42 protein-coding genes (2 of these 42 running past the window's edge) are annotated in these 57,671 nt (G+C 72.2%); 19 read left to right on the plus strand and 23 right to left on the minus strand.

The window, feature by feature from the left end:
* A protein-coding gene (locus ACGFYP_RS20980) for a hypothetical protein (protein WP_393495463.1) crosses the window boundary here: on the plus strand, positions 1 to 324 show its 3' end. 966 nt of this gene lie to the left of the window's left edge; 324 of the gene's 1,290 nt are visible here — the last part of the coding sequence; its start codon lies off the left edge, out of view; its stop codon occupies positions 322 to 324.
* 100 nt (positions 325 to 424) lie between these two features.
* Here the strand turns inward: ACGFYP_RS20980 and pyk are convergent, their stop codons facing one another.
* From pyk to pta, 3 genes are all read right to left on the minus strand, one after another.
* Positions 425 to 1,855 (minus strand): pyruvate kinase, encoded by a 1,431-nt coding sequence (gene pyk / locus ACGFYP_RS20985; RefSeq protein WP_361959479.1) that lies wholly within the window; start codon positions 1,853 to 1,855, stop codon positions 425 to 427.
* 132 nt (positions 1,856 to 1,987) lie between these two features.
* The gene (locus tag ACGFYP_RS20990) at positions 1,988 to 3,202 is read right to left on the minus strand and encodes an acetate kinase (protein ID WP_393495467.1); all 1,215 of its coding nucleotides are present in this window, start codon (positions 3,200 to 3,202) and stop codon (positions 1,988 to 1,990) included.
* Positions 3,199 to 5,304, minus strand: coding sequence for a phosphate acetyltransferase (gene pta / locus ACGFYP_RS20995; RefSeq protein WP_393495470.1), 2,106 nt, complete (start codon positions 5,302 to 5,304; stop codon positions 3,199 to 3,201). The genes ACGFYP_RS20990 and pta overlap by 4 nt, the downstream gene beginning before the upstream one ends.
* Positions 5,305 to 5,562: 258 nt before the next feature.
* Here pta and ACGFYP_RS21000 point away from each other — a divergent pair, with 258 nt between their 5' ends.
* Both ACGFYP_RS21000 and ACGFYP_RS21005 read left to right on the plus strand, forming a co-directional pair.
* The gene (locus tag ACGFYP_RS21000; RefSeq protein ID WP_361959470.1) at positions 5,563 to 6,588 is read left to right on the plus strand and encodes an ATP-dependent 6-phosphofructokinase; all 1,026 of its coding nucleotides are present in this window, start codon (positions 5,563 to 5,565) and stop codon (positions 6,586 to 6,588) included.
* A gap of 289 nt (positions 6,589 to 6,877) precedes the next feature.
* Positions 6,878 to 7,975, plus strand: a complete 1,098-nt coding sequence (locus tag ACGFYP_RS21005; RefSeq protein WP_393495473.1) for a helix-turn-helix domain-containing protein — start codon at positions 6,878 to 6,880, stop codon at positions 7,973 to 7,975.
* Here the strand turns inward: ACGFYP_RS21005 and ACGFYP_RS21010 are convergent.
* The 4 genes from ACGFYP_RS21010 to ACGFYP_RS21025 form a co-directional block, all read right to left on the minus strand.
* Entirely contained in the window at positions 7,972 to 8,727 is a 756-nt protein-coding gene (locus ACGFYP_RS21010) for a tyrosine-protein phosphatase (RefSeq protein ID WP_393495476.1), read from the minus strand. The two genes, ACGFYP_RS21005 and ACGFYP_RS21010, sit on opposite strands and share 4 nt — an antisense overlap.
* Positions 8,728 to 8,792: 65 nt before the next feature.
* A complete protein-coding gene (locus ACGFYP_RS21015; RefSeq protein ID WP_393495772.1) occupies positions 8,793 to 9,401 on the minus strand; it encodes a helix-turn-helix domain-containing protein in 609 nt (202 codons plus the stop codon).
* Between the two features lie 204 nt (positions 9,402 to 9,605).
* Positions 9,606 to 10,328, minus strand: coding sequence for a response regulator (locus ACGFYP_RS21020; protein WP_393495479.1), 723 nt, complete (start codon positions 10,326 to 10,328; stop codon positions 9,606 to 9,608).
* Positions 10,325 to 11,989 carry an ATP-binding protein gene (locus ACGFYP_RS21025; RefSeq protein ID WP_393495482.1) on the minus strand — a complete coding sequence of 555 codons (1,665 nt, stop codon included), beginning with the start codon at positions 11,987 to 11,989 and terminating at the stop codon, positions 10,325 to 10,327. The genes ACGFYP_RS21020 and ACGFYP_RS21025 overlap by 4 nt, the downstream gene beginning before the upstream one ends.
* Positions 11,990 to 12,112: 123 nt before the next feature.
* Here ACGFYP_RS21025 and ACGFYP_RS21030 point away from each other — a divergent pair, with 123 nt between their 5' ends.
* On the plus strand, positions 12,113 to 13,486 hold the full coding sequence (locus ACGFYP_RS21030) for a cation:dicarboxylate symporter family transporter (RefSeq protein ID WP_393495485.1): 1,374 nt from the start codon (positions 12,113 to 12,115) through the stop codon (positions 13,484 to 13,486).
* A gap of 262 nt (positions 13,487 to 13,748) precedes the next feature.
* Here ACGFYP_RS21030 and ACGFYP_RS21035 read toward each other — a convergent pair whose 3' ends face one another.
* From ACGFYP_RS21035 to ACGFYP_RS21045, 3 genes are all read right to left on the minus strand, one after another.
* Positions 13,749 to 15,206 carry a glycoside hydrolase family 16 protein gene (locus ACGFYP_RS21035; RefSeq protein ID WP_393495488.1) on the minus strand — a complete coding sequence of 486 codons (1,458 nt, stop codon included), beginning with the start codon at positions 15,204 to 15,206 and terminating at the stop codon, positions 13,749 to 13,751.
* A gap of 123 nt (positions 15,207 to 15,329) precedes the next feature.
* Positions 15,330 to 16,247: an aldo/keto reductase gene (locus tag ACGFYP_RS21040; protein ID WP_393495491.1), complete on the minus strand. Its 918-nt coding sequence runs from the start codon at positions 16,245 to 16,247 to the stop codon at positions 15,330 to 15,332.
* Entirely contained in the window at positions 16,247 to 17,140 is an 894-nt protein-coding gene (locus tag ACGFYP_RS21045) for an NAD-dependent epimerase/dehydratase family protein (RefSeq protein ID WP_393495494.1), read from the minus strand. The genes ACGFYP_RS21040 and ACGFYP_RS21045 overlap by 1 nt, the downstream gene beginning before the upstream one ends.
* A gap of 44 nt (positions 17,141 to 17,184) precedes the next feature.
* Here ACGFYP_RS21045 and ACGFYP_RS21050 point away from each other — a divergent pair, with 44 nt between their 5' ends.
* Positions 17,185 to 17,718, plus strand: coding sequence for an Lrp/AsnC family transcriptional regulator (locus ACGFYP_RS21050; RefSeq protein ID WP_393495497.1), 534 nt, complete (start codon positions 17,185 to 17,187; stop codon positions 17,716 to 17,718).
* A 45-nt stretch (positions 17,719 to 17,763) separates the two neighbouring features.
* Here the strand turns inward: ACGFYP_RS21050 and ACGFYP_RS21055 are convergent, their stop codons facing one another.
* Entirely contained in the window at positions 17,764 to 18,354 is a 591-nt protein-coding gene (locus tag ACGFYP_RS21055) for a TetR/AcrR family transcriptional regulator (protein WP_393495500.1), read from the minus strand.
* Positions 18,355 to 18,405: 51 nt separating this feature from the next.
* On the opposite strand from ACGFYP_RS21055, the gene ACGFYP_RS21060 reads away from it, so the two are divergent.
* From ACGFYP_RS21060 to trxA, 3 genes are all read left to right on the plus strand, one after another.
* Positions 18,406 to 18,960 carry a GNAT family N-acetyltransferase gene (locus ACGFYP_RS21060; protein ID WP_393495503.1) on the plus strand — a complete coding sequence of 185 codons (555 nt, stop codon included), beginning with the start codon at positions 18,406 to 18,408 and terminating at the stop codon, positions 18,958 to 18,960.
* Between the two features lie 209 nt (positions 18,961 to 19,169).
* Positions 19,170 to 19,562, plus strand: coding sequence for a MerR family transcriptional regulator (locus ACGFYP_RS21065; protein ID WP_393495506.1), 393 nt, complete (start codon positions 19,170 to 19,172; stop codon positions 19,560 to 19,562).
* A 4-nt stretch (positions 19,563 to 19,566) separates the two neighbouring features.
* Positions 19,567 to 19,914: a thioredoxin gene (trxA, locus tag ACGFYP_RS21070; protein WP_393495509.1), complete on the plus strand. Its 348-nt coding sequence runs from the start codon at positions 19,567 to 19,569 to the stop codon at positions 19,912 to 19,914.
* Here the strand turns inward: trxA and thrS are convergent.
* Positions 19,904 to 21,148, minus strand: a complete 1,245-nt coding sequence (gene thrS, locus ACGFYP_RS21075; RefSeq protein ID WP_393495512.1) for a threonine--tRNA ligase — start codon at positions 21,146 to 21,148, stop codon at positions 19,904 to 19,906. The two genes, trxA and thrS, sit on opposite strands and share 11 nt — an antisense overlap.
* 332 nt (positions 21,149 to 21,480) lie before the next feature.
* Between thrS and ACGFYP_RS21080 the strand changes: the two genes are divergently transcribed.
* Entirely contained in the window at positions 21,481 to 23,715 is a 2,235-nt protein-coding gene (locus tag ACGFYP_RS21080; RefSeq protein ID WP_393495515.1) for a HelD family protein, read from the plus strand.
* A 63-nt stretch (positions 23,716 to 23,778) separates the two neighbouring features.
* Here the strand turns inward: ACGFYP_RS21080 and glgB are convergent, their stop codons facing one another.
* From glgB to ACGFYP_RS21105, 5 genes are all read right to left on the minus strand, one after another.
* Positions 23,779 to 26,049 carry a 1,4-alpha-glucan branching enzyme gene (gene glgB / locus ACGFYP_RS21085; protein ID WP_393495518.1) on the minus strand — a complete coding sequence of 757 codons (2,271 nt, stop codon included), beginning with the start codon at positions 26,047 to 26,049 and terminating at the stop codon, positions 23,779 to 23,781.
* A gap of 130 nt (positions 26,050 to 26,179) precedes the next feature.
* Complete coding sequence (locus tag ACGFYP_RS21090; protein ID WP_361959417.1) at positions 26,180 to 27,523, minus strand: maltokinase; 1,344 nt, start codon at positions 27,521 to 27,523, stop codon at positions 26,180 to 26,182.
* A gap of 241 nt (positions 27,524 to 27,764) precedes the next feature.
* Complete coding sequence (gene treS, locus ACGFYP_RS21095) at positions 27,765 to 29,474, minus strand: maltose alpha-D-glucosyltransferase (RefSeq protein ID WP_393495522.1); 1,710 nt, start codon at positions 29,472 to 29,474, stop codon at positions 27,765 to 27,767.
* Positions 29,471 to 31,456: an alpha-1,4-glucan--maltose-1-phosphate maltosyltransferase gene (locus ACGFYP_RS21100; protein ID WP_393495525.1), complete on the minus strand. Its 1,986-nt coding sequence runs from the start codon at positions 31,454 to 31,456 to the stop codon at positions 29,471 to 29,473. The genes treS and ACGFYP_RS21100 overlap by 4 nt, the downstream gene beginning before the upstream one ends.
* Positions 31,457 to 31,824: 368 nt before the next feature.
* Positions 31,825 to 32,766, minus strand: a complete 942-nt coding sequence (locus ACGFYP_RS21105) for an SDR family oxidoreductase (RefSeq protein ID WP_393495528.1) — start codon at positions 32,764 to 32,766, stop codon at positions 31,825 to 31,827.
* 116 nt (positions 32,767 to 32,882) lie between these two features.
* On the opposite strand from ACGFYP_RS21105, the gene ACGFYP_RS21110 reads away from it, so the two are divergent.
* The 7 genes from ACGFYP_RS21110 to ACGFYP_RS21140 all read left to right on the plus strand — a co-directional run bounded on the left by ACGFYP_RS21110 (position 32,883) and on the right by ACGFYP_RS21140 (position 43,823).
* Positions 32,883 to 33,863 (plus strand): AraC family transcriptional regulator, encoded by a 981-nt coding sequence (locus tag ACGFYP_RS21110; protein WP_361959405.1) that lies wholly within the window; start codon positions 32,883 to 32,885, stop codon positions 33,861 to 33,863.
* Between the two features lie 142 nt (positions 33,864 to 34,005).
* Positions 34,006 to 35,418, plus strand: a complete 1,413-nt coding sequence (locus ACGFYP_RS21115) for a 4-hydroxyphenylacetate 3-hydroxylase family protein (protein ID WP_393495532.1) — start codon at positions 34,006 to 34,008, stop codon at positions 35,416 to 35,418.
* A 190-nt stretch (positions 35,419 to 35,608) separates the two neighbouring features.
* On the plus strand, positions 35,609 to 37,033 hold the full coding sequence (locus ACGFYP_RS21120) for an MFS transporter (RefSeq protein ID WP_393495535.1): 1,425 nt from the start codon (positions 35,609 to 35,611) through the stop codon (positions 37,031 to 37,033).
* Between the two features lie 170 nt (positions 37,034 to 37,203).
* On the plus strand, positions 37,204 to 38,364 hold the full coding sequence (locus tag ACGFYP_RS21125; RefSeq protein WP_393495538.1) for a monodechloroaminopyrrolnitrin synthase PrnB family protein: 1,161 nt from the start codon (positions 37,204 to 37,206) through the stop codon (positions 38,362 to 38,364).
* Complete coding sequence (locus tag ACGFYP_RS21130; RefSeq protein ID WP_393495542.1) at positions 38,361 to 39,737, plus strand: FAD-dependent monooxygenase; 1,377 nt, start codon at positions 38,361 to 38,363, stop codon at positions 39,735 to 39,737. Before ACGFYP_RS21125 ends, ACGFYP_RS21130 begins: the two co-directional genes overlap by 4 nt.
* Before the next feature lie 140 nt (positions 39,738 to 39,877).
* On the plus strand, positions 39,878 to 42,490 hold the full coding sequence (gene glgP / locus ACGFYP_RS21135; protein WP_393495545.1) for an alpha-glucan family phosphorylase: 2,613 nt from the start codon (positions 39,878 to 39,880) through the stop codon (positions 42,488 to 42,490).
* A 115-nt stretch (positions 42,491 to 42,605) separates the two neighbouring features.
* On the plus strand, positions 42,606 to 43,823 hold the full coding sequence (locus tag ACGFYP_RS21140) for an alginate lyase family protein (protein ID WP_393495548.1): 1,218 nt from the start codon (positions 42,606 to 42,608) through the stop codon (positions 43,821 to 43,823).
* A 27-nt stretch (positions 43,824 to 43,850) separates the two neighbouring features.
* Here ACGFYP_RS21140 and ACGFYP_RS21145 read toward each other — a convergent pair whose 3' ends face one another.
* The 5 genes from ACGFYP_RS21145 to ACGFYP_RS21165 form a co-directional block, all read right to left on the minus strand.
* The gene (locus ACGFYP_RS21145) at positions 43,851 to 45,407 is read right to left on the minus strand and encodes a sensor histidine kinase (RefSeq protein ID WP_393495552.1); all 1,557 of its coding nucleotides are present in this window, start codon (positions 45,405 to 45,407) and stop codon (positions 43,851 to 43,853) included.
* Between the two features lie 86 nt (positions 45,408 to 45,493).
* Entirely contained in the window at positions 45,494 to 46,147 is a 654-nt protein-coding gene (locus ACGFYP_RS21150) for a response regulator (protein ID WP_393495555.1), read from the minus strand.
* 75 nt (positions 46,148 to 46,222) lie between these two features.
* Entirely contained in the window at positions 46,223 to 48,253 is a 2,031-nt protein-coding gene (locus ACGFYP_RS21155; protein ID WP_393495558.1) for a M4 family metallopeptidase, read from the minus strand.
* A 428-nt stretch (positions 48,254 to 48,681) separates the two neighbouring features.
* Entirely contained in the window at positions 48,682 to 50,538 is a 1,857-nt protein-coding gene (locus ACGFYP_RS21160) for an ABC transporter ATP-binding protein (RefSeq protein WP_393495561.1), read from the minus strand.
* Complete coding sequence (locus ACGFYP_RS21165) at positions 50,535 to 52,313, minus strand: ABC transporter ATP-binding protein (protein ID WP_393495564.1); 1,779 nt, start codon at positions 52,311 to 52,313, stop codon at positions 50,535 to 50,537. Before ACGFYP_RS21165 ends, ACGFYP_RS21160 begins: the two co-directional genes overlap by 4 nt.
* A 216-nt stretch (positions 52,314 to 52,529) precedes the next feature.
* On the opposite strand from ACGFYP_RS21165, the gene ACGFYP_RS21170 reads away from it, so the two are divergent.
* A complete protein-coding gene (locus ACGFYP_RS21170; protein WP_393495566.1) occupies positions 52,530 to 53,078 on the plus strand; it encodes a LuxR C-terminal-related transcriptional regulator in 549 nt (182 codons plus the stop codon).
* Positions 53,079 to 53,102: 24 nt separating this feature from the next.
* Here the strand turns inward: ACGFYP_RS21170 and glgX are convergent, their stop codons facing one another.
* Positions 53,103 to 55,322 carry a glycogen debranching protein GlgX gene (gene glgX, locus ACGFYP_RS21175; RefSeq protein WP_393495569.1) on the minus strand — a complete coding sequence of 740 codons (2,220 nt, stop codon included), beginning with the start codon at positions 55,320 to 55,322 and terminating at the stop codon, positions 53,103 to 53,105.
* A 165-nt stretch (positions 55,323 to 55,487) separates the two neighbouring features.
* Here glgX and ACGFYP_RS21180 point away from each other — a divergent pair, with 165 nt between their 5' ends.
* The gene (locus ACGFYP_RS21180) at positions 55,488 to 56,708 is read left to right on the plus strand and encodes an Ig-like domain-containing protein (protein ID WP_393495572.1); all 1,221 of its coding nucleotides are present in this window, start codon (positions 55,488 to 55,490) and stop codon (positions 56,706 to 56,708) included.
* Between the two features lie 163 nt (positions 56,709 to 56,871).
* On the plus strand, positions 56,872 to 57,671 hold the 5' portion of the coding sequence (locus ACGFYP_RS21185; protein WP_393495575.1) for an Ig-like domain-containing protein. 448 nt of this gene lie beyond the right edge of the window; 800 of the gene's 1,248 nt are visible here — the first part of the coding sequence; its start codon is at positions 56,872 to 56,874; its stop codon lies off the right edge, out of view.

Here is a 57,671-nt window from a genome sequence, read left to right on the forward strand (position 1 = left end):
ATCAAGAAGGCGCTGAAGTTCACCGCGAGCGAGGTCGACATCAAGGACCTGCACCAGCTCACGGTGCACTCGGAGGGTCTCACGGGCCATGTCCGCTCGGACAAGGGCTCGACGTCGACCATCCGCAACGGCACGGTGACCATGTACACGGAGCAGCTGAAGGGCAACCTCTTCGGCCTGATCCCGATCACCTTCAACCCGCAGACGCCGCCGCCGCTCGACGTCCCGTTCGCCTTCTTCACCAACGTGGAGGTCCTCCAGGCGGGCCAGTTCGGCGGCACGCTCAAGGTCCCCGGCCTCCGCAACACGGTCGAGCCGAGCTGACCCGCCCCACGACCCATCCGGGAGCCGCACTCGACGAGGGCCCCCGTCCGATCCGGACGGGGGCCCTCGTCATGCCGTGGGGCGCGGGGCCCCGGGAGCGTCAGGCGTTGTCGCCGCCGCCCAGGTGGTGCACCCGGACCATGTTCGTGGTGCCGGGGACGCCGGGGGGCGAGCCGGCCGTGATGACCATGGTGTCGCCGGCGCCGTACCGCTGGAGCTTCAGCAGCTCCGCGTCGACGATGTCGACCATCGCGTCCGTGGTCTCCACGAACGGGACGAGGAAGGACTCCACGCCCCAGCTCAGGGTGAGCTGGTTGCGGGTGGACTCGTCCGTGGTGAAGGCCAGGATGGGCTGGATCGTCCGGTAACGGGACAGGCGGCGCGCGGTGTCGCCGGACTGGGTGAAGGCGATCAGCGCCTTGCCGCCCAGGAAGTCCGCGATCTCGCAGGCCGCGCGGGCCACCGATCCGCCCTGCGTACGCGGCTTCTTGCCGGGTACGAGCGGCTGCAGACCCTTGGAGAGAAGCTCCTCCTCGGCCGCGGCGACGATCTTCGACATCGTCTTCACGGTCTCGATCGGGTAGGCGCCCACGGAGGATTCCGCGGAGAGCATGACCGCGTCCGCGCCGTCCAGGATCGCGTTGGCCACGTCGGAGGCCTCGGCGCGCGTGGGGCGGGAGTTGGTGATCATCGACTCCATCATCTGGGTGGCGACGATGACCGGCTTGGCGTTGCGGCGGCACATCTCCACGAGGCGCTTCTGCACCATCGGGACCTTCTCCAGCGGGTACTCCACCGCGAGGTCGCCACGGGCCACCATGACGGCGTCGAAGGCGGCGACCACGTCCACCATGTTCTCGACCGCCTGCGGCTTCTCCACCTTGGCGATGACGGGGACCCGGCGGCCCTCCTCGTCCATCACCTTGTGGACGTCCTTGACGTCGTCGGCGTTGCGGACGAAGGAGAGGGCGACCATGTCGCAGCCCATCCGGAGGGCGAAGCGCAGGTCCTCGACGTCCTTCTCGGACAGGGCCGGGACGTTGACCGCCGCGCCGGGCAGGTTGATGCCCTTGTGGTCGGAGATGACACCGCCCTCGATGACCACGGTCTTCACCCGCGGGCCCTCGACCTCGACGACCCGCAGCTCGACGTTGCCGTCGTTGATCAGGACCTGGTCGCCCTTGGAGACGTCACCCGGCAGGCCCTTGTACGTGGTGCCGCAGATGGACTTGTCACCCGGGACGTCCTCGGTGGTGATGGTGAACTCGTCACCGCGCACCAGCTCGACGGGACCCTCCGCGAAGGTCTCCAGACGGATCTTGGGGCCCTGGAGGTCGGCGAGCACACCGACGGCGCGGCCGGTGTCCGCCACCGCCCTGCGGAGACGGTCGTACCGCTCCTGGTGCTCTGCCTGGGTCCCGTGGCTCATGTTGAATCGGGCCACGTTCATACCGGCCTCGATGAGCGCTTTCAGCTGCTCGTACGAGTCGACGGCGGGGCCCAGCGTGCAGACGATTTTGGAACGGCGCATGAGGCGGATCCTATCGGTTTGTTTCACTGCGGAATATTCCGTCTGGTGGAAAGTACAAATGGGCGCGGGGTCGCTCAGGCGTTCACTTTCCGAGCGGCCTACGACGGCGCTTCCGAGGGTGCCCGGAGCGGCTTACGAAGAGGCGACGAGTTCGTAGCTCTGGCGCGCGATCTCCAGCTCCTCGTCCGTCGGCACCACGGCGACCGCCACCCGCGCGTACGCCGGCGAGATGATCCGGGCCTCGTCGGACCGTACGGCGTTCAGGTCGGCGTCCACCGCCAGGCCCAGCTCCTCCAGGCCCGCGATCGCAGCTTCCCGCACCGGAGCCGCGTTCTCCCCGACACCCGCCGTGAACGCGACCGCGTCCACCCGGCCGAGTACCGCGTAGTACGCCCCGATGTACTTCTTCAGCCGGTGGATGTAGATCTCGAAGGCGAGCGCCGCCCGCTCGTCGCCCTCGTCGATCCGCCGCCGGATCTCCCGCATGTCGTTGTCGCCGCAGAGCCCGACGAGCCCGGACTTCTTGTTCAGGAGCGTGTCGATCTCGTCCGCCGACATGCCCGCCACCCGCTTCAGATGGAAGGTGACCGCCGGGTCGATGTCGCCCGAGCGGGTGCCCATGACCAGGCCCTCCAGCGGGGTGAGGCCCATCGAGGTGTCCACGCACCGCCCGCCCCTGACGGCGGAGGCCGAGGCTCCGTTGCCCAGGTGCAGCACGATCACGTTCACCTCCTCCGGCTCCTTGCCGAGCAGCTTCGCCGTCTCGCGCGACACATAGGCGTGCGAGGTGCCGTGGAAGCCGTACCGCCGGATGCGGTGCGCGTCCGCCGTCTCCACGTCGATCGCGTACCGGGCCGCCGACTCCGGCATCGTCGTGTGGAACGCGGTGTCGAAGACCGCGACCTGCGGCAGGTCCGGGCGGAGCGCCATCGCCGTACGGATGCCGGTGAGGTTCGCCGGGTTGTGCAGCGGCGCGACCGGCACGAGCCGCTCGATCTCGGCGAGCACCTCCTCGTCGATGACGGTCGGCGCGGTGAACCGCAGCCCGCCGTGCACCACCCGGTGGCCGATCGCGGCCAGTTCGGGGGAGTCGAGCCCGAGGCCGTCCGCCGCCAGCTCCTCGGCCACCGCCTTCAGCGCGGCCGCGTGGTCGGAGATCGGCCCGTTCTTCTCCCGCTTCTCGCCCCCGCCGCCCTGCAGCGGGGTGTGGGCCAGGCGCGAGGTCTCCTCGCCGATCCGCTCCACCAGGCCGGCCGCGAGCCGCGAGCCGTCGCCCATGTCGAGGAGCTGGTACTTCACCGACGACGAGCCGGAGTTGAGGACGAGGACACGCGTGGGGGTGGTCATGCCGTGGGCTCCTGGGACTGGGGGGCCTGGGGGGCCTGGGACTGGATCGCCGTGATGGCGACCGTGTTGACGATGTCGCTGACGAGCGCGCCGCGCGAGAGGTCGTTCACCGGCTTGCGCAGACCCTGCAGCACCGGGCCGACCGCCACGGCGCCCGCCGAGCGCTGCACGGCCTTGTAGGTGTTGTTGCCGGTGTTGAGGTCCGGGAAGATCAGCACGGTCGCCTGGCCGGCCACCTCGGAGCCCGGCAGCTTGGTCGCGGCCACGGACGGCTCGACGGCCGCGTCGTACTGGATGGGCCCCTCGATGCGCAGCTCCGGGTGGGACTCCCGTACCAGCTTCGTCGCCTCGCGGACCTTGTCGACGTCCGCGCCGGAGCCCGAGGTGCCGGTGGAGTACGAGAGCATCGCGATCCGCGGCTCGACACCGAAGCGGGCCGCGGTGGCCGCCGACTGCACGGCGATGTCCGCGAGCTGCGCCGCGTTCGGGTCGGGGTTGACCGCGCAGTCGCCGTAGACCAGCACCTTGTCGGCCAGGCACATGAAGAAGACGGACGAGACGATCGAGGCGTCCGGCTTGGTCTTGATGATCTCGAACGCGGGCCGGATCGTCGCGGCCGTGGAGTGCACCGAGCCGGAGACCATGCCGTCGGCGAGGCCCTCCTCGACCATCAGCGTCCCGAAGTAGTTGACGTCCGAGACGACGTCGTACGCCAGCTCCACCGTCACGCCCTTGTGGGCGCGCAGTTCGGCGTACTTCGTCGCGAAGGAGTCGCGCAGCTCGGAGGTCTGCGGGTCGATCAGCTGGGTGGTGGGCGAGGACAGGTCGATGCCGAGGTCGGCGGCCTTCTTGCGGATCACCTCGACGTCACCGAGCAGGGTCAGGTCGCAGACGTCGCGGCGCAGCAGCACGTCGGCGGCGCGCAGCACCCGCTCCTCGGTGCCCTCCGGCAGGACCACGCGACGCCGGTCGGCGCGGGCCTGCTCCAGGAGTTCGTGCTCGAACATCATCGGCGTGACCCGGCCGCTGCGGGCCAGCGAGATCCGCTTCAGCAGATCGGCGGTGTCCACGTGCCGCTCGAAGAGACCGAGCGCGGTCTCCGCCTTGCGGGGCGTCGCCGCGTTCAACTTCCCTTCGAGGGAGAAGAGTTCGGCCGCCGTCGGGAAGCTGTTGCCGGGCACGGAGATGACCGGCGTGCCGGGCGCGAGCCGGGCGGCCAGGGTCAGGATCTCCTCGCTGGGCCGCTCGTTCAGGGTGAGCAGGACACCGGCGATGGGCGGGGTGCCGGCCGAGTGCGCCGCGAGCGCGCCCACGACGAGGTCGGCGCGGTCCCCGGGGGTGACCACCAGACAGCCCGGGGTCAGCGCGTTGAGGAAGTTCGGCAGCATCGCGCCGCCGAAGACGAAGTCCAGGGCGTCGCGCGCCAGGCCCGCGTCGTCGCCGAGCACGACAGAGGCGCCGAGGTGGTGGGTGATCTGGGCGACCGTCGGGGCGGCCAGGGCCGGCTCGTCGGGGAGCACGTAACAGGGCACGGGGAGCCGGGCCGAGAGCCGCTCGGAGATGGCCGCCCTGTCCTCGCCCGCCACCCGGTTGACCACCATCGCGAGGACGTCGCAGCCGAGCCCGTCGTACGCCCGGAAGGCGTTGCGGGCCTCGGCGCGTACGGACTCGGCGGTCTGGTCCTTGCCGCCGACCACCGGTATCACCGAGGCGCCGAACTCGTTGGCGAGCCGCGCGTTGAGCGCCAGCTCGTCGGGGAGCTGGGTGGCGGCGAAGTCCGTACCGAGGACGAGGACGGCCTCGTAGTCGCGGGCCACCGCCAGAAAGCGGTCGACGAGTCGGGAGACCAGCTCGTCGGTGCCCCGCTCGGCCTGGAGCGCCGAGGCCTCGTGGTAGTCCATGCCGTAGACCGTCGACGCCTCCTGGGAGAGGCGGTAGCGGGCCCGCAGCAGATCGAACAGACGGTCGGGTCCGTCGTGCACCAGGGGCCGGAACACCCCCACCCGGTCCACCTGGCGGGTCAGGAGCTCCATGACTCCCAGCTCGACCACCTGCCGGCCGTCTCCGCGGTCGATCCCGGTCACGTACACGCTGCGCGTCACGCCATGGCTCCTGTCCAGTCCTGTCCGCCCGGTCTCGTCAACCGAGTGTGTTCAAAAAAGCTCGTTAGGGTGGCGATACCCCCTTGACAATACCTCTGGGGGTGGATAGGACGCAGGCCGGACGAACGGCCCGAAAAAGGGGGACGAAAGGCCCCGGAAGCCCGGCACGCGGAGTAGCCGGGAGCGCGGGGGCCACACCGGGCGTGTGAGAATCGACAGAGCTCACATGTACCACTACCGAGCAGGAGACACAGCACGATGCGCATCGGAGTTCTCACCGCAGGCGGCGACTGTCCTGGCCTGAACGCAGTGATCCGGTCGGTCGTGCACCGCGCGCTCACCGGCCATGACGACGAAGTCATCGGCTTCGAGGACGGGTTCAAGGGTCTCCTCGACGGACACGTCCGCCCGCTCGACCTCGACGCGGTCAGCGGCATCCTCGCCCGCGGCGGCACCATCCTCGGCTCCGCCCGCCTGGAGCGCAACCGGCTCTCCGAAGCCGCCGAGTCCGCACCGGAGTTGGCGAAGAAGTACGGCATCGACGTGCTCATCCCGATCGGCGGCGAGGGCACCCTGACCGCCGCCCGCATGCTCGCCGACGCGGGGATGCCCGTCGTCGGCGTACCGAAGACGATCGACAACGACATCTCCTCCACCGACCGCACCTTCGGCTTCGACACCGCCGTGGGCGTCGCGACGGAGGCCATAGACCGCCTCAAGACCACCGCCGAGTCCCACCAGCGCGTGATGGTCGTCGAGGTGATGGGCCGCCACGCCGGCTGGATCGCCCTGGAGTCCGGCATGGCCGGCGGCGCCCACGGCATCTGCCTGCCCGAGCGGCCCTTCCAGGTCGACGACCTGGTCAAGATGGTCGAGGAACGCTTCGCGCGCGGCAAGAAGTTCGCGGTCATCTGCGTCGCCGAGGGCGCGCACCCCGCCGAGGGCTCGATGGAGTACGAGAAGGGCGCGATCGACCAGTACGGTCACGAGCGCTTCCAGGGCATCGGCAACCGGCTCGCGGTCGAACTGGAGCGGCGCCTCGGCAAGGAGGCCCGGCCGGTCATCCTCGGTCACGTCCAGCGCGGCGGCACGCCGACGGCGTACGACCGGGTGCTCGCGACCCGCTTCGGCTGGCACGCGGTGGAGGCCGCGCACCGGGGCGAGTTCGGCAGGATGACGGCGCTGCGCGGCACGGACGTCGAGATGGTGCCGCTGGCGGAGGCCGTGACGCAGCTGAAGACCGTACCGGCGAGCCGGATGTCCGAGGCCGAGTCGGTCTTCTGACCCCGCTGTCCGGGACCTCGGTCCCGAGAAGTCCCGAGAGTCCCGACGTGGAGTCCCGTGAGGGAGCCCCGAAGCGGACGCCCGAGTGTGCGTGGGCCCCGATCGTCCCCCCGTGGACGATCGGGGCCCACTCGTTCCCCCGTGGTTCCCCCGTCTTTCCCCCGTGACGATTCCGGCCCCTGACCGGAATTGCCGATTTCCACTCTTGAGTTGAACAGTCGGATCAACAAGGCTTGGGGCTGTCCCGGACATGTCCCAACCCTGTCCGGGGGAGGGGCGGGGAGTGCGGATGACCGAGGGAACGGCCGGCGGGGGCGGCGCACCCGACCCGCGCGAGGCCACCGACGCCGCCTCGTTCATCGCGCGGTTGCAGCAGCTCAAGGACTGGTCCGGGCTGACCTACCGCGACCTGTCGGCCCGCGCGGAGGCGCTCGGCGACGTCCTGCCCCGCTCGACCGTGGCGAACATGCTCGCCCGCTCGACCGTCCCCCGCGAGGAGCTGCTGACCTCCTTCGTCCGCGCCTGCGGGGTGGCCCCCGGAGAGCTGGAGAACTGGCTGTCGGTCCGCAAGGAGCTGGCGGTACGGGGGGTGTACGCGGGTACGGGTACCGAGGAGGACGGGGACCCCGACGCGGACGGGGGCGGGGACGCGGACGGGGACCCGGACGGGGAGGAGCCCGCGGGCGCGGGCGCCACCCCCGCGTGGCCGACGGCCGCGGAAGTCGCGCCCGGTGCCGTATCTCGTTCCGAGCCCGGAGCGGAGTCCGGAGATGAGGACGGACCCGAAGACGACGAGCCCCCCGGCCCGCACCACCGCGTACGCCGGACGCTCGTCTCCCTCGTCGCCGTCTCCGGCCTCGTCCTCGCCGCCGTCAGCGTGGTCGGCGCCCTGGTCACGGACGGGAGCGGCGACCGCCCGAAGACCGTCACCGCCCCCGCCGCAGGGGACGTACAGATACGCGCGATCGGCCCGGACCTCTGCCTGAACGAGCGGCGCGGCGGCCGCAGCGGCCAGATCCACCAGCGGCCGTGCGAGGGCGCCGACGTCCCCCGGTACGCGCTCAAGGACCTCGGCTCCGGGGAGTGGCGAATCGTTTCCGACCACCCGGACTACGGCCCCGGCTGCTCCGGCATCCCGTCCGGCGGCCGCATCGCGGACGCCGCGTTCGAGGACTCCGAGTGCGGCGACACGAGCCGCGTCGAAACGTTCCGCCTGGAGCCCTTCGGCAGCCCGGTCACCGGCTATCGCATCGTCCCCGCGCGCTCGGCGACCCCGGACTCCTGCGTGACCGTCGTCGGTGACCGGACCGCCGAGTGGGCGAAGCTGGCGCAGGCGCCCTGCCGCGCGGACGCCGCCGGCCAGCTCTTCAGCTTCGACCGCCGCTAGGACGTGGACACCGGCGCGGGCTCGACGAGCCGTCCGCGCAGCGCCTCGACCACGGCCACTTCGAGACCCACATGCCCGGTGACGTACCCGTACACCGATCCGTACGTGGCGCGCAGGTCCGCGAGGACGAGCCGCATGATCTCGGCCGGGGCGCGGCCGTAGGCGGGCCAGCGCAGCTCGCGCCCCGGGTGGGCGGCGTGCCAGTCGGCGACCAGGCGCGCGGTGGCGAGCTCGGTCAGGGCGAAGTCGTCGAGGATCTGGTCGTCGGAGACGTCGAGGAGACCGAGCAGCAGGGCGGCGAGCAGACCCGTACGGTCCTTGCCGGAGGCGCAGTGGAAGACGAGCGGACCGTCCGCCGCCGCGACGACCTCCAGGGCCTCGCGCAGCTCGACGGCGCCGTCGGCGGCGACCTCGGCGAACCGGTCGGCGAGGTAGCGCCACGGATCGAGGTCGGGGTCGATCTCCGCCTGGTCGTACGGGCGGTGCTCGATGCTCAGGTTGTGCCAGGCGATGCCCTCGGTCTCCGGGGTCCGCGGCAGCCGGCCCTTGGCGGCGATCTCCCACGGGTAGCGCAGGTCGATCACGGTCTCCACACCCAGCGCGCGGAAGCGGCCCAGGTCGGGGCCGTGCAGCTTGGCGAGCGAGTCGGAACGGTAGAGGACGTTCCAGCGGACGGTGCCGCCGTCGGCGGTCCGATAGCCGCCCAGATCACGGAAGTTGTGGAGGTCGTCGAAGGGTATGTGTCGTCTCACGCGACCACCCTAGGGGGCGCCGCGGAGGGGCCCCAGGGACTGGGGCGCCAGGGGTCGACGGCGTCCTAGGGGCCGACGGCGTCCCAGAAGTGGGCCACGATGCCGTCCAGGTACTCGCGGCCCGCGTCCCCGCTGTCGCCGGACGCGCCCCAGCTGCTCGTCGCCACCATCTTGGCGTGGTAGTCGGTGTGCAGCCGCTGCAGCGCGGGCTCCAGGACGCGCTTGGGCAGCGGCAGCAGCTTCGCGACGGGCCGGACGTACGCCTGCCAGCGCGTCGTGGCGGCGTCCCGGAGCAGCGCCGCCAGCTCGTCGTCCCTGCCGGTCACCTGAAGCAGCTCGCGGGGCCCGAGGCCGAGGGTCTCGGCGAGGGCGGCGGTCTGGCGTTCGTTGCCGCGCCAGCGGCCCGACTCCTCCATGCGCAGATAGCCGGGGGCGTCGAGGCCCACCCGCCGGGCCAGGTCGTCCGCCGCGAGGCCGCGTGACATGCGGTGCTCGCGCAGGGTGGTGGCGTCGGCGATCAGCTCGCCGGGGGCGCACCACAGGACACCCGCGAGCGCGGTGAGTTCCTGGGCGGAGGGGGCGAGGCGTCCGCGTTCCCAGGCGACGACGGTCTCGGGGGTGACGGCGAGACCGTACTGCGCGCGCAGACCGTAGGCGACATGTCCCGGAGCCATGCCGAGACCTTCGCGGAGCTGCCGTGCGGCGACCGCGTTGAAGGGAGGGGGAGGGGTGTGGTGCACGCCCACACCGTAGGTGCGCAACGTGACGGTTGGCTACGGTGCGTTCACCCAAGGCCAGATGTCGTAGAAACGTGGGAACCCGGCGGTAACCATCCGTAATGATCACCCACGGATCGGTAACCGGACGTCATGGTCCGGTCAGCGGACGATCGTCGTGATCCAACGGTACTGGAGCTCAGGCCGGCCGACCTGACCGTACTGCGGCGCCCGCGCGGCCCGGCCGTCGGTGACCAGGTGCTCCAGATAGCGGCGCGCGGTGATCCGGGAGATGCCGACGGCCGCGGCGGCCTCGGCCGCGGTCAGACCGTCGGGGGCGTCCCGGAGGGTACGGGTGACGGCCTCCAGGGTCGGTGCGCTCAGGCCCTTGGGGAGCGAGGCGGGCTGCGGGGCGCGCAGCGCCGCCAGGGCGCGGTCCACCTCGTCCTGGCCGGACGCCTCGCCCGCGGCGGCGCGGAACTCGGCGTACCGCGAGAGCCGGTCCCGCAGCGTCGCGAACGTGAACGGCTTCAGTACGTACTGGACGACCCCGAGGGACACGCCCTCGCGCACGATCGCCAGATCGCGGGCCGAGGTCACCGCGATGACGTCGGCGGAGTGCCCGGCGGCGCGCAGGGCGCGGAGCAGCTGGAGACCGTGCCCGTCGGGGAGGTAGAGGTCGAGGAGGATGAGGTCGACGGGCGTCCGGTCGAGCATCCGCACGGCGGCGGCCCGCGAGTGCGCCACGCCGACGACGGTGAACCCGGCCACGCGCCCGGCGTAGAGCGCGTGCGCGTCGGCGGCGACCGGGTCGTCCTCGACGACCAGCACCCGAATGTCCTGTCTCTGGCCCTGGCTCTCGCCCTGGCCCTGGCTCTGTCTCACGTGGACACCTCCGCGTCCGGGGCGGACTCCCTGGGTTCCGGTTCGGTCGTGGGCTCGGCGCGCGGCGCCGGCGCACCCGGCGGACTCAGCGGCAGCCGTACGGTGAACTCCGCGCCGCCCTCCGGGGTGTCCGTCAGGGTCACCGTGCCCGAGGCGCGGGTGGTCGCCTGGCGGACCAGGGCCAGGCCGAGGCCGCGGGCCGGGCCGTGGGTGGACCAGCCCCGGTCGAAGACCGCGTCCCGGTCGCCCGGCTCGATCCCGGGCCCGGTGTCGCGGACCCGCAGGAAGAGTTCCCCGTCGCACGTGCGGGCGGTGACCGCGACCCGCGCGTGCGGGGTGCCGCTCGTCGCCTCCACCGCGTTGTCGATCAGATTGCCGAGGATCGTCACCAGGTCCCGTGACGGGATCTCCGACGGCAGGAGCCCGTCGTCGATCCGGCTGTCCTCGCTGAGGACCAGCTCCACACCCCGCTCGTTGGCCTGCGCCGCCTTGCCGAGGAGCAGCGCCGCGAGCACCGGTTCGCCGACCGCGTCCACCACCCGGTCGGTGAGCGCCTGGGCCAGCTCCAGCTCGGCCGTCGCGAAGCCCACCGCCTCCTCCACCCGGCCCAGCTCGATCAGTGACACGACCGTGTGCAAGCGGTTGGCCGCCTCGTGCGCCTGCGAGCGGAGCGCCTGCGTGAACCCGCGCTCCGAGGTCAACTCGCCCGACAGGGCCTGGAGTTCGGTACGGTCCCGGAGCGTCGCGACCGTCCCCCGGCGCTCGCCGCCGACCACCGGGCGGGTGTTGACCACGAGCACCCGCTCCGCCGTCAGATGCAGCTCGTCCACCCGGGGCTCCGAGGCAAGGAGAGCGCTGGTGAGCGAGACCGGCAGACCGAGATCGGCCGCCGACCGGCCCACGACCTCCGCGTCCAGACCGAGCAGCTCCCGCGCGCCGTCGTTGATCAGCGCGATCCGCCGCTGCCCGTCCAGCATCACCAGGCCCTCGCTCACCGCGTGCAGCGCGGCCTCGTGGTAGTCGTGCATCCGGCTCAGCTGGGTCGCGTTCATCCCGTGCGTGTGCCGCCGCAACCGCGCGTTGATGACGTACGTACCGGCTCCGCCGAGCGCGAGCGCCGCCCCCGCCATCCCGAGGAGGGCCGTGACCTGCTCCCGCACCTGCTCGCTGATCTTCTCGATGGTGATCCCCGAACTGACGAGGGCGACGACCTTGCCGTCCTCGTACACCGGCGCGATCGTGCGGACCGAGCGCCCGAGCACGCCCATGTGCGTCTCGGAGAAGGTCCGCCCCTGCAGCGCCTGCTCCGTGTGGCCCTGGTACGTCCGCCCGATCTCGCCCGCCTCCGGATGCGACCACCGCGTGCCGTCCGGGGACATGATCACCACGAAGGCGACGCCGGTCCGCTTCCGTACCGACTCGGCGTACGGCTGGAGCAGCGCCGTGGGGTTCGGGGAGCGGAGCGCCGCGGGTACGGAGGGGGAGGCGGCGACGGCCGTCGCGGTCGCGGTGGACTGGCGGCGCGCGGTCTCCTCGGCCTGGGCGCGGTCCGTGACGTACGCGAAGACCGCGCACCCGGCCACGATCGCCGCCACCAGCACGACCTGCATCGCGAAGAGCTGGCCGGCGAGGCTGCGGGGCCGGGGAAGGGGTATGCGCATGCCGGCCAGTGTGACAGTTCGGCCGTGAACGAAACGAACGTAAGCGTGACCCGGGTCACAGGCTGATGGATAGTCGCGGGGATCCACCGGGACGTGGACACCCATCAGCACGAGGAGGACCCCGTGGCCGCACAGCGGGACCGCACCCATTATCTGTACATCGCCGTCATCGGAGCCGTGCTCCTGGGCGTCACGGTCGGCTTCGTGGCGCCGGACTTCGCCGTGGAGCTCAAGCCGCTCGGTACCGGCTTCGTGAACCTGATCAAGATGATGATCTCCCCGATCATCTTCTGCACGATCGTTCTCGGCGTCGGTTCGGTCCGCAAGGCGGCCAAGGTCGGGGCCGTCGGCGGGCTCGCGCTCGGGTACTTCCTCGTGATGTCGACCGTCGCCCTCGCCATCGGCCTGGTCGTCGGCAACATCCTGGAACCCGGTTCCAGCCTCCACCTGACCAAGGAGGTCGCGGAGGCGGGCGCCAAGCAGGCCGACGGGGCGAGCGAGTCCACGGCGGACTTCCTGCTCGGGATCATCCCCAAGACGCTGGTCTCCGCCTTCACCGAGGGCGAGGTCCTGCAGACCCTGCTCGTCGCGCTCCTCGCGGGCTTCGCGCTCCAGGCGATGGGGCGGGCCGGTGAGCCCGTGCTGCGCGGGATCGGGCACATCCAGCGGCTGGTCTTCCGCATCCTCGCCATGATCATGTGGGTCGCGCCGATCGGCGCGTTCGGCGCCATGGCGGCGGTCGTCGGCGCGACCGGCATCGACGCGCTGAAGTCGCTCGCGGTCATCATGATCGGCTTCTACGTGACCTGCGCCCTCTTCGTCTTCGTGGTGCTCGGCGCGCTGCTCCGGCTGGTCGCGGGCGTCAACATCCTCACGCTGCTGAAGTACCTGGGCCGTGAGTTCCTGCTGATCCTCTCCACCTCGTCCTCCGAGTCGGCGCTGCCCCGGCTGATCGCGAAGATGGAGCACCTGGGCGTCAGCAAGCCCGTCGTCGGCATCACCGTCCCGACCGGCTACTCCTTCAACCTGGACGGCACGGCGATCTATCTGACGATGGCCTCGCTCTTCGTCGCCGAGGCCATGGGCAATCCGCTCTCGGTCGGCGAGCAGATCAGCCTCCTCGTCTTCATGATCATCGCGTCGAAGGGCGCCGCCGGTGTCACCGGCGCCGGCCTGGCGACCCTCGCGGGCGGCCTGCAGTCGCACCGGCCCGAGCTCGTCGACGGCGTCGGCCTGATCGTCGGCATCGACCGCTTCATGAGCGAGGCCCGCGCCCTGACGAACTTCGCGGGCAACGCCGTCGCCACCGTCCTCGTCGGCACGTGGACCAAGGAGATCGACAAGGAGCGGGTCGCGGAGGTCCTCGCCGGACGGGTCCCGTTCGACGAGAAGACCCTGGTCGACGACCACGCGCCGGTGCCCGCGTCGGACGAGGACTCGCCCGTACCGGACCAGTGGGCGGACGGCGGCGAGGAGAAGGCCCGCGCGGCCGTCTGAGCCCGATCGGACATCGGATCCACGATCTCGGATCCGATGTATTGGATCCGATGTATTGGATCCGATGGATCCGACGTATTGGATCCGATGTATTGGATCCTGGATCATGGATATTGGATCCAAGACATCGGATCCGAAGACCGCCCCGGCTCCCGGGCCTTGAGCCGGATCCGGGCTCCGGGGTACGGAACGCCCCCGGCCGCACTCGCGGCCGGGGGCGCCCCCTTTACGGGTGCGAGCACACGGGCTCACGTCACCGCGTCTACGAGAACGGGATCCGGACCACCGACTGGTTCCCCACGCCGACCGTGCTCGGACCGTTGCCGATCGCGTTCCACACCTCGACGCGGACCCGTCCGTTCGACAGGTTCCCGTGGCTGCCGGTCGCCGACCGCAGGCCCCTGGCCTGCGTGTAGTGCTCGTATCCCGGCACCGGATCGGTCGCGAAGTACGCGTACGTCTCCACGCGCTCCCAGCTCCCGTCGCCCGTACGGTCGTAACTGACCCGCACCTGCTGCCCGTTGGCGACGGCCGAACCGGCGTCCACGAACAGGTCGAACTGCGTCGCGCCGCCGTTGTACGTGCGCGTGATCGGGCCTGAGGTGAAGACCTGCGGGTTGGCGGGGGTGCCGTCGTGGTTGGCGCCGCCCGCCGAGGCCAGCGTCACCGACGAGGCGGCCGCCTGGGCGTCACCCGCGCCCGCGCCCGTCCGCAGGTACAGCTGCGAGGAGCCCGAAGGCGGCGGGGTGGTCGGCGGCGGAGTCGTCGGCGGGGTCGTGCCGCCGCCCTTCGTCCACACGGCCACGTAGTCGACGAGCATCGGCCGCCCGGAGACCGTCGCGGCGGTCGGGGTCGGGCCGCCCAGGGCGTCCGGGAAGGCGCCGCCCATCGCCACGTTGAGGAGCAGGAAGTAGCCCGCGTGGCTGGTCATGTCGGCCCAGGCCTGGGCGCCCACCCGGGTCTCGTTCACGCTGTGGAAGAGCTGGTCGTCCACGTACCAGCGCAGCTCGTTGGGGGAGGTCGAGCGGTCCCACTCGAAGCGGTACGTGTGGAAGGCCGACTGGCAGCTCGCACCCGGGCAGACCCGGCTGGCGCCGATCCCGGTGGTCTCGCCGCACGGGCCGCCGGGGTTCACGCCGCAGTGCAGCACGCCCCAGACCGAGTTGATGCCGTTGACGTTCTCCATGATGTCGAACTCGCCGATGGCGGGCCAGTTCCAGTAGTTGCCGCGGTAGGGCGCGCCGAGGGCCCAGAAGGCGGGCCAGTAGCCGGCGGCCTCCGCGCCGGTCACGTTCGGCATCTGAATCCGGCCCTCGATGCGCAGCGTGCCGCCCGCAGGGGCCTTGAAGTCGGCGCGCTTCGTCTCGATCCGGGCCGAGGTCCAGTTGCCCGCGCCGTCCTTGAGCGGGGTGATGCGGAGGTTCCCGGTGCCGTCGAGGCGCAGGTTGTCGGGGCTCGACGTGTAGTTCTGTATCTCTCCGGTGCCCCAGTTGCCGGGGCCGCCCGGATAGCCGTGGCCGGTGTCGATCTGCCACTCGGCGGCGTTCGGGAGGGCGCGGTCGGGGCCGTTGAAGTCGTCGCTCCACTGGAGCGACCAGCCGGGCGCCGGGGGTACGGCGCCGCTGGCGGTACCGGCGCCGCCGAGGCCGATGAGGGCGCCCGCGGCGAGGGCGGCGGCGAGGAGTGAGGCGAGGAGAGGGGTGCGTCGGACGCGGCTCAAGGAGAACACCTCCGCTGGGGGGACGAGCGCCTGAGAGCGCTCTCAGCAAGCTTTTGTAGATGGAAGCACCGGACCCGTCAATGGGTCCGGTGCCTTCGACCTTCGAACGCCCGCCGAAAATACCTACCGAACGTCCAGCTCGGCCAACTCCTGTGTACTCAGCACAAGTTCGGCGGCCGCCGCCGAATCACGTGCCGTCTCGGGACGGCTCGCCCCCGGGATCGGAAGCACCGTCCGAGACCGCGCGAGCAACCACGCGAGCGCCACCCGCTGCGGGCTCACCCCCCGCGCCCGCGCCACCCGGTGGAACGCCCCGAACTCCGGGTCCTCCGTCAGGTCCGACGCCCCGTCGAGCGAGCTGCGCGAGATCCCGCCGAGCGGGCTCCACGGCATGAAGGCCAGCCCGAGTTCCGCGCAGAGCCTCAGCTCCGCCTCGGCGGTCCGTACGGCGGGGGAGTACCGGTTCTGCACGGAGACGAGCCGATCGCCGAGGATCTCCCGGGCGAGCCGGATCTGGTCGACGTCCACGTTCGAGATCCCCGCCAGCCTGATCGTGCCCGCGTCCAGCAACTCCCGTATCGCGCCCAGCGATTCCGCGTACGGCACGGCCGGGTCCGGCTTGTGGAGCTGGTAGAGCCCGATCGCCTCGACGCCGAGCCGCCGCGCCGACGCCTCGGCCGCCCGCCGCAGGTGCTCCGGCCGCCCGTCCACCGTCCAGCCGCCGTCGGCGGTCCGCCCGCGCCCGCCCTTCGTCGCCACCAGTACGTCACCGGGAAGGCGATCGCCACGATGCGGACCACGACTCCGGCCACGACCCCCGTACGTGGCCAGCGCCCGCGCCACCAACAGCTCGCCGGCTCCCGGCTCGCCGCCGGGCGGGTGGTAGGAGTCCGCCGTGTCGAGCAGCGTCACGCCCGCGTCGAGCGCCGCGTGGACGGTGGCCAGGGCACGGGCCTCGTCCGGGTGCCCCTCGATGGAGAGCGGCATGGCGCCGAGCCCGATCGCGCCGACCCGTACGTCTCCGAGCATGCGGTACAGCATCAGCGCGCCCCCAGCGTCTCGGAAAGTGCCTGTCCCAACCACTCACGCGCATGACGGAAGGAGAATCCCAGCGCGCTCGCGCGTGCGTTGTCCATTCCGTACGAGCGGGCGAAGGAGAACGGCGACACCTCGCCGACCTCCACCTCCCGGAACACGGTCCTTCCACCCACCTGGCGCTCGATCTCCGCGCATATCTCTTCGGTGGTGAGCGGACCGTGGGAATGCGCGTTGACAGGACCGGTGAATTCGGCCTCCACCGCCCACGCCAGGAATTCCGCGATCTCCTCCACGTACACATAGGTGGCCGGGTGGTTCACCGGCGGTACGGCGATCGGCTCGCCCGCCCGGACGCGATCCGCGTAGTGGGTGATCCGCCCCGTGAAATCGTCCGCGCCGCCCAGCACATGGGCGACCCGTACCGCCGTGTACGGGAACGGGGGCTCGGCCGCGAAGACCGCCTCCGCCTGCCGCTTTCCCTCTCCGTAATGCGCGTCGAGGAACTCCGGATCGTCCCAGGGGAGGCCCGGATCGACGGCGACGGTACGCGGATCGACGGCGTCCTCCCGCACGGGCGCGGCCGCGTCCTCGTACTCGTACACCTCGACCGTCGACGTCATCACATAACGCCGGGTCCGCGGCCCGAACACCCGCCGGGCGACGGCGGCCTGGCGCGGGGTGTAGCAGACCTGGTCGACGACGACATCGAAAGTCCGGTCGCCCAGCGCGCTTTCCAGGGCGGCCCCGTCGTTCCGGTCGGCGGCGATATGGGAGGTCCCCTCCGGCGTACCCGAAGAACCCCGGTTGAGAATCGTCACGGCATGCCCGGAATCCAGGAGACGGGCCGTCAATCGCTTTCCGATATAACGGTTCCCGCCGATGATCAGAATGTCCATAGGACAAGTGTTACGTTGTGCGCTCGCCAGCTGAAGGGGGAAACATGGGAGTCCAGGCCGCCGCACCGAAGGAACCTCGGCATCTGCGTCCCGCCGCCAACGAAACCTCGGTGGGGGCCTTCGACGCCATCGACCGGCAGATCCTGGGCCTCGTCCAGGAGGACGGCCGGATCAAGCTCAGCGAGCTGGGCCGGCGCGTCCGGCTGAGCCCGGCGGCCGTCACCGAACGGGTGCGCAGGCTGGAGGCGTTCGGGGCGATCACCGGCTACGGAGCCCATGTCTCCCCGGCCCGGCTCGGCTACGGCATCCAGGCCTTCATCCGCGTCAACCCGCACGGCGGCTACACCCTCACCCACCCCAGGACGCTGGAGCTGACGGCCCGGCCGGAGATCCTCGAGGTCCACCACGTCGTCGGCGAGGACTGCTGGATCCTCAAGGTCGCCGTCACCGACACCATCCACCTCGAAGAGGTCCTGGCCCAGACCTCGGCGCTCGGCCGGACGACGACCTCGATCGTCCTGTCGTCCCCGGTGGAGCGCAAACCCCTGCTGCCTCCGGGCGCCGGCATCGGCTCCTGACGCCCCGCCGTTCACCGGGAGTCCGGCGCCTGCGCCGAGCGCGGATCAGCCCCGGCGGCCGAGCGCGGCCAGGTGGTCGTCGAGCAGTTCGACCTGGAGGTCCGGCGGAAACGCCTCCGGGTCGAGCAGGGCCTGGACGACCAGCCCGAGCACGAAGGACTGGGCGCCGGCGGCGATGCGCGCCGGGTCGCCGGGGGACAGCTCGCCGCGTTCCTGCGCCGCGGCGACGGCGTCCCGGAGCCGGTCACGGCCGCGCGCGTACTTCCCGGCGTAGTCGGCGCGCAGCGCCGGATCGGCGAGCGCGGTGTCCCAGGAGGAGACCCAGATCCGGTTGGAGTCCGTGGCCTCTGCGGTCAGCGGCAGGATGTCGAGCAGGGCGTTCCGTACGGCCGCGAGGCCCGGCCCCGAGGTGCGCCGGGCGCGGGCGGCGGTGCGTTGTTCGAGCAGGTCGAGGGCGTGCGCGAGCAGATCGCTCTTGGCCGGGAAGTAATGGGTCAGCAGGCCGGTCGTCGCGCCCAGCTCGGTGGCGACCGCGCGCAGGGTCAGCCCGCCGAACCCACGGGTGGCCAGCACGCGCCAGACCGCCTCCGAGACTTCGAGTCGGCGGGCCTCGTGGTCCCCCTTGGCGCGTGGCATCCTGCTACTGTACATAGTCGTAACGCTTGTTATGTGAATGGGGTCGCCGCCATGTTCTCCCTCCCCCTCCGGGACAACGCCCTCCTGCGCCCGCTGGAGACATGGCACGCCGAGGAGTTCGCCGCCCACATGGACCGGGCGCGCGAGCACATCCGCCCGTGGGTCGGGCGGTCCTTCGTCACCGACAGCCTCGACGGGGCCCGGGCCACCCTGCTCCGCTACGCCGAGCGACAGGCCGCGGACGGCGCCCGCCTCTACGGCATCTGGCTCGACGGCACCCTCGTCGGCGGCGTGATGTTCACGTCCTTCGACGCGGACTCGGGAGCCTGCGAGGTCGGCTGCTGGCTGGAACCGGCGGGCGAGGGCCACGGACTGATCACGGCGGCCTGCACCGCCCTGCTCGACTGGGCCTTCCTCACCCGGGGCCTGCACCGCGCCGCGTGGCACTGCCGGGCCGACAACGCCCGCAGCGCCGCCGTGGCCGAGCGTCTCGGCATGGTGCTCGAAGGCGTCGAGCGGGAGTCCTGGCCGTACGAAGGCGTCCGCCACGACACGCAGGGCTGGGCGGTCCTCGCCCGCGACTGGTCGACGGCCCGCCGCACCTGACCCAGGGCCTCTCGTTTGGATCATGCCGGGCTCGCGGGCCCTGGCACCGAGCCTCGCCGCGTTGTCGTCGGTTGCCATGGCTCCGCCATGACGCCCTCCTCCGCCTTGCGATGCACGGCACCAGACCCCGCTCCCTGATCCGGCCTGATCCAAACGAAAGACCCTAGGGCCTTGCCTTGACGTCGGCGTCAAGGCGTACGTTCGAGTCCATGCGAATCGGCGAGCTGGCCGAGCGCGCCGGAACGACCACGCGGACTCTGCGCTACTACGAGTCCCGTGGCCTCCTGGCCGCCCGGCGCACGGAGAACGGCTACCGCACGTACGACGAGGACGACCTGCGCCTCCTCCAACAGATCAGGACCCTGCAGGACTTCGGGTTCGAACTGGAGGAGACCCGGCCGTTCGTCGAGTGCCTGCGGGCCGGCCACCCGGCGGGGGACGCGTGTCCCGCCTCGCTCGACGTGTACCGCCGCAAGCTGGCGGAGCTGGACGCCCTCGTCGACCAACTCCAGGCGGTACGCGCGCAGGTCGCGGCGCAGTTGCTGCGGGCCGAGGCGGAACTGCCGGCCGGCCCGGAACCCACATGCGAACTCGGAGGCTGACGGAATGACGAAGACGGCGGACGTGACGGACGTGAGCGACACGGACTTCGACACCGAGGTCCTCGGCGCGGAGCTGCCGGTCCTGGTGAAGTTCACCGCGGACTGGTGCGCCCCGTGCCGCCAGTTGGGACCGGTGCTCCAGTCGATCGCCGAGGAGGAACGGGGCCGCCTGAAGATCGTCCAGATCAATGTGGACCACAACCCGCAGACGGCGATCCGCTACGGCGTCCTGGCCACACCGACCCTGATGCTCTTCCACGCCGGCGAGCCCGTGAAGTCCCTGGTCGGCGCCCGCCCCAAGCGCCGCCTCCTCCAGGAACTGCAGGACGTACTGCCTCCGGTCAGTGCCTAGGGCCCCTCGGCCTCTCGTCGTCCCACAGCCCGGTGCCGTACGCCCCGACCACCCCCTCGATCCGCCGCAGGGCCTCGTCGGCCGGGAGCGGGTCGAGTCGGCGGCCGTCGCGCAGGCGGAGGGCCACCTGTCCGCCCAAGGCCTCCTTCGGGCCGATGACCGTCTGGTACGGGACGAGGCGGGCCTCCCGGACGCGGGCGCCGAGGCTGCCCCGGTCCGGGCCCGCCACCTCGGCCCGTAGCCCGCGCTCGACGCACCGGGCGGCGAGCGCCTCGGCGACGGGCCGTTCGGACTCCGAGATCGGGAGGACCACGAGCTGGACGGGGGCGAGCCAGCCGGGGAACGCGCCACCGTGCTGTTCGAGCAGGTGGGCGACGGCCCGTTCCACGCTGCCGACGACACTGCGGTGGATCATGACCGGCCGGTGCTTGGCCCCGCCGGCGCCGATGTAGCGCAGGTCGAACCGCTCCGGCTGGTGGAAGTCGATCTGCACGGTCGACAGGGTCGACTCCCGCCCCGCGCCGTCCGCGACCTGCACGTCGATCTTCGGCCCGTAGAACGCGGCCTCGCCCTCGGCGGACTCGTACGGCAGCCCGGAGGCGTCGAGCACCTCCTCCAGGAGGGCGACGGACCGCCGCCACAGTTCGGGCGCGTCGACGTACTTCCCGCCGGGTCCGGGCAGCGAGAGCCGGTACCGCGCGGGCTCGATGCCCATCGCCTCGTACGCCCTCCGGATCAGCTCCAGGGCGCCCGCGGCCTCCTCCCGTACCTGGTCCAGGGTGCAGAAGATGTGCGCGTCGTTGAGCTGGATGGCCCGGACGCGGGTCAACCCGCCCAGGACGCCGGAGAGTTCGGAGCGGTACATGGGGCCGAGCTCGGCCATGCGCAGCGGGAGTTCGCGGTAGCTGCGCGCACGGGAGCGGAAGATGACGGCGTGGTGCGGGCAGAGGCTGGGCCGCAGGACGACCTGCTCGCCGCCCAGCTCCATCGGCGGGAACATGTCGTCGCTGTAGTGCGCCCAGTGCCCGGAGATCTCGTACAGCTCGCGCTTGCCGAGCACCGGCGAGTACACGTGCCGATATCCGGCCCGCCGCTCGATCTCGCGGACGTACTCCTCCAACGCGTGCCGTACGGCGGCCCCGTCGGGCAGCCAGTACGGCAGGCCGGCCCCGATCAGCGGGTCGGTGCCGAACAGCTCCAGCTCGCGGCCGAGCCTGCGGTGGTCGTGGTCCATGGCGTCCTCCTGGGGGTGGTCGCCCGGGACGAGCGGCCGGAGGAACGACGAAGCCCCGGGGCGCTCGGCCCCGGGGCTTCGTGACGTGGACAGCGGTCAGCGCGCCGGGACACTCTCCGGCGTCGTCGTGAGGACCGCGGCACGCTTCATACGGACCACGCTAGCGGCGGCGCGTCAGGCCCGCACGTGATTATTCGTCGCGCGCAGAAAAATACCCCGACTAGAATTGACAGTCGGGGTTATGCGTCGCGTATATTCAGAGGTTCCGTGTTCGCACATGGAAAAGACACGGAGAAGTTCACTAAAAGCACTGTATCGCGCCGGGAGTCGAATTGTCAACCGAGGAATTTCGGAAAGAGCAGGAATTCATCACACAGCTCTACGCACGACTCGACGACCTGAGGGACCGGGCCGAGGCCGCCGTGGGCAAGGCGCTCAAGGCGCCCTGGGTCGGCAATCAGGGCCGTCTGGAGCGGGACGTGCTGGTGGCCGAGCAGACCGGGGTGCTCTCCGCGCTCGACGCGGGCGAGACCGGGCTCTGCTTCGGGCGGCTCGTCTTCCGCGACGGCCGCGACCACCACATCGGGCGGATCGGCATCCGCGAGGACGACCCGAACCGCACGCCCCTCGTCGTCGACTGGCGCGCCGAGGTCGCGCGGCCCTTCTACCTCGCCACCGGCTACGAGCCGATGGGCCTCAGCCGCCGCCGGCACATCACCGCCCACGGCCGCGAGGTGACCGCCCTCCACGACGAGGTCCTCGACCTCCAGGACGGGACCCGCACCGGGCACGAGAACCGGGACGCCGACGAGGTCCTCCTCGCCGCGCTCGACGCCGCCCGCACCGGACGCATGCACGACATCGTGCAGACCATCCAGGCCGAGCAGGACCGCATCATCCGCTCGCCGCACCGCGGCGTCCTCGTCGTCGAGGGCGGCCCCGGCACCGGCAAGACGGCCGTGGCCCTGCACCGCGCCGCGTACCTCCTCTACGCCCACCGCGAGCAGCTCGCCAAGCGCGCCGTCCTGATCGTCGGCCCCAACCCCGCCTTCCTCGGCTACATCGGCAACGTCCTGCCCTCGCTCGGCGAGACCGGCGTCCTGCTCGCGACCCCCGCCGAACTGTTCCCCGGCGTCCGCGCCACCGGCACCGACGCCCCCCGCGCCGCCGCCGTCAAGGGCGCCGCCACCATGGCCGAGACGCTCGCCCGGGCCGTACGCGACCGTCAGCGGGTGCCCGAGCGCGGCGAGCCGCTGATCGTCCCGCACGACGACGGCGACCTCGTCATCGACTGGGACATGGCCCTGGAGGCCCGCCACAAGGCCCGCGAGACCGCCCTGCCGCACAACCTCGCCCGCCCCTACTTCGTCTTCAACATCCTCGACGCGCTCGCCGCGCAGCTCGCCGACCGCATCGGCGCCGACCCCTACGGCGGCCCCAACTTCCTCGGCCCCGACGACATCGCCCTGCTCGCCAAGGGCATCGCCGCCAACGCCGAGGTCCACGCCGCCGTCGACACCCTCTGGCCGGCCCTCACCCCCGAGGCCTTCCTCGCCGACTACCTCGCCGAGCCGACCCACCTCGCCGACGAGGCGGACGCCGCCGCGATCCGGCGCGAGCACGGCCCCTGGGCCCCCGCCGACGTCCCGCTGCTCGACGAGGCCGCCGAACTCCTCGGCGTGGACGACTCCGCCGCCCGCGCCGCCGAAGAGGCCGAGCGGGACAAGCGGATCCAGTACGCGCAGGGCGTCCTCGACGTCAGTTACGCGTCGCGCACCTACGAGTTCGAGGACAAGGAGGAGCTGGACAAGGACGCCGCCGAGGTCCTGTCGGCGCACGACATCATCGACGCCGAGCGGTTCGCCGAGCGGCACGAGGAGGCCGACCACCGCAGCGCCGCCGAACGCGCCGCCGCCGACCGCACCTGGGCCTTCGGCCACATCATCGTCGACGAGGCGCAGGAGCTCTCCGCGATGACCTGGCGGCTGCTGATGCGTCGCAGCCCGACCCGCTCCATGACCCTGGTCGGCGACCCCGCGCAGACCGGCGACGCGGCGGGCGTCGGCGCCTGGGAGGAGATCCTCGCGCCGTACGTGCAGGACCGCTGGGAACTCGTACGGCTCGGGGTCAACTACCGCACCCCCGCCGAGATCATGGCCGTCGCCGCCGACGTCAGGCGCGAGGCCGACCCGGGCTTCGAGCCGCCCCGATCGGTCCGCTCCACGGGCGTCGAGCCCTGGCGGCGCGTCGTCGAGGAGCCGGTGAAGGAGGCCGCCGACGCGGTGGCCGCCGAGGCGCGCGCCGAGGGCCGGCTCGCCGTGATCGCCCCGCCGGAGCTCCACCCGGCGCTCACCGCCGCGCTCCCGGAGGCCTCCCACGGCCCGGACCCGGACCTGACCCGGCCGGTGGTCCTCCTCGACCCCCGGCAGGCCAAGGGCCTGGAGTTCGACACGGTCCTGGTCGTCGACCCGGACGGCATCCGGGCCGGCGCCACGCACGGGGTCAACGACCTGTACGTGGCACTGACCCGGGCCACCCAGCGGCTGGGGATCATCAGCCAGGCCTGAGCCCGAGGCCCGGCCCGGCCGCGAGGCCCGGCCTCGGGCCTCGCGCTCAGGCGGGCCTCGGCGTCAGGCGGGCCTCAGCCAGACCGTCGCCAGCGGCGGCAACGTCATCCGTACGCTCGCCGAACGGCCGTGGGACGGCACCGACTCGGTCTTCACCGGGTCGGTGTTCGCCACGTCCCCGCCGCCGTAGCGGGCGGAGTCCGTGTTCAGGACCTCCGCCCAGGCAGCGAACGCGTCCGGGACGCCGAGGCGGAAGTCGTGCCGGACGACGGGCGAGAAGTTGCAGACCGCGAGCAGCGGCGCGCCCTCGGCGTCGTAGCGGAGGAACGCGAAGACGTTGTCCTCGGCCGCGTCGCCCACCACCCACTGGAAGCCCTCGGGCACGGTGTCCCGCTCCCAGAGTGCCGGGGTCGCCCCGTACACCGTGTTCAGGTCCCGCACCAGGTCCCGTACGCCCCGGTGGTCCGCCTCCGCGCCGTACGAGGGGTCGAGCAGCCACCAGTCCGGGCCGTGCTCGGCCGACCACTCCGCTCCCTGGGCGAACTCCTGCCCCATGAAGAGGAGTTGCTTGCCGGGGTGGGCCCACATGAAGCCGAGGTACGCGCGGTGGTTGGCGCGCTGCTGCCACCAGTCGCCGGGCATCTTCGAGACCAGTGCCTGCTTGCCGTGCACGACCTCGTCGTGGGAGATCGGCAGGATGTAGTTCTCGCTGTACGCGTACACCATCGAGAACGTCATCTCGTTGTGGTGGTACTTGCGGTGCACCGGCTCCTTCGAGACGTAGCCGAGGGAGTCGTGCATCCAGCCCATGTTCCACTTCATGCCGAAGCCGAGCCCGCCGAAGCCGCCGGGGCCGACCTGGTCGGTCGTCCGCGTCACCCCGTCCCAGGCCGTCGACTCCTCGGCGAAGGTGATGACGCCCGGGCAGCGCCGGTACACCGTCGCGTTCATCTCCTGGAGGAAGGCGACCGCGTCCAGGTTCTCCCGCCCGCCGAACTCGTTCGGCAGCCACTCGCCGTTCTCGCGGGAGTAGTCGAGGTAGAGCATCGAGGCGACCGCGTCCACGCGCAGGCCGTCGATGTGGAACTCCTCGCACCAGTACACCGCGTTGGCGACCAGGAAGTTCCGCACCTCCTTGCGGCCGTAGTCGAACTCCAGCGTGCCCCAGTCGGGGTGCGCGGAGCGGCGCGGGTCCTCGTGCTCGTACAGCGGCCGGCCGTCGAACTCGGCGAGCGCCCAGTCGTCGCGCGGGAAGTGCGCGGGCACCCAGTCCATCAGGACCCCGACACCCGCCCGGTGCAGGGCGTCGACGAGGTACTTGAAGTCGTCGGGGGTGCCGAGGCGGGAGGTCGGCGCGTAGTAGCCGGTGACCTGGTAGCCCCAGGAGCCGCTGAAGGGGTGCTCGGCGACGGCCATGAACTCCACGTGCGTGAAGCCGAGATCGCGGACGTACGCCGGGAGTTGCTCGGCGAGCTGGCGGTACGTCAGACCGGGGCGCCAGGAGGGGAGATGGAGCTCGTAGACGGAGAGCGGGGCCTCGTGGTGCGGGCGGTCGCCCCGGCCCGCCATCCACCCCGCGTCGTCCCACTCGTGGTACGAGTCGGTGACGACGGAGGCGGTGTTCGGCGGGCACTCGGCGCGGCGGGCCATCGGGTCGGCGCGCAGCGTGTGGGAGCCGTCGGGGCGGGTGATGTCGAACTTGTAGACCGCGCCCTCGCCGATGCCGGGCACGAACAGCTCCCAGACGCCGGTGGCGCCGAGGGAGCGCATCGGCAGTGCCGTGCCGTCCCAGTGGGTGAAGTCGCCGGTGACGCGGACACCGCGGGCGTTGGGGGCCCAGACCGTGAACCGGGTGCCGGTGACGCCCTGGTGGACCATCGGGCGGGCGCCGAGCGCCTTCCACAGCTCCTCGTGCCGGCCCTCGCCGATCAGATGGAGGTCGAGCTCGCCGAGGGCGGGCAGGAAGCGGTACGGATCCTCCACGGGCTGCTCGTCGCCGTCGTAGCGGACGCGGAGCTCGTACGGCGGGATCTTGCGCAGCAGCGGCAGCAGCCCGGAGAAGAAGCCGTCGCCGTCGTCGTGCAGGGCGACGCGCTTGCCCTTGGCGACGACGGCGACCTCACGGGCGTACGGGCGCAGCACCCGGATCGCGACGCCGCCGCGGACCGGGTGCGCGCCGAGGTGCGCGTGCGGGTCGTGGTGCTCCCCGGCGAGCAGTCGCGCGCGGTCCCCGGGGTCGAGCGGCGGCGCCTTCCGTACGGCCTCCTGGGCGGCCCGGGGGGCGGGCGTCTTGGCCGAGGGCGCTGCCGTCTTGCGAGCGGATCGGGCGGTCACGGGGATGCCTCCTGCAAGGGTGTCGGAAGGTGTTGGGCCGAGGAAGATGCGCCGGTTCCCACGCAACCGCAACGCCGCGGCCCCCGCACAGGAAACTCGGCCGAACGGGCCTCGCGCCCCTGCGACGCCGTCATTCCGGGCCCGACAGGCGTTCGATGGCTGACATGGGGACCGGGAGCCAGTCCGGGCGGTTGCGGGCTTCGTAGAGGACTTCGTAGACCGCCTTGTCCGTCTCGTAGGCGCGCAGGAGCGCCGGGTCCTCGCGGGGGTCGGTCCCCGAGGCCTCGGCATAGCCCGCGCAGTACGCCGCCCGGCAGCGCGTCGCCCACTCGGGTTTCCACGGGCGGTGCGTGCGCGCCGCGTAGTCGAAGGAGCGGAGCATGCCCGCCACGTCGCGGACGGCCGGCTGCGGGCGGCACCGCTCGGCCAGCGGCTTCGCGGGCTCGCCCTCGAAGTCGATCACCGCCCAGCCGCCGTCCGCCGCCCGGAGCGTCTGGCCCAGGTGGAGGTCTCCGTGGATCCGCTGGAGGTGGCCCGAGCCCTCTCCCGCCGCCGCGAAGACCGCCCGCAGCCCCGGTACGTACGGCAGCAGGGCCGGGACCGCCTGCGCGGCCGCGTGCAGCCGCTGGTCCATCTCGGCGGCCAGGTGCTCCGTCTGCGTCCGGAGCAGCCGCTCCGTCGGCAGCGCCGTCGCGAGCGCGAGGTGCACCTCGGCCGTCGCCCGGCCGAGCGCGTGCGCCTCGTCCGTGAACTCACGGCCCTCCGCGAGCGCGTCCAGGGCGAGCCGCCACCCGTCGCGGGAATCCCGCAGATATGGCTGGAGGACGCCGAGCGTGCTGGCGCCCGACTCGAACCAGGCCACCGGCGCGGGGACCCGCGCGCACCCGGCGCGGGCGAGCGCGAGCGGCAACTCCAGATCCGGGTTCACCCCGGGGCTGACCCGCCGGAAGATCTTCAGGATGTACGTATCGCCGTACACGAGCGAGGAGTTGGACTGCTCGGCGTCCAGGACCCTGGGTGCCAGGGGCGCGGGCAGCTCGGAGGTGCCCTGGAACGTCAGCGGGCCGATCCGGCCCGGGGTGCGCAGCCGTTCGTAGAGCAGTCCGGCGAGCCGCGGGTCCCGCAGCCCTTCGTAGACCGCCCGGCCCGCCAGCGGCCCCTGCCGGATCCGCCCGATCAGGGCGGGGGCGAGCCGGGGCGGCAGTTGGGTGCGTACGCCCAGCAGGATCTGGTAGCAGTCCGCGGGCGTACCCGCGGGGCGGCCCGGTTGTTCCACCCGTACCAGCAGGTGCAGCAGTCCGGGTCCCGGGCCGTCCAGCGGCAGCAGCTCGGTGGCCGCTTCCAGTGTGAATCCGGTGACCCGGCGGCCCTTGCCCGCGAACCAGCGCTGCCGGGGCAGCCATTCATGGAGCAGGGGAGCGAGTGACGGGAGGAGGGCGGCCGGGGCCCGGGTGGTGGATGCGGTCTCCGGCATGGCATCGCGTCCTTTCCCCGGGGGGCGCAGATTCGAGTTCGCGTGAATCGAGTTCAAATGCGCAGAGTGTCCCGGATGGCGGCTTCGGCTGTCCGGATGTGCGGGACGTGTCGGATGGGGAAGATCCGTATGGGCCCGACAAGAAGGCCCGTATGGACCTGAATCGACTGTGTGTGGGACACAGTGCCCAGGGTGGCGCGGGGGAAACCCGCTCCACCCCGGGCAGTTGACTGACGATCCGTCAGGAACTCGCCAACCGGCTCTTCTTCAGGCGGAACCAGTAGAAGCCGTGACCGGCCAGGGTCAGCAGGTACGGCCACTGCCCGATCGCCGGGAACCGCACCTGGCCGATCAGCTCCACGGGGCTCATGCCGTCGAACTGCCGCAGGTCGAGCTCCGTCGGCTGCGCGAACCGCGAGAAGTTGTTCACGCAGAGCACCAGGTCGTCGTCGGACTCCCGGAGGAAGGCCAGCACCGCCGGGTTGGACGACGGGAGTTCCGTGTACGAGCCGAGCCCGAAGGCCCGGTTCTGCTTACGGATCTCGATCATCCGCTTCGTCCAGTGGAGCAGCGACGACGGCGAGGCCATCCCCGACTCCACGTTCGTCACCTGGAAGCCGTGGACCGGGTCCATGATGGCCGGCAGCGTGAGCCGGCCCGGGTCGCAGGACGAGAAGCCCGCGTTCCTGTCCGGCGTCCACTGCATCGGGGTCCGCACCCCGTCCCGGTCACCGAGCCAGATGTTGTCGCCCATCCCGATCTCGTCGCCGTAGTACAGCACCGGCGAACCCGGCAGCGAGAACAGCAGCGCGGTGAACAGCTCCATCTGCTTGCGGTCGTTGTCGAGCAGCGGGGCGAGGCGGCGCCGGATGCCGATGTTCGCCCGCATCCGGGGATCCTTGGCGTACTCCGCGTACATGTAGTCGCGCTCTTCGTCCGTGACCATCTCGAGCGTCAGCTCGTCGTGGTTGCGCAGGAAGATGCCCCACTGGCAGCCGTCCGGGATCGCCGGGGTCTTGGCCAGGATCTCCGAGACCGGGGTGCGCGACTCCCGCCGTACCGCCATGAAGATCCGCGGCATCACCGGGAAGTGGAACGCCATGTGGCACTCGTCGCCGCCCGAGGCGAAGTCCCCGAAGTAGTCGACCACGTCCTCCGGCCACTGGTTCGCCTCAGCGAGCAGCACCGTGTCCGGGTAGTGGTCGTCGATCTCCTTGCGGACCCGCTTGAGGAAGGAGTGGGTGGCCGGGAGGTTCTCGCAGTTGGTCCCCTCCTGCTGGTACAGGTACGGCACCGCGTCGAGCCGGAAGCCGTCGATGCCGAGGTCCAGCCAGAACTTGAGCGCCGAGAGGATCTCCTCCTGCACCGCGGGGTTCTCGTAGTTGAGGTCCGGCTGGTGCGAGAAGAACCGGTGCCAGTAGTACTGCTTGCGCACCGGGTCGAAGGTCCAGTTCGAGGTCTCCGTGTCGACGAAGATGATCCGGGCGTCCTGGAACTGCTTGTCGTCGTCGGCCCAGACGTAGTAGTCGCCGTACGGCCCGTCGGGGTGGGCGCGCGACTCCTGGAACCACGGGTGCGCGTCGCTCGTGTGGTTCATGACGAAGTCGATGATCACGCGCATGCCGCGCTGGTGCGCCGCGTCGACGAACTCCACGAAGTCGGCGAGATCGCCGAACTCCGGCAGCACGGAGGTGTAGTCGGCGACGTCGTAGCCGCCGTCCCGCAGCGGGGACTTGAAGAACGGCGGCAGCCAGAGGCAGTCGACGCCCAGCCACTGCAGGTAGTCCAGGCGGGACGTGATGCCCTTGAGGTCGCCTACGCCGTCCCCGTTGCTGTCCTGGAAGGACCGCACGAGCACTTCGTAGAAGACGGCCCTCTTGAACCAGTCCGGGTCACGGTCCTTGGCGGGCGTGTCCTCGAAGGTGTCGGGGACGGGTTCGTTGACAGTCATGGTGTGGGTGACCCTCCGGTCGACGGGGACGGTCGCAGAGCGAAGACGTGCGCGGGCGTGACGCCCGGCTCGAGGCGCACATAGTTGGCCCTGCCCCAGTGATAGGTCTCGCCGGTGAGCTCGTCGCGCACCGGTACGGTCTCGTGCCATTCGAGGCCGAGTTCCGGCATGTCCAACGAGACCGTGGCCTCCTGGGTGTGGTGCGGATCGAGGTTGGCGACCACCAGAACGGTGTTCGATCCCGAGCGCTTGCTGTACGCGATCACCGCGTCGTTGTCGGTCGTGTGGAAGTGGATGTTCCGCAGCCGGCGCAGGGCCGGGTGGCGGCGCCTGACCCGGTTGAGCGTGGTGATCAGGGGCGCGATCGAAGCGCCCGTACGCTCCGCCGACTCCCAGTCCCGGGGCCGGAGTTGGTACTTCTCCGAGTCCAGGTACTCCTCGCTGCCGTCGCGCAGGGCGGTGCCCTCGCACAGCTCGTACCCGGCGTACATGCCCCAGGTCGGTGAGAGGGTGGCGGCGAGCACCGCCCGCACCTCGAAGGCCGGCCGGCCGCCCTGCTGGAGGTAGGCGTGCAGGATGTCCGGGGTGTTCACGAAGAAGTTCGGCCGCATGGAGGCCGCCGCGTCGCCGGAAAGCTCGGTCGCGTACTCCGTGAGCTCGGCCTTGGTGTTGCGCCAGGTGAAGTACGTGTACGACTGCTGGAAGCCGATCGCGCCGAGCGTGCGCATCATCGCGGGCCGGGTGAACGCCTCCGCCAGGAAGATCACGTCGGGGTCGCTGCCGTTGATCTCGCCGATCACCCGCTCCCAGAACACCACCGGCTTGGTGTGCGGGTTGTCGACGCGGAAGATCCGTACGCCGTGGTCCATCCAGTGCCGCAGCACCCGCACGGTCTCGGCGACGATCCCGTCCATGTCCTGGTCGAACGCGACGGGGTAGATGTCCTGGTACTTCTTCGGCGGGTTCTCCGCGTACGCGATCGAACCGTCCGGGCGGTGGTGGAACCACTCCGGGTGCTTCTCCACCCACGGGTGGTCGGGCGAGCACTGCAGCGCGAAGTCGAGCGCGATCTCCAGGCGCAGTTCACGGGCCCGCGCCACGAAGGCGTCGAAGTCCTCGATCGTGCCCAGGTCCGGGTGGACCGCGTCGTGACCGCCCTCGGGGGAACCGATCGCCCACGGCACGCCGACGTCGCTCGGGCTCGCCGCGAGCGCGTTGTTGGGGCCCTTGCGGTGCGTGGTGCCGATGGGATGGATCGGCGGGAGGTAGACGACGTCGAAGCCCATCGCGGCGATCGCCGGCAGCCGTTCGGCGGCGGTACGGAAGGTCCCGGCGACCGTCCTGCCCCGCACCTTCTTCACGCCCTCCGAGCGCGGGAAGAACTCGTACCAGGAGCCGAAGAGGGCCCGCTCGCGCTCCACCTGGAGCGGCAACGCGGGGGAGGAGCTGACCAGTTCGCGCAGCGGATGCCGGGCAAGGGCCTCGGTCACCTGCGGGGCGAGCGAGGCCGCGAGCCGGGCGGCGGCGGGGCGGGACACGTCGCGCAGCGCGTCGGCGGCCGCGAGCACGGCCTCCCGGCCGCCGCCCTTCTTCGGAACGCCCTTCGCGGCGCGTTCGTGCAGCTCCGCGCCCTCGGTGAGGACGAGCTCGGAGTCGATCCCCGCCGGGATCTTGATCTTCGCGGTGTGCCGCCAGGTCGCCAGCGGATCGCTCCACGCCTCGACGGTGTACGTCCACAGCCCCTCGGCGTCCGGCGTGACCTCGGCGCCCCACCGGTCGGTGCCGGGGGCCAGTTCACGCATCGGGATCCAGGGGCCGGGACGGCCGGAGGGGCCGCGCAGCACGACATTGGCGGCGACGGCGTCGTGGCCCTCGCGGAAGACGGTGGCGGTGACCTCGAAGGTCTCCCCGGCCACCGCCTTCGCGGGGCGGCGGCCGCAGTCGACCAGAGGGCGGACGTCCAGTACGGGAATGCGTCCCATGAGCGGATTCACAGCATCACCTGAGGGGGTACGGGGGTGCGGGTGGTGGTGCGCTCTTTGTAGCTCCGTCGACGGCTGGCGGGTTGCGGGCATGGCCGCTCCTGTCCGCGTTCACTCGGATGGCGGGTCTACGGGGTGTACGTACGGTTCGTACGGGGGTGGACGTAAGGGGGTCCTGCGGAGGTGTCCTACGGGGGTGTACCGGGGGAGCCTTCCACCCACTTCGGGTGGGCAATCCGGCGCTTTGTTAACTACTCGGGCGTAGTCGCGCGGGCAAGCGCCCGGACACAGGAAACCGGCCCCGTCCCTGAGGGACGAGACCGGTTCTCTTCTTGCCGGCCGGATGACGGATGGCGGATGGCGGAATGTCAGCCCTGGGCCGAGGGAGACTGCTCCTCCGCGTCGCCGGACCACATCTGCCACGGCTGGCGGGTCACCCACTCCTCCACGGGGGCCGCCCGCACCCCGAGCACGTCCGCCGAGACCCCGTCGTCGGCCGCGAGCAGCAGCGGGTCGGCGCCCGTCGCCATGTAGTGGTAGATCCCCGCGACACCCGCCGCCGTCTCCGGGCCGAGCAGCTGGGCCAGCCCGCGCTCGAACACCTCCGGCGGCAGCTGCCGATAGCGCACCGCACGGCCGAGACCCCGGCTGAAGGCGGCCGCAAGCTCGTCGCCCGTCAGCGACCGCGCCCCGCCGATGTCGAACGTACGGCCCTCCAGACCCTCGCCGACGAGCGCCGCGTGCACCGCCTCCGCGAGGTCCCGGTGGGAGAGCCAGGCCGTCGGCGTGGACGCGGGCAGCGGATAGGCGAGGACACCCTCGTTCACCAGGGCCGGTCCGTTCCACGGCGAGAACAGGTTGTCCAGATAGACCGGCGGCCGTACGACGACCAGCGGGACGCCGCTGCCCCGCAACTCCTCCTCGGCGATCCGCCGCGTCTCGAACGCGGCGACCGAGGTCGGCCCCTGCGGGACCCGCGTGTTGGCGTTGAGGACCAGGCGCACGGTCCCCGCCGCGAGCGCCGCGAACGCCACGTTCCGCGCGTAGGCACGGATCCGCTCCGGCTCGTACACCAGCGGCAGCGTCACCACCCCGTGCGTCGTCCCCTCGAAGAGCCGCCGCACGTCCGCCGGTCTGGCCAGGTCGCCCGCCACGAACAGGGCCCCGGGCAGCGGCGGCCGGTCGCCCGCCGGTCGTCGGGTGAGCGTCCGCACCCGGTGGTGCCGCTCGACGAGCAGACGCGCGATCGCGCCCCCCTGGAAACCGGTCGCTCCCACGACCGCGACCCTCATCGGTATCTGACTGGACATGTGTCGTAGAGGCCCTTCGATAGGGTGTGGTGGCTGCCGTGACGTCTCTCTCAGGCTGGCGGCGGCGGCTCACACCGTTCAATTAACAAACCGGGGCGGAAGTTGAAGGATCGTCCATGGACACCGTGGCAACCGACCGTGACGACCGGCGTGAGGAAGACGAGGCCGAGGACCTCCTGAGCGAACTGCTCAAACCACTCCGCCTCACCGGAGTCTTCGACAGCCGCTGGCACGTCCGCGCGCCCTGGGCCATCGAGGGCGACGCGGAGCAGAGCTGTGCCGTGCTCCACTACATCGTCGAGGGCGGCTGCTGGATCACCGGCGACGGCCACCCGCCGCTGGAGCTGAACGCGGGCGACCTGATCGTCTTCCCCACCGGCAGCGCCCACCGGCTCTCCGACCGGCCCGACCGCCAGGGCGTGCCGCTCAGGGCCGTGCTGCCCGAGCGCAAACCCGGCACCTCCGGGGAGATCCGCATCGACGGCTCCGGCGCCGAGAGCCGGCTCCTGTGCGCAGGACTCCACTACGACGCCAGCGCGGCCAGCGGGCTCTACACCTCGCTGCCCTGGGCGCTCGTCCTCGACGGCGCCCAGGTCGACCGCGAGCCGCTGCTCCGCGACACCCTGCGGCTGCTCGCCTCGCCCGACCGGCCCGTCGGCCCGGGGGACCGGCTCATCACCCTGCGTGCCTTCGAGATGGCCCTCGTCCTCGCGCTCAGGCCGCTGCTGCGCGACCTCGCCGACAACCCGACCTCGCTGCCGCTGCTGCGGCACCCGGGCATCAGCCAGGCGGTGGTGATGATCGCCACCCGGTTCGCCCAGCCCTGGACCATCGACTCCCTCGCCCGCGAGGTCGGCATGTCCCGCTCGGCGTTCACCGCCGCCTTCCGTGAACTCGTCGGCGAGTCCCCGGCCCGCCACCTCACCTCACGGCGCATGCAGGAGGCTGCCCGACTGCTCTCCGAGACCTCCCTCCCGCAGTCCGCCGTCCCCTCCCGGGTCGGCTACCAGAGCGCCGTCGGCTTCCACCTCGCGTTCCGTAAATGGTTCGGAATGACACCTGGGGAGTACCGCGCGGGGATATGCCACGCTGCCTGATCCGTACAAAAGCCGCATGAACGCCCGGAGACTGGCCGGTTCTTAAGGACCACTGGACGGACGTTCATTGCCCCGTGCGTACGGGCCGTGGAGGCTCGGGACCGGCAACCAGCCGTGACGTACGAGGAGAGGCGATATCACCGTGACGAGGTCCGGGCAGGAGTATCTGGAGGCACTGCGCGACGGGCGCGAGGTCTGGCTCGACGGAGAGCGGATCAAGGACGTCACCGCGCACCCCGCCTTCCGGGCGACCGCGGCCTCCTTCGCCGGGCTCTTCGACCTCGCCCACGACTCCGCGCACACCCCGGAGCTCGTCTGCGGCGGAGTGCACCGCGCGTACGCCGTGCCCCGCTCCTACGAGGACCTGGTCGCCCGCCGAAAGGCGTACAAGGTGTGGGCCGAGGCGAGTTACGGCTTCCTGGGCCGTACCCCCGACTACATGGCGTCAGGCGCCGCCGGCTTCGCCGCCGCGCCCGAGGTCTTCACCACCGAGGGCTTCGACGGCGCCGAGAACGCGCTCGCGTACCACCGCCGGCTCGCGGAGGGCGGCCTCTACGGTGCGTTCACGATCACCGACCCCGCCTGCGAGGGCGTGCGGGTCGTCGAGGAGCGCGACGGCGGGATCGTGGTGCGGGGCGCCAAGACGATCGGCACCGGGGCCGTCTTCGCCGACGAGATCCTGGTCGGCACGATCGAACCGCTCGCCCCGGAGGACGTCGAACGGGCCGTCTCCTTCTCGGTCCGGGTGGACACCCCGGGCGTCAAGCTCGTCTCACGGACCTCGTACGAGGGGCAGGCCCGGTCCGTCTTCGACCAGCCGCTCTCCTCCCGCTACGACGAGAACGACGCGCTGCTCGTCTGCGAGGACGTGTTCGTGCCGTGGGAACGGGTGCTGACCTACCGGGACGTGAACGCGACGGCCGCGATGTGGTGGGAGACCCCGGCCTATCTGCACTTCACGCACCAGTCGTCGACCCGCTTCTGGACCAAGCTGGAGTTCCTCACCGGCCTCGCGATCCTCCTCGCCCGCTCCAACGGCACGGACCGGATCCCGCAGGTCACCCAGGCCATCGGGCGACTGCTGGGCATGGTCGCCCAGGCCAAGGCGTTCGTCCTCGGGGCGGAGGCGTCGTGGGAACCGGTCGCCGGCGGGCGCGGCGGGGTGCGGCCGGGACAGGAGATCTCCTTCGCGCAGCGCATCATGGCCGGCGAGCTGTACCCGCGGGCGGTGGCGGACATCAAGCTCCTCGCGGGCGGCGCGATCGTGCAGACCCCGGCGAGCGGCCGCGATCTGCTCCACCCCGAACTCGGCCCGCTGATCAGCCGGTACGTCCGCACACCGGGCGACCCCGCCGAGGACCGGCTCAAACTCCTCAAGCTGGCCTGGGACGCGCTCGGTTCGGAGTTCGCGGGCCGCCACGAGCAGTACGAACGCTTCTACCAGGGCGCCCCGCACGTCTACCTCACGATGCAGACCTGGGCGGGCGCGGCCGACACCTGCGAGGACCTGGCACGCACGTGCCTGCAGGGCTACGACCTGGGCACCACGAAGTGACGGCGCCCGGGGCGGCGTACGGGCCGGGTGGTCCGCGCGCGGCGGTCCGCCTGCCGGGGGGCAGGCGGACCGTGCCCGCGTCCGTGCCCCCGTCCGCCTTCTTGTCCGCGTCCGTGTCCGCGTTCGTGTCCGCGTCCGACGGGGATCCCGGCTGGGGTCGGCGTCCGGCCGTCGCCGTCGAGGGCGTCCGGTGAGCGGCGGTCGCGTCCCCCGGGGCGCTCTCCCGCTGCTCGCCGCCACACAGCTGCTGCTGATCCTCGACACCGCGATCGTCAACGTCGCGCTGCCCTCCGTCGGCGAGGACCTCGGGGCGGGCTCCGCCCAGCTGTCCTGGGTCGCCAACGCGTATCTGATCGCCTTCGGCGGGCTGTTGCTGCTCGGCGGCCGCGCCGCCGACCTGCTCGGACACCGCAAGGTGTTCCTCGCCGGGCTCGGCCTCCTCGCCGCAGCCTCCGCGCTCGGCGGCCTCGCGCCGGACGCGGGTGTCCTGGTCGCCGCCCGGGCCGCGCAGGGCGTCGGCGCCGCGTTCGCCGCGGCCGCCGCGTTCGCCCTGCTGCTCGTCCTCTTCCCCGACGGGCCCGCGCGGCACAGGGCGCTCGCCGCGTTCGCCGCGATGGGCGGCCTGGGCGGTGTCCTCGGTACCGTCCTCGGCGGTGTCCTCACCGACCTCCTCGGCTGGCGCTCCACGCTCTGGCTCAACGTCCTCGCCGCGCTGCTGCTCGGCGCCCTCGTCCTGCGCGTCCTGGACGGACGTACCCCGAAGGCCGACGACGGCCACCGCTTCGACCTGGCCGGCGCCCTCACCGTCACGGCCGGCCTCGCTCTCGTCGCGTACGCCCTCGTCGGCGCCGCCGACCACGGCTGGCTCTCCGCGCCCACCCTCGGCACGGGCTGCGCGGGACTGCTCCTGCTCGCCGTGTTCGCCGTCGTCGAGACCCGCGCCGCCCGGCCCCTCGTGCCGCCCGCCGTCCTCGCCCGCCCCGCGCTGCGGCTCGCCAACATCCTCAGCGCCCTCGCCCAGATGACGCTGTTCCCGATGTTCTTCCTGGTGAGCCTCTATCTGCAGAGCGTCATCGGGTACGCGCCCCTCGGCGGCGGACTCGGCCTGCTGCCGCTCTCCCTGGTCGTCGTCGCGGTCGCCCCGCAGACCGGCCGGCTCATCTTCCGGATCGGCCTGGGCCGGACCATGACCCTCGGCTTCGCGCTGCTGTGCGCCGGCACGGTGTGGCTCGCCCTCGCGCTCCGCTCCGACGGCACGTTCCTCACCACCGTCCTCGCGCCCAGCCTGCTCCTCGGCGCGGCCCTGCCGCTGGTCATGGTCACCACCAACGTGGCCGCCACCGCCGACGCCGCCCCCGAGGAGACCGGACTCGCCTCCGGACTCGTCAACACCGCCCAGCAGTTCGGTTCGGTGCTCGGTCTCGCCGTCCTGGTGGCCGTCGCCACCACCCGTACCGAATCGGCCACCGCGGCCGCCCGGACCGACGGCTTCCGGGCTGCTCTGCTCGTCGGCGGGGCCTTCGCCGCCGTCGCCGCGGTGGCCTCCCTACGCTTGCGCCTGCCCACGCCCACCCCGGCGCCGCCACGCCAGGGACGCGTGACCGAACCACGGTGAGCACGGTGACCACGTAGACCCGGCGAGTGAGCCGATGGGCGCCGCGGGCGTCGGACGGGAAGATCGCGCGCAGGCCCCGAGGAACGTAGGGGCACGCGCACGAGCGACCGACGACGTCCCGCGTGAGGTGCCCGGAGGTGAACGAGCCCCAAAACAGAGGGGGCATTCCGTTGGCCCTGTACGACCTTGTCGCGCCCCGGCTGGAGGAACGCGGAGACCCGCGTTACCGCATAGCCGACATACGCGCCGCCGACCCGCTCGGCGCAGACGCACTGCTCGCCGCGTTGCCCGGCATGAACGATCGCGGCGACGCGGCCGCCCTGACCGTCGCCCTGCGGGCCCTGGTCCCCGAGCGGGAACTGGCCGCCGAGTGGAGCGTGATCGACGCGCTCGCGGCCATGCGCGACCTCGGCATCCTGCTCGGCTCGCTGAAACGCCACGGCATCCAGCCCACGGCCGCCGTCCCCGAGGTCCTCCCGATCCTCGAACTCCTCGGCCGGCGCACGGACATGGTGCCCCGGGACACCGTCCACCACTACACGACGTGGAACCCGACAGGACCGCGCCAGCGCATGTACACCGGCGACGCCATGGAGGCCCGCCTCCAGGACGCCGTCCGGATGGCGTTCCCCGGCCTCGTCTCCGCCCTCGACAGCTGCGCGCGGCTCGCGACGCTCGAACCGTACGACCCCGGCTTCGCGGTCGCCCTCGACCGCATCGCCCACCACGTCCAGTCGATCGTCGACGCCATCGACTTCACCGTCGCCCACGTCAGCCCGGAGTACTTCGCACTGACCCTGCGCCCGTACTTCGAGGAGGTCGAGGTCGCCGGGCGCGAGTACCTCGGCCCGGCCGCCGCCCAGGTTCCCCTCTGGCTGGTCGACCTGACGCTCTGGCAGTGCGACCGCTCCGACCCGGCCTACGACGCGTTCCTGGCCGAATCCGTCGAGTACAGCCTGCCGTCCTGGCGGGCCTTCCACGCCCGGCACGCCGGCGGGATCTCCGCCGTCAGCAAGCTCTCGGCGGCCGTCAGTTGGGAGAGCGGCCACCGGCTTCCCCCGCAACTGGCCGCCTCCGCCCTCGCGCTCGGCCGCGTCCTGAAGATCCTCAAGACCTTCCGCGCCCGCCACATCGGCATCGCCCGCAAGGCCTACGCGGAGGACGTGCGGCTGTACGAGGAGGGGAGCGGCGGCGCGCCCGTCGCCCTGCTGCGCTCGATACTCGACCTGACGAGGGACAACGACACCCTGGTGCGCCGTGCGGCGCAGGGCGCGTCGGGGGCGCCCGGCCACGGGGTCCATGCCTCCACGCGGCGAGGGGGAGTCCGATGACGTCCCCACCCCCGAACGCCTCCCCGCTCCCACCCGAGGCCGGGCGCGACCTGCCCGGCGGCGGGCTGCTCCACGTCGTCGTCGCGGGCGGTGGCATCGCCGGGCTCACCGCCGCACTCGCCCTGCACGCCGCCGGATTCGACCGCGTCACCGTCGTGGAGTCCGTCCGCGAGAGCTGCCCGGTCGGCGCGGGACTCAACCTGATGCCCGCCGCCGTCCGCGAACTGGACGCCCTCGGCCTGCTGCCCCGCCTCGAAGCCGGGGCGCTGCGCACCCGCGAACTGCGCTACTACCACCGCTCGGGCGGCCTGATCTCCCGCGAACCCCGCGGCCTCGGCGCCGGCTACCGCTGGCCCCAGCTCTCCATCCACCGCGCCCACCTCCAGGAGGTCCTGGCAGAGGCGGTACGCGAACGGCTGGGCGCCGCCGCCCTGGTGACCGGCGTCCGGGTGACCGGCGTGGAGCCGCTGCCCGACGGCCGCCCTCGCATCCAGCTGGTCCACCGCGACGGCGCCGTCCGGGGCCGGGCCTCCCTCGAACCGGACGTCCTCGTCGGCGCCGACGGCATCCGCTCGGCCGTCCGGGCGGCGCTCAACCCCGGCGAGGGCGCCCCGCCGTGGAACGGGACGCTGGTGTGGCGGGGCGTCTCCCGGATGCCCGCCCGGTCCGTCGGCACCTTCATGCTCATCGCGGGCGACGACCGGCAGAAGGCCGTCGTCTATCCCATGAGCCGGCCCTCGGGCCCCTTCCGCGAGGTCCTGGTCAACTGGGCCCTGGCCCGGCCGGCGGAGACGGCGGACGAGCGCTACCTCGGCGACTGGAACCGACCGGTCCCGGTGGAATCGTTCCTGCACCACTACGAGGGCTGGGAGTTCGCCGGCATCAGCGTCCCCGAGGTGCTCCGCGCCGCGACCACCGCCCACGAGTACCCGATGGTCGACCGCGAGCCCCTGGCGCGCTGGACCCACGGCAGGACCACCCTCATCGGCGACGCGGCCCACGCGATGTACCCGATCGGCTCCAACGGCGCCTCGCAGTCCATCCTCGACGCGCGCGCCCTCGCGCACGCCCTCGCGCTCCACCGCGACCCCGCCGAGGCACTCGCCGCCTACGAAGCGGCCCGCAGGCCCGTCACCACCGAGCTGCAGCGCGCCAACCGGCGGCTCGGCCCCGAGGTCGTCATCAACCTGGCGCACCAACGGTCCCCGCACGGCTTCACCGACATCCACCAGGTGATTCCCGCCGCCGAACTGGCCGACATCGCCGCGCGCTACGCCGCCACGGGCGCCGCGGACCCGACCACGGTCAACCAGGGTTCGCCCTACGAGGTGCGGCTCCCCGTCGGGGACCTGCCGGTCGGCGCGCCGCGCTGACGCCCCTCCCGGGCCGCGGCACCACCCCCGCGCGCCGTGGCCCGGGAGAGCGGGGTGCCCTACCTTCGGTGGATGCACAGACCGGCTGCACAGCGTGGTGCGTCGGCTCCGCTCCGTACTCGCCTGCGAAGGTGGAACGCGTGAAGGCAATCCGTCGATTCACCGTGCGTCCCGTCCTCCCCGACACCCTTCGACCCCTCACCGACCTGGCGCGGAACCTGCGCTGGTCCTGGCACGACCCGACCCGCGAGCTCTTCCGCTCCGTCGACCCCGACCACGCCGGCCGCGCGGACGACCGCCGCGCCGACGACCTCGACCCCGTCCGGCTGCTGGGCTCCGTCTCCGCCGCCCGGCTCGCCGCGCTCGCCGGGGACCAGGAGTTCCTGGCCCGGCTGCGCGCGGCGGCCGAGGACCTCGACCACTATCTGCGCGCCCCCCGCTGGTACCAGGAACAGCAGCAGGGCCGGCAGGCGCGGGGCGGGCGACTGCCCGCCTGCGTCGGCTACTTCTCGCCCGAGTTCGGGGTGGCGGCGGCCCTGCCCCAGTACTCCGGAGGTCTCGGCATCCTCGCCGGCGACCACCTCAAGGCCGCCAGTGACCTCGGCGTCCCGCTCGTCGCCGTCGGCCTGCTCTACCGACACGGCTACTTCCGCCAGTCGCTCTCCCGCGAGGGCTGGCAGCAGGAGCACTACCCCGTCCTCGACCCGGGCGAGCTGCCCGTCACCCTGCTCCGCGAGAGCGACGGCACGCCCGCCCGGGTCACCCTCGCGCTGCCCGGCGGCCGCGGTCTGCACGCCCACATCTGGACCGCGCAGGTCGGCCGCGTACCGCTGCTCATGCTCGACTCCGACGTCGAGGGCAACGCGCCCGCCGAACGCGAGGTCACCGACCGGCTGTACGGCGGCGGCAGCGAGCACCGGCTGCTCCAGGAGATGCTGCTCGGCATCGGCGGCGTCCGCGCCGTCCGCACCTACTGCCGGCTCACCGGCACCCCCGCGCCCGAGGTCTTCCACACCAACGAGGGCCACGCGGGCTTCCTCGGCCTCGAACGCATCCGTGAACTGGCGGGGGAGGGGCCCCACGGGCAAGGGATGGACTTCGACGCGGCCCTGGAGACCGTCCGTGCCGGGACGGTGTTCACCACCCACACGCCCGTCCCCGCCGGCATCGACCGCTTCGAGCGCGGACTCGTCGCCCGCCACCTCGGCGAGGACGGCGAGCTGCCCGGCGTCGACGTCGGCCGGATCCTCGCCCTCGGTGACGAGACCCCGCTCGGCGGCGAACCCGGGCTCTTCAACATGGCCGCCATGGGCCTGCGGCTCGCCCAGCGGGCCAACGGCGTCTCCACCCTCCACGGCTCGGTCAGCCGCGCCATGTTCGGCGGCCTGTGGCCGGGGTTCGACCCGGAGGAGGTGCCGATCGGCTCCGTCACCAACGGCGTCCACGCCCCGACCTGGACCGCCCCCGAGGTCGGCCGCCGCGCCGAGGAGGCCGACGACCGGGAGCTGTGGGAGCTGCGGCGGACCCTGCGCGAACAGCTCGTGACCGAGGTACGGGAACGGGTGCGGGACTCCTGGCGGCAGCGCGGCGCCGGGGCCGCCGAACTCGGCTGGACCGACACGGTCCTGGACCCGGACGTGCTCACCATCGGCTTCGCGCGCCGGGTCCCCTCGTACAAGCGGCTCACGCTGATGCTGCGCGATCCCGACCGGCTGCGGGCGCTGCTGCTGCACCCCGAGAGGCCCGTGCAGCTCGTCGTGGCGGGCAAGGCGCACCCGGCCGACCACGGCGGGAAGCGGCTCGTGCAGGAGCTGGTGCGGTTCGCCGACGACCCCCGGGTGCGGCACCGGATCGTCTTCCTGCCCGACTACGGCATGGCCATGGCGCGCAAGCTCTACCCCGGCTGCGACGTCTGGCTCAACAACCCGCTGCGTCCGCTGGAGGCCTGCGGCACGAGCGGGATGAAGGCCGCACTCAACGGCTGCCTCAACCTCTCGGTCCTGGACGGCTGGTGGGACGAGTGGTTCGAGTCCGACTTCGGCTGGGCGATCCCCACGGCCGACGGGGCGGCGGCGACGGACGAGGAGCGCCGCGACGACCTGGAGGCGGCCGCGCTCTACGAGCTGATCGAGCGCCGGGTCGCGCCCCGCTTCTACGACCGGGGCGCGGACGGGGTGCCGGTCCGCTGGACGGAGATGGTTCGCAGGACCCTGCGGGACCTCGGCCCGAAGGTGCTCGCCGACCGCATGGTGCGGGAGTACGTGGAGAAGCTGTACGCCCCGGCGGCCCTGGCCCACCGCGCGCTGGTCCCGGCGGCCGCGCGGGAGTTGGCGGCGTGGAAGTCCCGGGTGCGGGGCGGCTGGCCGAAGGTCGCCCTCGACCACATCGAGGTGGGCGAGCTCGGCGAGGACCTGGCGGACGCGGAGCTCGGCGCGACGGCGGCGGTTCGGGTCCGGGTGTCGCTCGGCGAACTGGGGCCCGACGACGTGGAGGTGCAGGCGGTGGCCGGCCGGGTCACCCCCGACGACGCGCTCGTGGAGACCAGGGTCTGCGTGCTGAAGCCGGTGGGCGGACCCGACCTGGAGGGCAGGCAGCTCTACGAGGGCTCGCTCGTCCTGGACCGTACGGGCTGCTTCGGCTGCACGGTCCGGGTGCTTCCGGCCCACCCGCTGCTGGCGTCGGCGGCGGAGATGGGTCTGGTGACCCTGCCGACGGAGTGCACGGGGGAGGGGGCCGGGGTGCTCCTGAGGTGAGGTGGTCTGGACCAGGGTATTGACGTGTCCATGGGGTGCCTCTAAGTTCCTCGCTCGACGCGGAGTTCAATACTCCGCCCGGAGTTCACATACAGGAACGAAAGGCACCCCCCACATGCGCCTCAGAGCCCTGGTTCTCGCCCTGGCGGCGGCCGTCGCCGTCACCGTCACCCCGACGGCCGTCGCCGGCTCCTCGCAGCCGGCCGCCCCCGCGCAGGTCGCTCCCGCACGGGTCGCCGCCCCCGCGGCCTTCACCCACCCCGGCGTCGTCGTCTCCCGGCCTCAACTCGACTTCGTACGCTCGAAGGTGCAGGCGGGCGCGCAGCCCTGGAAGGCCGCGTACGACCAGATGATGGCGAGCTCATCCGCCTCCCTGACCCGCGTGCCCAAGCCGCGCGAGATCGTCGAGTGCGGCTCGTCCTCCAACCCCAACTACGGCTGCACGGACGAGCGGCAGGACGCCGTCGCCGCGTACACCCAGGCGCTGGCCTGGTACATCACCCGCGACGACCGCCACGCCCGCAAGGCGATCGAGATCATGGACGCCTGGTCGGCCGTGATCAAGGACCACACCAACTCCAACGCCCCTCTCCAGACCGGCTGGTCGGGCTCCTCCTGGCCCCGCGCCGCCGAGATCATCAAGCACACCTACACCGGCGGCTGGGCCAACTCGGGCCGCTTCGCGACCATGCTGCGCACCGTCTACCTGCCCGAGGTCGTCAACGGCGCCGCGACCAAGAACGGCAACTGGGAACTCATCATGACCGAGGCCGCGATCGGCATCGCGGTCCACCTGGAGGACCGCGCGGCCTACGACAAGGCCGTCACGACCTACCTCGGCCGGGTCCCCGCCTACATCTACCTCTCCTCGGACGGTGCCACGCCGAAGCCGCCGCCGAACAGCTCCATCGACACCCGCGACGAGATCGTGAAGTACTGGCAGGGCCAGTCCACCTTCGCCGACGGCATCTCCCAGGAGACCTGCCGGGACTTCGGCCACACCGGCTGGGGCCTCGCCGCCGCCGTCCACACCGCCGAGACCAGTCGGATCCAGGGCGCGGACCTCTACCCCCAGGTCTCCGAGCGGCTGCGGCACGCGCTGGGCCTCCACACCAAGTACGAGAACGGCACGGCGGTCCCGTCCTGGCTCTGCGGCGGCACGGTGAAGCCGGGCCTCGGGCGGGTGACCGAGATGGGGTACAACGCGCTGAACGGCCGCATGGGGATATCGATGACCAACACCAAGACCTACACCGAGTCCCACCGGCCCTCCGGCACCGACAACTACTTCGTCTCCTGGGAGACCCTGACCCACGCGGGGAACCCGAGCTGACGCGGGCTCACCCGGCCTGACGCCGGCTCACCCGACGATCGCCTTGTCGGCCAGACGCCCGTCGACCAGACAGAGGCGGTAGACGGGCACCGAGGCCGTCATCGCCGCCCGGTAGTACAGACAGCGGTCCATGCCGGGCGGCTCGGGCGGGGCGTCGGCGGGCGGCCCGTCCAGGGGATGCGGCGGAAGCCGTTCGGCGTCGGCGGAGAGCGGATCGCCGACGCGGAGCTCGACGTAGTCGTCCCGGTCGAGGAAGGACCGGGACTGCGTCCACAGCCCGAAGACCAGCATGACGACACCGAGCGCGGCGACCAGCGCGAGCGGGATCCAGATCGCCTGCGCGAGCCCCCGCCGCACCTCCCGCCGCGCCCGGTCCCGTTCCCGTACGGAGGTGGGCGCGGGGGGCCGTACGGGGGCGGTGGCGGGGGTTCCGGGCTCCAGGGGCAGCACCGCCCGCACGACGAACCCGCCGTCCGCCCGCGCCCCGTGCGTCAACCGCCCGCCGGCCAGCCGCACCCGCTCGTCGAGCCCGACGAGCCCGGTACCCCCGGACGCCTCACCACGCTCACCGTCGGCGGGCCCGTTCGAGACGGCGACCGTGACGGTGCCCTCAGCGCCCGCCGTACGCTCCAAGGCGACCCGGACCGGGGCCCCGGGCGCGTGCTTGGCGGCGTTCGTGAGGGACTCCACCACCAGGCGGTGGACCGCCCGGTCGACCATCGGCGGGGTCGCCCCGTCCGGCCCCCGCCGCGTCAGCTCCACCCGTAGCCCGGACGCCCGGGCCCGCTCCACGACCTCCTCGACCGTCTCCCCGACGGGAGTGGTCGGCGCGCCGCCCGGCTCTCCGTCGCCCCCCTCGTCCGTCCGCAGCACGCCGATGATGTCCCGCAGCCGGGCCGTCGCGTCGGCGGCGGCGACCCGCAGCTCCCCGGCCGCCTCCTGCTGCCGGGCGCCGAGCCCCGGATCGACCTCCAGGGCGGCGGCCCGCAGCGCGATCAGCGCGAGGTCGTGGCCGAGCGAGTCGTGCATGTCGCCCGCGATCCGCGACCGCTCGCGCAGCCGCTCCCGGTCCGCGACGGCCGCCTGCTCGTGCTCCATACGGGCGGCCAGCTCCCAGCCCGCCCGGACGAGCCGGGCGTACTGGCGTACGTACCGGCCGGTCAGCCACGGCGCGACGATCGCGAGCGCGAGGACGAGGACGACGGTGAACCCCTGGGAGACGTTTCCGTCCGAGAGCGGTACGAGCGCGAAGCCGAGCACCGCGACCGCCGCGAAGAGCGCGAGCGCGCCCCGGGTGTGCCGCTGCCGGCGCCCGGCGAGATAGCCGAAGACGACGAGCGCGGGCGCGTACGCGGGGGTGAACAGCTCCGGCGAGGTGGCGAGGCTCAGCGCGACGGCGAGGGCCAGCGCGACGAGCGGCAGGGCCCGGCAGCACGCCACGCCCGAGCCGAGCACGGCGATCCCCACGGCGACCTGCCCCGAGGAACCGCCGTCGTTCGGGTCGAGCCGCAGCAGCACGGGGGTGGCGAGCAGTCCCCACAGGCCCAGGTCGAGCAGCAGGTCGCGGAGTCGTTCACGGCGCATCCGACCAGCTTGCCGGACGACGCCGGCTGAGCGCCCCCGACGAAAGTGGGGCCCGCGCGGCCGGTCAGTCGTCCACCAGCCCCGCGTCAGTCGTCCACCAACCCCGCCTCGTACGCCAGGATCGCCAGCTGCACCCGGTTCTTCAGGCCGAGCCGGGCCAGGACCGCGCTCACGTGGGCCTTCACGGTGCTCTCGACGACGTACAGCCGGGCCGCGATCTCCGCGTTCGAGAGGCCCGCGCCGACCAGGGCCACGACCTCGCGCTCCCGTCCCGTCAGCGGTTCGAGGCGCTCCCGCGCCTCCGCCGCCCGCGAGATCCGGCCGGTCGGCAGGTGCGCGATGACCCGCCGGGTGACCTCGGGGGAGAGGAACGCGGCCCCGCCGGCCACCGCCCGTACCCCCGCCAGCAGCTCCCTCGGATCGCCGGACTTGAGCAGGAACCCGGCGGCGCCCGAGCCGAGGGCCTGGGCGATGTACTCGTCCTCCGAGAACGTCGTCAGCATCACGACCGCCGCGTCCGGCACCGCGCGCCGCAGCTCCTCCGCCGCCCCGAGCCCGTCGAGCCGCGGCATCCGGATGTCGAGCAGGACCACGTCCGGCAGATGCCGCCGCGCGAGCTCGACCGCCTCCCGACCGTCACCCGCCTCGGCGACCACCTCGATCCCGGGATCGGCGGCGAGGATGGCCTTCACCCCGGCCCGGATCATCGTCTCGTCGTCAGCGAGCAGCACCCTGATCATGCGGGCAACCCTACGCAGACGCGGGGAAGCCCCGGGGGCCGCTGCCCCCGGGGCTTCCCCTCACTCACCCGACCGTTACGGGAAGGTGAGCTTGAAGCTGTTGATGTACCCGGTGTCGATCGAGGCCTTGTCCTGGACGCGGAGCTTCCAGGCGCCGTTCGCGACCTCCGAGGAGGCGTTCACGGTGTAGGTCTGGACGATGTTGTCGGCGCTGCCGCCGGACCGGTTGTGCAGGTTGTAGACGGAGCCGTCGGGGGCGACGAGGTCCACGATCAGGTCACCGCGGTAGGTGTGGACGATGTTCACGTCCACCTTGAGCGTGGACGGCGCGTTACCGGTGATGCCGGTGACGTTGACCGTCGAGGTCACCGCGGCGCCGTTGTCCGGGATGGACACGTCAGCGGCGTTCTCGAAGACCTTGCCGGGCTGCGGGTTGCCGCCGCCGGGGCGCGCGCCCACGTTGATGCCGGCCCAGGCGTGCTCGACGGCCAGGACCTCGGGGCTGCCGGCGCCGTACAGCTCGGTGGCGACCGCGACCGTACCCGTACGGGCACCCGCGTAGTTCGTGTTGGAACCGAACTTCGTGGTCAGGGCCTTGAACCAGATCAGCGCGGCCTTGTCCCGGCCGATCCCGGTGACGGGCAGGCCGTCGGAGGTCGGCGAGTCGTAGTTGACGCCGTTGACGGTCTTGGCGCCGCTGCCCTCGGAGAGCAGGTAGAACCAGTGGTTCGCCGGGCCCGAGGAGTAGTGGACGTCGATGCCGCCGATGCCCGAGTACCAGGCGTCCTTGGACGAGCCGTCCTTGCTCGGCTTGTCCATGTACCGCAGCGGGGTGCCGTTGCCACGGATGTCGATCTTCTCGCCGACGAGGTAGTCGCCCTTGTCCGAGGCGTTGTTGGCGTAGAACTCGACGGCCGCCGCGAAGATGTCGGAGGTGGCCTCGTTCAGACCGCCGGACTCGCCGCTGTAGACCAGGCCGGCGGTGTTGGAGGTGACGCCGTGCGTCATCTCGTGCGCGGCCACGTCGATCGAGGTGAGCGGCTTGGCGTTGCCCGCGCCGTCGCCGTACGTCATGCAGAAGCAGGAGTCCTGCCAGAAGGCGTTGACGTACGCGTTGCCGTAGTGGACCCGGGAGTACGCGCCGACGCCGTCACCGCGGATTCCGGAGCGGCCGTGCACGTTCTTGTAGTAGTCCCAGGTGACCCCGGCGCCGAAGTGCGCGTCCGCGCCCGCGGTCTCCAGGTTCTGCGGGGTGCCGTCGCCCCAGATGTCGTCGGCGCCGGAGAACAGCGTCCCGGTGCCGGACGTGCCGCGGTTGAGGTTGTACGTCTTGTGGTTGCCGCGCCCGGTGTCGGTCAGCGTGTACGAGGGCGCGGTGCCAAGCGTCACCTGGCCGCTGTACTGGGTGTTGCCGGTGCCGGTGTGGACGGCCTGCCACTCGTACAGCTTCGCGCCGCTGTTCGCGTCGGTGACGACGTGCAGCTCGTTCGGCGTGCCGTCGTGCTGGAGGCCGCCGACGACGGTCTCGTACGCGAGGACGGGCGAACCCTGCGCCATCCAGACGACCTTGCGCGGGGCGCGCTCGGCGGCGGTCTTCTTCGAGCCCTCCGCGGCGGCGGCGCCGATCGCCTGCTTCTCGGCGGCGGCCGGGGCGACGTCGGCGGTGGTGTCGACGTTCTTCAGCTCCGCGCGGGAGGCCTTGGTGACGCCCTGCGTCACGCCGGCCTTGGTCTCCTGGACGACCAGGTCGCCGCCGAGGACCGGGAGTCCGGCGTAGGTGCGCTCGTAGCGCGTGTGGGTCGTGCCGTCGCGGTCCTGGACCACGTCACGGACGACGAGCTTCTCCTGGGCGCCGAGGCCGAGGGACTTGGCGGTGGCCGCCTTGTCGGCGTCGGCCGCGCGTATCAGCGCGGTGCGCTGGGCGGGGGAGAGGTCGGCGGGGAGCTTGCCGGGGTTGGCCTGACCCGCGGCCTGAGCCTTCGGGCCGACGGTCCACCGGTCGTCCGCCGCGGTGGCGGAACCCGACTGGACACCGACCGCGATCATGGCGGCGGCGGCGATCAGAGCGCCGGTCGCGGTGGCGCGACGGCTGGGCGTGGATCTCACGCAGACTCCTTTTGCGAGGGGGGTACCGGGCGGCTGGGTGGGTCGTCCGGGCGGTGCAAACAGAGCTGTGGAGCACGAACTCTCTTACGAGTCGGGGAGAGAGTGGCAGCTGTGACGGTCATCTGTCAGGAGCGCGTCAACAAGTTGGCCGGAATTCGTCCGGAGCCCGAACCGCCGCGTTCGTTAACCGGACGTTTCGTCGATCATGGCGGCACGGTCGTACGCCGTTTGCCGCGGCCCGAATTCGTAGGGCGTCCGGGTCGGGCGTGGCTCGCAGGCCCGCGCGCGGGCCACCCGACGACGGATACCGGCCACGCCCGGAGATCCCGCCCCGGCGTGGCTGGTTCCGCCCGCCCCGATCCACCCCTCGGGACGGCGTGCGGTCAGCCGTCCAGGTGCTGCACGCCGATGTCCCGACGAAGAGCGCCTCATCCCACCAGGCTGTCCCGCCATGCCCGGTGCAGCCCCGCGAACCGGCCCTCGCCGTCGCTGAGTTCGCCGGGCGTGCCGTCCTCCACGATCCGGCCGCCCTCCATCACGAGCACCCGGTCCGCGATCTCGACCGTCGACAGGCGGTGGGCGATCACCACCGCCGTGCGGCCCGCGAGCACCGTGTCCATGGCCCGCTGCACCGCCCGTTCCCCCGGCACGTCCAGGGAGCTGGTCGCCTCGTCCAGGATCAGCACCGCAGGGTCCGCGAGCAGGGCGCGGGCGAACGCCACCAACTGCCGCTGACCCGCCGAGATCCGGCCGCCCCGCTTCCGTACGTCCGTGTCGTAGCCGTCCGGAAGGCCCGCGATGAAGTCGTGCGCGCCGATCGCCTTCGCCGCCCGCTCGATCTCCTCCCGGGTCGCGTCCGGCCGCCCGATCGCGATGTTCTCGGCGACGGTCCCGGAGAACAGGAACGCCTCCTGGGTCACCATCACCACGCCCCGCCGCAGCTCGGGCGTCGCAAGGTCGCGGACGTCGACGCCGTCGAGCAGCACCCGGCCCTCCGTCGGGTCGTAGAACCGGGCGAGCAGCTTGGCGAGCGTCGACTTGCCCGCGCCCGTGGAGCCGACCACCGCGACCGTCTGCCCCGCCGGGATCGTCAGGTCGAAGCGGGGGAGCACCTCGCCACCGGTCCGGTACGCGAACCGCACCCCGTCGAAGACGACCTCGCGGCCGGGGCGCCCGCCCCCGCTCGCCGGCAGCTCCTTCGGCGCGGCGGCCTCCGGGACGCCGGGCTCCTGCGCGAGGAGGCCCGCGATCTTGCCGAGGGACGCGGCCGCCGACTGGTACGAGTTGAGGAACATCCCGAGCCGGTCGATCGGGTCGTAGAGGCGCCGCATGTACAGCACCGCCGCCGCGAGCACACCCAGCTCCAGCGTCCCGCCCGCCACCCGGTACGCGCCCCACAGACACATCCCGGCCACGGCCGTGTTCGCCACGAGCCGGGAGCCGACGACATAGCGGGCCATCTCCAGGAGCGCGTCGCCGTTGGAGCGCTCGTGCCGGTGGTTGAGCGCGGCGAACTCGGCGTCGTTGGCCCGCTCCCGCCGGAACGCCCGGACCGGCCGGATCCCGTTCATCGTCTCCGCGAACTTCACGATCACGCCCGCGACGGCGGTGGACCGCTCGGCGAAGACGACCGCCGACCGCCGCCGGTAGAGCAGCACCAGCAGATACAGCGGTACGAAGGAGGCGACCGCGACCGCGCCGATGCCCAGGTCCAGCCAGAGCAGCATCGCCGAGATGTACACGAACGCCAGGACGACCCCGATCAGCTCCTGGAGCCCCTCGGAGAGCAGCTCGCGCAGCGACTCCACGTCGGTGGTGGACCGGGAGATGAGCCGGCCCGAGGTGTACCGCTCGTGGAAGTCGACGCTGAGCACCTGCGCGTGACGGAAGATCCGCCCGCGCAGGTCGAGCAGCACGTCCTGGTTGACGCGGGCGGCGCGGCGCAGGAAGAGGTACTGGAGGAGTCCACCGGCCAGGGCGCAGACCAGGTACCCGAGGGCGACGGCCACGACGGGGCCGTAGTCCCCGTCCCGGAAGGCCGGCACGCCCCGGTCGATGGCGTACGCGACGAGCAGAGGACCCGCCTGCAGGGCGGCCTGCTGGAGCAGCAGCAGGAGCGCGGCGACGGCCACCCGCGCCCGGTGCGCGGAGAGCAGCGACCGCAGCAGGGCCCCGGTGGCACCGGGGGCGGTGGGCAGGTCGTCCTGGTCGAAGGGGTCGCCGGCGACCGGGCCGCCGTCGACGGCGGTCGTGTCGGTGCCCGGCGCCTTCTTCGGATCCGTCATCGTGTCTCAGCCCCCTCGCCCGACATCAGCCAGGCGTACTCGGCGTTGCTCCGGAGCAGTTCGTGGTGGGTGCCCACCGCCGCGACGCGGCCCTCCGACAGGAGCGCCACCCGGTCCGCGAGCAGGACGGTCGACGGCCGGTGGGCCACGACCAGCGCCGTCGTGTCGCGCAGGACCTCGCGGAGGGCGGCCTCCACCAGGGCCTCCGTGTGGACGTCGAGCGCGGAGAGCGGGTCGTCGAGGACCAGGAAGCGGGGCCGGCCGACGACCGCGCGGGCCAGGGCGAGGCGCTGACGCTGGCCGCCGGAGAGGCTCAGCCCCTGCTCGCCGACCTGGGTGGCCGCCCCCTCGGGCAGCGCCGCGACGAAGCCGTCCGCCTGGGCCACGGCGAGCGCGCGCCACAGCTCGGGATCTCCGGCCTCTTCCGTACCGCCCATCAGGACGTTCGCGCCGACGCTCGCCGAGAAGAGGGTGGGCTCCTCGAAGGCCACCGCGACGAGCGCGCGCAGCCGTTCGCGCTCCATGAGCGTGACGTCCTCGCCGTCGAGCAGGATCCGCCCGCCGGTCGCCTCGTGCAGTCGCGGTACGAGAGCGGTGAGCGTCGTCTTGCCGGAACCGGTCGCGCCGACCAGGGCGAGGGTCTCGCCCGGACGGATGTGGAGGTCGACGCGGTCGAGCACGGGAGGGGCGTCCGGGGGCGCGTCCGGGTAGCGGAAGGTGACGTTCTCGAACCGGACCCCGTCCGGGGACGGGGACCCCGGTCCCGCGGCGGGCGGGCCCGGCGTCTCCTCGGGCTCGTCCATCACCTCGAAGTACCGTTCCGTCGCCGTCGCCGCCTCCTGGCTCATCGCGAGCAGGAAGCCGATCGACTCCACCGGCCAGCGCAGCGCGAGCGCGGTCGAAAGGAAGGCGACGAGCGTGCCCGCCGAAAGGTCCCCGTCGGCGACCTGGACGGTGCCGAGCACGAGCGCGGCGCCGATCGACAGCTCGGGGATGATCGTGATGAGCGCCCAGATCCCGGCCAGCAGCCGCGCCTTGACCAGCTCCGTGCCGCGCAGCCGCTCGGCGAGCGCGCGGAAGGCGAGGGCCTGGCTGCGGTGGCGCCCGAAGCCCTTCACGATCCGGATGCCGAGGACGCTCTCCTCGACCACGGTCGTCAGGTCGCCGACCTGGTCCTGGGCGCGGCGCGCGACGACCGCGTACTTCGCCTCGAAGAGCGAGCAGAGGATCACCAGCGGGATCACGGGCGTGAGCAGCACGAGCCCGAGCGTCCAGTCCTGGGCGAGCAGCAGGACGTAACCGACCAGGATCGTCACGCCGTTGACGACGAGGAAGGTCAACGGGAAGGCGAGGAACATCCGGACCAGCATCAGATCGGTCGTGCCGCGCGAGAGCAGCTGGCCCGACGCCCACCGGTCGTGGAAGGCGATCGGCAGCCGCTGCAACCGGCCGAACAGATCCGCCCGCATCCGCGCCTCGACCCCGGCCAGCGGCCGGGCCACCAGCCACCGCCGGTACCCGAAGAGCACGGCCTCCGCGATCCCGAGCAGCAGCAGGTACAGCGCCCCGAGCCACACCCCGCCGGGATCCCCCGCGGCGACGGGCCCGTCCACCATCCACTCCAGGACGAGCGGGATGACGAGCGACAGACACGAGGCGACGATCGCGACCACGGCGGCCGTGGCCAACCGCCCCTGGACCGGGCGCACGTACGGCCACAGGCGCAGCAGGTTCCGCACGGCGGACTTCTTGGTGACTACATCTTCTCCGGGCATCACGACCGAGCCTACGGTTCACCACTGACACCGCTCATGTGGTTTTCCGCCCGCCCCGGACGGTCCCCGGCCTGCCCCCGGACCGCCCGCGTGGCCTCGGTCGTACCGGCTGGGGTCGCACCGGCCGGGTCGTACCGGCCATCCACCGATCGGTTGATCGCAGGTCGAGCGCGATGGCCGATGTCGCCCGGCGGCCGGTCGCGACAGCCTTGAGCCATGCCAATGATCGAAGTACGGGGCCTGCGCAAGGCCTACGGGGAGAAGGTCGTCGTCGACGGGGTCTCGTTCACCGTCGACGAAGGGGAGATCTTCGGGATCCTCGGCCCCAACGGGGCAGGCAAGACCACCACCGTCGAGTGCGTCGAGGGGCTGCGGACGCCGGACGCCGGGACCGTGCGGGTCGGCGGGCTCGACCTGGGCGCCACCGGCTACCTCCTCAAGGACGCGCCCCGCGAGGAGCTGTTCGCGGCGGTCCGGGCCGCCGCCGAGGGCCGGACCGTGCTCTCCCCTGCCGTCGCCTCCCGGCTCGTCTCCCGCGTCCGCACCCCCGCCGCGCCCGTGGACGAGTCGCTCTCCGCCCGCGAACGCGAGGTCCTCGAACTCGTCGCCAAGGGCACCTCCAACCGCGCCATCGCCGTCGAGCTGTTCATCAGCGAGGCGACGGTGAAGACCCATCTGACGCACATCTACGCCAAGCTGGGCGTCAAGGACCGGGCGGCCGCCGTCGCGGTGGCGTACGAGCGCGGCATCCTCGGCCGCGCCTGACCGTCGGCCGTCCCCCGCCGCCCCTCACCCCCCGACCCGCAGCAGCCACACCGACCGGGCCCCCACCGTCACCGTCGCCCCGCCCGCGTACACGGTCTCCGGGGCGTGCGTCTGGTCCTCCAGGGCCGTGTCCAGGACCAGTTCGTACGACTCCGCCCACGGTGGCCCCGGCAGCCGGTACTCCGCCGGGCGCGGGCCCGCGTGCAGGATCGCAAGGAAGCTGTCGTCGGTGACCTGCTCGCCGCGCTCGTCCCGGCCCGGGATGTCCCGGCCCGAGAGGTAGAGGCCCAGCGTGGCCGCGGGCGCGTACCAGTCGGACTCCGTCATCTCCGTGCCGTCCGCCGTGAACCACGCCAGGTCCCGCAGCCCGTCCGCGCCCTGCGGGCGGCCGGAGAAGAACGCGCGGCGGCGCAGCACCGGATGGCGGTGGCGCAGCGCGAGCAGCCGCCGGGTCAGCGCGAGCAGCTCCGCCCGCCCCGGGTCCTCGGGCAGCGACCAGTCCAGCCAGCTCGTCTCGTCGTCCTGGCAGTACGCGTTGTTGTTGCCGCCCTGCGTGCGCCCCATCTCGTCGCCCGCGACCAGCATCGGCACTCCGGTCGACAGGAGCAGGGTGGTCAGCAGGTTCCGCAGCTGCCGCAGCCGCAGCCCCTGCACGGCGGGGTCGTCGGTCTCGCCCTCGGCCCCGCAGTTCCAGGCCCGGTTGTCGTTCGTGCCGTCCCGGTTGCCCTCCCCGTTGGCCTCGTTGTGCTTCCGCTCGTAGGTGACGAGGTCCCGCAGCGTGAAGCCGTCGTGCGCGGTGACGAAGTTGACCGAGGCGTACGGCCGCCGCCCGCCCCACGCGTAGAGGTCGCTCGATCCGGAGAGCCGGTAGCCGAGGTCCCGTACGTCGGGCAGGGCGCCGCGCCAGAAGTCCCGTACGGCGTCGCGGTAGCGGTCGTTCCACTCCGTCCACAGCGGCGGGAACGCGCCCACCTGGTAGCCGCCGTTGCCGACGTCCCACGGCTCGGCGATCAGCTTGACCCGTCGCAGGACCGGGTCCTGGGCGATGACCGCGAGGAAGGGCGAGAGCATGTCGACGTCGTGCATCGAGCGCGCGAGGGCGGCCGCCAGGTCGAAGCGGAAGCCGTCGACGCCCATCTCCGTCACCCAGTACCGCAGCGAGTCGGTGATCAGCCGCAGCACCTGCGGCTGGACGACGTGCAGCGTGTTGCCGCAGCCGGTGTAGTCGGCGTACCGGCGGGCGTCGGACTGGAGCCGGTAGTAGCCGCGGTTGTCGATGCCCTTCAGCGAGAGCGTCGGCCCCAGCTCGCCCGCCTCGGCCGTGTGGTTGTAGACCACGTCGAGGATGACCTCGATCCCGGCCTCGTGCAGCGCCCGCACCATCCGCTTGAACTCGCCGACCTGCTGCCCGGTGGTCCCCGACGAGGAGTAGCCGGCGTGCGGGGCGAAGTAGCCGATGGAGTTGTACCCCCAGTAGTTGCGCAGCCCGCGCCGCAGCAGGTGGTCCTCGTGTGCGAACTGGTGCACCGGCAGCAGCTCCACCGCCGTCACCCCGAGCCGTACGAGATGCTCGACGGCCGCCGGGTGCGCGAGCCCCGCGTAGGTGCCGCGCAGCTCCTCGGGGATGCCCGGGTGGAGCTTGGTGAACCCCTTCACGTGCAGCTCGTAGATGACCGAGTCCGGCCAGGGCGTCTTCGGCCTGCGGTCGTCCGCCCAGTCGTCGTCGTCCAGGACGACGACCCCCTTCGGCACGTGCGGGGCCGAGTCCCGGTCGTCCCGCACGGTGTCGGCCACGTGCTGCTGCGGCCAGTCCCGCACGTGCCCGTACACCTCGGGCGGCAGCGCGAAGTCGCCGTCGACCGCCCGCGCGTACGGGTCCAGGAGCAGCTTGGCCGGATTCCAGCGGGCGCCCGTCCAGGGGTCCCAGCGGCCGTGCACCCGGAAGCCGTACCGCTGACCCGCGCCCACCCCGGGCACGAAGCCGTGCCAGATCTCGTGGGTCAGCTCGGTCAGCGGCAGCCGCCGCTCGGTCCCGTCCGCGTCGAAGAGACAGAGCTCGACGGCCTCCGCCCCGCCGGCCCACAGCGCGAAGTTGGTGCCGGCGACCCCGTCGGGCCCGACCCGGCAGCGCGCCCCCAGCGGCGTCGGCGCACCCGGCCACACCGCGGGCGGCCGGGACCGCTCCCGGGCAGGGGAGAGCCCCCCTCCGTCCCGTACCGCCTCCTGCTCGGCTGCGCTCGACACCTGTCGGCCTCCCGCGGCTCGTCGGTCCCCGCACGGCGCGGACCCGCGGCGTCCCGGCCGCGGCTCCCCGCACGGGGTCCTCCACCTGTTCTGCCCGTACCGCCGTACTCCCAACATGACCCGCACGCACGTTTCCCCTGGAGGGTGGCCGTCGTTGGGCCGGTCGTGAGACACGTATGGAAGCGGGCGGGCCGCGCCCTCGCGGTGGCGGCACTGATGGCGGGTGTGGCGGGCTGCACCGGCACGGGCGAGAGCGGCGGTGGGATCGACCTCCCCCTGCCCGGGAAGGCGCGGGCCCCTGGCGACGTCATCCGGGTCAGTCCCGAGGACGGCACCAAGGGCGTATCGGCCGAGGGCCCGATCGAGGTCAGGGTCGACAGCGGACGACTGGAACGGGTCACCGTCGTCCAGGTCGAGGACGCCCAGCGGGCCGAGGTGCCCGGCGAGATCAGCGAGGACGGGCTGCGCTGGCGGCCGAAGCCGGACTCCCGGCTGGCCCTCGCGGCCAAGTACAGCGTGGACGCCGTGGCACTCGACGGGCACGGCAGGCGCTCCGCCCGGCACACCACCTTCACCACCGTCGTGCCCGAGCGCCGCTTCATCGGCTACTTCAAGCCGGAGAACCGTTCCACTGTCGGCACCGGCATGATCGTCTCCTTCGCCTTCAACCGCGCGATCGAGAACCGCGAGGCCGTGGAGCGGGCCATCAAGGTGACCTCCGACCCGCCGGTCGATGTGGTCGGCCACTGGTTCGGCAAGGAGCGGCTCGACTTCCGCCCGGCGGAGTACTGGCGGCCCGGCACCAAGGTGACCGTCGACCTGGAGCTGCGCGACGTCGAGGGCGCTCCGGGCGTGTACGGCATCCAGCGCAAGCGCGTCGGGTTCACGGTCGGGCGCTCCCAGGTCTCCCTCGTCGACGCGGCCGAGCACACCATGGAGGTGCGCAGGGACGGCGAGCTGCTCGCGACGCTGCCCATCACGGCAGGGGCGCCGAAGACGACGACGTACAACGGGAAGATGGTCGTCACGGAGCTGTACGACGTGACGCGGATGGACGGTCGCACGGTCGGCTTCGGCGGCGAGTACGACATCAAGGACGTGCCGCACGCGATGCGGCTGACCGAGTCCGGGACCTTCCTGCACGGCAACTACTGGGCCGCGCCCTCCACCTTCGGCTCGGCCAACGTCAGCCACGGCTGCGTCGGTCTGCGGGACGAGAAGGGCGGCAGCGCGGACTCCCCGGCGGGTTGGTTCTTCGACCGAACGCTCATCGGCGACGTGGTCGAGGTGGTCAACTCCCGTGACCGAAAGGTCGCTCCCGACAACGGCCTCGGAGGCTGGAACATGGAGTGGGAGGACTGGAAGGCGGGTTCCGCCCTGCGATGACACGGGCAGGTGCCCCAACCCCGTGCGAACTGGGACTGAACGGTGACATTCGCGTGGAACTTTCGTGTCTTCCGGTGTGATTATCTAGCGCCGTGTGCGCGAGCGGATGTGCACGGGGGTGGGGCCCAGGCAGTGCCGGGTCGTGCGAGGGGAGAACACCATAGTGAACGGGCAGCCGATATCCGGAGCGACCACCGGACGGAGGCGCCGCGGCAGCCGCCTGGGGGCGCTGGCGACGGGAGCGCTGCTCCTCGTCCTGACCGCGTGCGGTGGCGGTGACGCCACCGGCGCCAAGGGGGGCGGACAGGAGCCGGGCAAGGACGGCGGCGGCAAGCAGGAGATCACCGCGTCGCAGGCGGTCGTCACGATCGCCCCGAAGGACGGCGCGGACTCCGTCGCCACGAGCGGCGCGCTGAAGGTCACGGCCGAGCAGGGCAAGCTGACGACGGTCACGGTCGCGGACACCAAGGGTGCCGAGGTCGAGGGCAAGATCTCGGCGGACGGCGCCAGCTGGCAGCCCGTCGGACACCTCGCGGCGGGTACGGAGTACAAGGTCCACGCGGTCGCGAAGGACGCCGAGGGTCGTGAGTCGGCCAAGGACACCACCTTCACGACGCTGACCCCGAAGAACACCTTCATCGGCCACTACACGCCGGAGGACGGTTCGACCGTCGGCGTCGGCATGCCGGTCTCCATCCGCTTCACCCGGGGCATCACCGACCCGGAGGCCGTGGAGAAGGCCATCAAGGTGACCGCGTCGCCCGCGGTCGAGATCGAGGGCCACTGGTTCGGCAACGACCGCCTCGACTTCCGCCCGGAGGAGTACTGGGCCGCCGGCACCAAGGTGACCGTCGAGCTGAACCTGGACGGCGTCGAGGGCCGCCCCGGTGTCTACGGCAAGCAGAAGAAGAAGGTCACCTTCACCATCGGCCGCCGCCAGGTCTCCACGGTCGACGCCGGCGC

This window comes from Streptomyces sp. NPDC048370 (genome assembly GCF_043200825.1).
GTDB lineage: Bacteria > Actinomycetota > Actinomycetes > Streptomycetales > Streptomycetaceae > Streptomyces.

Bases quoted from the DNA above. Each gene is read 5' to 3' on its own strand.
- pyk (WP_361959479.1), bottom strand. From the start codon at position 1,855: ATGCGCCGTTCCAAAATCGTCTGCACGCTGGGCCCCGCCGTCGACTCG.
- ACGFYP_RS20990 (WP_393495467.1), bottom strand. From the start codon at position 3,202: ATGACCACCCCCACGCGTGTCCTCGTCCTCAACTCCGGCTCGTCGTCG.
- ACGFYP_RS21000 (WP_361959470.1), top strand. From the start codon at position 5,563: ATGCGCATCGGAGTTCTCACCGCAGGCGGCGACTGTCCTGGCCTGAAC.
- ACGFYP_RS21005 (WP_393495473.1), top strand. From the start codon at position 6,878: ATGACCGAGGGAACGGCCGGCGGGGGCGGCGCACCCGACCCGCGCGAG.
- ACGFYP_RS21015 (WP_393495772.1), bottom strand. From the start codon at position 9,401: ATGGCTCCGGGACATGTCGCCTACGGTCTGCGCGCGCAGTACGGTCTC.
- ACGFYP_RS21025 (WP_393495482.1), bottom strand. From the start codon at position 11,989: ATGCGCATACCCCTTCCCCGGCCCCGCAGCCTCGCCGGCCAGCTCTTC.
- ACGFYP_RS21040 (WP_393495491.1), bottom strand. From the start codon at position 16,247: ATGCTGTACCGCATGCTCGGAGACGTACGGGTCGGCGCGATCGGGCTC.
- ACGFYP_RS21045 (WP_393495494.1), bottom strand. From the start codon at position 17,140: ATGGACATTCTGATCATCGGCGGGAACCGTTATATCGGAAAGCGATTG.
- ACGFYP_RS21050 (WP_393495497.1), top strand. From the start codon at position 17,185: ATGGGAGTCCAGGCCGCCGCACCGAAGGAACCTCGGCATCTGCGTCCC.
- ACGFYP_RS21055 (WP_393495500.1), bottom strand. From the start codon at position 18,354: ATGCCACGCGCCAAGGGGGACCACGAGGCCCGCCGACTCGAAGTCTCG.
- ACGFYP_RS21060 (WP_393495503.1), top strand. From the start codon at position 18,406: ATGTTCTCCCTCCCCCTCCGGGACAACGCCCTCCTGCGCCCGCTGGAG.
- ACGFYP_RS21065 (WP_393495506.1), top strand. From the start codon at position 19,170: ATGCGAATCGGCGAGCTGGCCGAGCGCGCCGGAACGACCACGCGGACT.
- trxA (WP_393495509.1), top strand. From the start codon at position 19,567: ATGACGAAGACGGCGGACGTGACGGACGTGAGCGACACGGACTTCGAC.
- thrS (WP_393495512.1), bottom strand. From the start codon at position 21,148: ATGGACCACGACCACCGCAGGCTCGGCCGCGAGCTGGAGCTGTTCGGC.
- ACGFYP_RS21090 (WP_361959417.1), bottom strand. From the start codon at position 27,523: ATGCCGGAGACCGCATCCACCACCCGGGCCCCGGCCGCCCTCCTCCCG.
- treS (WP_393495522.1), bottom strand. From the start codon at position 29,474: ATGACTGTCAACGAACCCGTCCCCGACACCTTCGAGGACACGCCCGCC.
- ACGFYP_RS21100 (WP_393495525.1), bottom strand. From the start codon at position 31,456: ATGGGACGCATTCCCGTACTGGACGTCCGCCCTCTGGTCGACTGCGGC.
- ACGFYP_RS21105 (WP_393495528.1), bottom strand. From the start codon at position 32,766: ATGTCCAGTCAGATACCGATGAGGGTCGCGGTCGTGGGAGCGACCGGT.
- ACGFYP_RS21110 (WP_361959405.1), top strand. From the start codon at position 32,883: ATGGACACCGTGGCAACCGACCGTGACGACCGGCGTGAGGAAGACGAG.
- ACGFYP_RS21130 (WP_393495542.1), top strand. From the start codon at position 38,361: ATGACGTCCCCACCCCCGAACGCCTCCCCGCTCCCACCCGAGGCCGGG.
- ACGFYP_RS21140 (WP_393495548.1), top strand. From the start codon at position 42,606: ATGCGCCTCAGAGCCCTGGTTCTCGCCCTGGCGGCGGCCGTCGCCGTC.
- ACGFYP_RS21145 (WP_393495552.1), bottom strand. From the start codon at position 45,407: ATGCGCCGTGAACGACTCCGCGACCTGCTGCTCGACCTGGGCCTGTGG.
- ACGFYP_RS21150 (WP_393495555.1), bottom strand. From the start codon at position 46,147: ATGATCAGGGTGCTGCTCGCTGACGACGAGACGATGATCCGGGCCGGG.
- ACGFYP_RS21160 (WP_393495561.1), bottom strand. From the start codon at position 50,538: ATGACGGATCCGAAGAAGGCGCCGGGCACCGACACGACCGCCGTCGAC.
- ACGFYP_RS21165 (WP_393495564.1), bottom strand. From the start codon at position 52,313: ATGCCCGGAGAAGATGTAGTCACCAAGAAGTCCGCCGTGCGGAACCTG.
- ACGFYP_RS21170 (WP_393495566.1), top strand. From the start codon at position 52,530: ATGCCAATGATCGAAGTACGGGGCCTGCGCAAGGCCTACGGGGAGAAG.